Here is a 56,434-nt window from a genome sequence, read left to right on the forward strand (position 1 = left end):
AGTTCGCGCAGATCTGCCGGTTCCCGGAGCACATCGCTCGCTGATCGCTCGCTATCCTTGACGCTGCCCGTCCACCGGTCGGTGCCGCCGTGCCCGACAGGTCCGGGCAGTGATCGCAACGAGAGGACTGACCCCCGCCATGCCGATCTGGTTCGCCTACACGATGATCACGTTGCTGGTCATCACCAGCGTGCTGCTCGTCCTGCTGATCCTCCTGCACCGCGGCAAGGGCGGCGGGTTGTCGAGCATGTTCGGCGGCGGCGTCAGCTCCAGCCTGGCCGGCTCGTCGGTGGCCGAGAAGAACCTCGACCGCTACACCGTTCTGGTGGGAATCGTCTGGTTCGCCTGCATCGTCGGGCTCGGACTCTGGCTGCGACTGCAGATGGCCAGCGGCACCTGAGTCGGCGCTGAGAAGCGTACAATCTGCGCGCGGTCCGTCACGGACCGCGCGCAGTTTTGTTTCTCCGCGCGTCGCCCGTCGCCTGCCCCTCCGGCGGCGGTCCCCTCCGACGACAGGGAGCGAGCAACCGTGCCCAGCAACAACGTCATCCGCGGCACCCGGGTCGGGTCCGCCCCCGAGCGGTTCGACCAGCGGGTGGAGCCCGCGCCGCGCCGCCCGGTCGTCTACTGGTGCCGCCACGGGCACCGGGTCGAGTTCCTGATCGCCGCCGAGGCGGAGACGCCGGCGGCCTGGGAGTGCCCCCGCTGCGGCGAGCCCGCCGGCCCCGACCCGGGCGCCCCGCCGGACCGCGAGCGCGCCGAGCCGTACAAGACCCATCTCGCGTACGTGCAGGAGCGGCGCACGCCGGAGGAGGGGGAGGCGCTGCTGGCCGAGGCCCTCGACGCGCTGCGCCGACGTCGTGGCCGCGCCTGAGCCGAGGCGTTAAGAAGGGGCCCCTTCTCTACCGGAGACGTTAAGAAGGGGCCCTTCCTTACACCTCAGCGGAGGCTGCGCAGGCGCGGCGGCACGTTCGCCGCCGCGGCCCGGTCGAGCAGCCAGAGGGTACGGGAGACGCCCCGCACCCCGGCGGCCGGCACCTGCACCGGCCCGGCCCCGGCCAGCGCCATGCCCACCGCCCGGGCCTTGTCCGCCCCGGCGGCGATCAGCCACACCTCCTCGGCCGTGTTGATCGTCGGCAGGGTCAGCGTGGTCCGCACCGGCGGCGGCTTCGGGCTGCCCCGCACCGCGCTGACCGGCCGGTTGTCGTGGTGCACCGGGTGCTCCGGGAACACCGACGCCACGTGCCCGTCCTCACCGACGCCGAGCATCAGCACGTCGAAGTGCGGCACGATCGCGTTACCGGGCCGGGCGGCGGCGGCCAGCTCCCTGGCGTACCCGGCGGCGGCCGCCTCCGGGTCGTCACCGGCGGGGCCGTCGGAGGCAGGCATCGGGTGGATCCGGGCCGGGTCCAGCGGCACCGTGTCCAGCAGCGCCGCCCGCGCCTGCGTCTCGTTGCGCTCCGGGTCACCGGCGGGCAGGAACCGCTCGTCACCCCACCACACGTCGACCCGGGACCAGTCGACCGCGTCCCGGGCGGGCAGCTGCCCGACCGCCCGGTACACCGCCGCGGCGATCCGCCCGCCGGTCAGCACCACCGACGCCTGGCCGCGCTCGGCCTGCGCGTCGAGCAGCTTCACCACCAACCGGGCCGCCACCGCCTGCGCCAGCAGGTCGGGGTCGGCGTGTACGGCGACACTCGCCTCAGTCATCCGTCGAGCCCTCGTGTTCCGACCGCCCACCGGCGGTCACCTGTGCCTCCGACCGCCCGGTCCGGGCGGTCACTCGTTCGCGGTCGCGCCCGCGTGCGCGGTCACGCCGGCCTCGGCCCGCTGGGCGGTCGCCGGATCCTTCCACACGTGCACCCGCTGAGCCGGACGCTGGTCGAGCCCGGTGATCCCGGCGGTGGCGCCGAGCGCCTCCGCGTACACCTGGTCGGCGTCGAGGCGGCGCAGCTCCTCGGCCAGTTCGTCGCCGAGCGGCCGGCGTACCAGCGGCAGCATGCGGTCCTCCTGCCCGGTACGCCGGAACACCGCGACGCTGTCGTCCCGGGTGAGCGTCAGCTCGTCGCCGTTGGCGCAGCGCAGCTGCACCTGGCGCATCCGCGGGAACTCGTCGGTGGCGGTCAGGACCGGGTCGATGCCGAGCCGGGCGCTGAGCCACCCGCGCATCAGCGCCGCCGTCGGGTCCGACGGGGGCGCCACCACGCTCGCCTCGGTGACCCGGGCCTGGGTGGTGTCGAACGCGCCCGCCACGAGCGTGCGCCACGGCGTGATCCGGGTCCACGCCAGGTCGGTGTCGCCGGGGGCGTAGTCGTGAGCCCGTTGCCGCAGCGCGGCGATCGGGTCGGCCGCCTGCGCCGAGTCGGTGATCCGCCGGTCCGCGACCACGCCGAGGAAGTCGGTGGAGATCTCCTGCGGCGGTTCGCCGTGCCACCACGTCACCACCGGTACGTCGGGCACCAGCAGCGGCATCACGACGGATTCGGCGTGCAGGGCGAGCCGCCCGTACATCCGGGTCACGACCGCCTCGCACGGGCCGAGCCGGCCGCCCACGACGATCTCCGCGTCCAGCCGGTTGCGGTCCCGTTCCACGTCGGAGCGGACCACCACGAGCAGACGGCACGGATGCGCCGCCGCGGCGATGGTGGCCGCGGCCTCGGCCTCGCGTACCCGCTTCTCGTCCACCACCACGATCAGCGTGAGCGCCATGCCACTGGCCACCCCGCCCGCGCTGCGCCGTTCCGCGGCCAGCGCCTTCACCACCTCGTTGCCGGTGGTGTCCCACAGCCCGATCAATGGAGCCTCCTGGTTCGCTCGCAGTGCTCGCTCACGCTCTCCGCCAAGCCCGGCCCTCGCGGGCCAGCATCTCGTCGGCGGCCCGGGGCCCCCACTCACCGGCCCGGTACGGCTCCGGGGTGGTGCCCTCCCAGGCGTGCTCCAGCGGGTCGACGACCTGCCAGCTCTGCTCCACCTCGGCCGCGTCCGGGAACAGCGTCCGGTCGCCGATCAGCACGTCCAGCACCAGCCGCTCGTACGCCTCGGGGCTGGACTCGGTGAACGCCTCGCCGTACTGGAAGTCCATCGCGATGTCGCGGACCTCCATCGTGGTGCCCGGCACCTTGGAGCCGAACTTCAGCACCACGCCCTCGTCCGGCTGCACCCGGATGACCAGCTGGTTGGGGCCGAGGGACTCCATGTCGGCGGCGTTGAACGGCAGGTGCGGCGCCTTCTTGAACATGATGGCGACCTCGGTGACCCGCCGGGGCAGCCGCTTGCCGGCCCGGATGTAGAACGGCACCCCGGCCCAGCGGCGGTTCTGGATGCCCAGCTTCACCGCCACGTACGTCTCGGTGGTGGAGCCCTCCGGGACGCCCTCCTCCTCGAGGTAGCCCTTGGCGCGTTCGCCGCCCACCCAGCCGGGCAGGTACTGGCCGCGCACGGTGTCCTCGGAGACGTCGTGCGGCACGGTGATCGCCTTGAGCACCTTGAGCTTCTCGGCCCGGATCTCGTCGGCGTCGAAGCTCGTCGGCTCCTCCATCGCGACCAGGGCGAGCAGCTGGAGCAGGTGGTTCTGGAGCACGTCGCGGGCGGTGCCGACGGAGTCGTAGAAGGCCGCGCGGGTGCCGATGCCGACGTCCTCGGCCATGGTGATCTGCACCGAGTCGACGTACTTGGAGTTCCACAGCGGCTCGAACAGGTTGTTGGCGAAGCGCAGCGCCAGGATGTTCTGGACCGTCTCCTTGCCCAGGTAGTGGTCGATCCGGAACACGTCCTGGCGGGTGAACACGTCGTCGACGAGGTCGTTGAGGGCCTTGGCCGAGGGCAGGTCGTTGCCGAACGGCTTCTCCACGACCACCCGCCGCCAGCCGCCGGACTTGGCGTTGTCCGCCATGCCGGTACGGGCGAGCTGCTTGAGCACCACCGGGAAGGCCGCCGGGGGGATGGAGAAGTAGAAGGCCGCGTTGCCGGCGATGCCGTGCGAGTCGCGCAGCTCGTCGAGCGTGGCGGCGAGCTGGTCGAACGCCGCGTCGTCGTCGAACGAGCCACCGACGAACTTGATGTTGCCGGCGAGCCGGGCCCACACCTCCTCCCGCCACGGGGTGCGGGCGTGCTTCTTGGCCGCGTCGTGCGCCACCGACTCGAAGTCGCCGTCGCCCCAGTCCCGGCGGGCGAAGCCCAGGACCACGAAGCCGGGCGGCAGGAGCCCCCGGTTGGCCAGGTCGTAGACCGCCGGCAGCAGCTTCTTGCGGGCCAGGTCACCGGTCACCCCGAAGATCACCAGGGCACACGGCTCGGGGATCCGGGGCAGCCGCCGGTCCTGCGGATCGCGCAGCGGGTTCACCGGGCCACCTCCTCCTGCGTCTCGGTCCGCTGATTCCAGGTCATTGATCGTCACGTGCGTGTCCGTCCGGCCGTTTCCAGGAGCTGGGCGACACCCGCCGCCCGCTCGGTCAGGTGCAGGCGCAGCACCCGGTGCTCCCGGCCGGCCAGGGCCCGCCGGTCGCCGGCGGCCTGGGCCGCCTGGAGCTGCGCGAAGGTGTACGGACGACCGGGCACGTCCAGATCATCGGTGACCGCACCGGTGATCTGGAGATGCCGGCCGTCCGGGTCGGTGTGCTCCGGCCGGCGCGGTCCCCAGCCGAAGGTGACCGGCCGTCCGGCGGCCCGGGCCAGCAGCGGGCGCAGCCCGGCGACCGCCGCGTCGGCGTGCCGGTCGAGGTACGCGGTCACCACGAGGTGCTCCCGTTCGCCCAGCCCGTCGAGCAGCCAGCGCAGCGCGCCGGTCAGGTCGGCCGGTGCGCCGCTCGGGGCGTACACCTCGATCGCGTCCCGGACCGACGACGGTGGCCCGGCGTCGGGCTCGACGTCGACGTCGACCTCGATGGCGGCGGGTGCCGCGAACGGGTCGGCCCGCAGCGTCACCGCGGCGGCCGCGGCGGCGTAGGTCCAGGTCAGCAGGTGCGCGCCGAGCGGACCGTTCACCGCGATGTCGGCGGCCACGCCCGGTCCGACGCCGGCGCCGAGGGCGCCGCCGAGACCGACTGTGAGCACGCCCGGCCCGGTGGCACCGGGGGAGCCGGGGGACTCCGCGACCACCGGCAGGAGCCGTCCGCCGGTCGCGTCGGCCAGCAGTGCGCCGGCCCACCGGCCCAGACCGTCGAGGCCGGTGCCGTCGGGAACGAGCGCGACCGTGTCCCGTCCGGCGCCGGGCGCCGCGCCCAGGGCCGCGCCGAGCGCCAGGGCCGGGTTGTCCCGGTCCCGGTCGAGCGCGCCGGTGAGCGCCTCCGCCTCGTCCAGCACCTCGGCCACCGGAGCGCCGGCCAGCGCCGCCGGGACCAGGCCGGACGCGGTGAGCGCGGCCCACGGCCCGGCCACGCCCGGTTCGGCCGGGATCACCACCGCGCCCAGCTCGTCGGCGCGCGCCGCCGGCTCGGAACCGGGCTCGGTGACCACCACGACGTGCCGGGCGGCGTCGGGGCCCTCGTCCGCCCACGCCTGCCGGTAGGCCCGCAGGTGGGCGTCAGTGGTCCGGTCCAGGCCGCGCCGGGCGGCGAGCACCAGGAGGGTACGCGCCGGAGCGCCGGCGGCGAGCGCCGCCCGCACCGGCCCCGGATCGGCGGTGTCGAGCACCGTCACCCGGCGGCCCAGGCACTCGGCGACGACCTCGGCGGCGAGCGTGTCGCCGGGGTCGCCGGCCAGCACCACGTGGTCCAGGTCGTCCAGCTCGGCGGCCAGTTCGGCGAGCTGGGGGAGCAACTCCCGGCTGTGCCGGTGGGCGTGCAGCCAGCCCAGGCGGGCGAGGGCCGCCGCCTCGGCGCCGGGCCCCCAGAGGGCCGGGTCGGCGGCGGCGAGCCGGGCCGGGACGTCGTGGGAGACGAGCGCGGCGCGTGCGGACGCGCCGAGGGCGTCCGCGCCGCGCACGGCCAGCCCGGCGGCCATGTCCGCCCGCCCGGCCAGCAGGTCACTCACGGCGCCACCTCGGCTTCCACACAGCGCTCCCTCACCGCTTCCACGGTACGGCGCGACGCGTCCCGGGGCCGGGCCCCGGGACGCGTCGGACGCCGTCGGTCACGCGTTGCCGCCGGCCTGCTGGGCCGCCTGCGCGTTGCCCTCGGCGGCCCGGTGCGGGCTGCCCGAGCCCTTGGCCGCCTCGGCGAGGGACTTCTTGACCCCCTCCAGCAGCTCCACCCAGCTCGCCTCGAACTTCTCCACGCCCTCGCGCTCCAGCGTGGCGATCACGTCGGACAGGTCCACGCCCACCGACTGGAGGTCGGCGAAGACCTGACGCGCGTCGTCGTAGGCGACGGTGACGGTGTCCGCCTTCGTCTCGCCGTGCTCGGCGTAGGCGTGGATGACCGGCTCCGGCATGGTGTTGACGGTGCCGGGCGCGATCAGCTCCTCGACGTAGATGACGTCCCGGTAGTCCGGGTTCTTCGTCGAGGTGGAGGCCCACAGCGGGCGCTGCGGGTGGGCGCCCGCGTCGGCCAGCTTCTGCCAGCGCGCCGAGGAGAACACCTCGCCGTAGCGCTCGTACGCCAGCCGGGCGTTGGCGACGGCGGCCTTGCCGCGCAGCGCCTTGGCCTGGTCCGAGCCGATCTTCTCCAGCCGCTTGTCCACCTCGGTGTCGACCCGGGAGACGAAGAACGAGGCGACGGAGCCGATCTTCGACAGGTCGTGCCCGTTCTCCTTCGCCTGCTCCAGGCCGGCCAGGAAGGCGTCCATCACCTGCGAGTACCGGTCCAGCCCGAAGATCAGCGTGACGTTGACGCTGATCCCCTCGGCCAGCGTCGCGGTGATCGCGGGCAGGCCCTCCTCGGTGGCCGGGATCTTGATGAACAGGTTCGGCCGGTCGACCAGCCACCACAGCGCCTTGGCCTCGGCGACGGTCTTCGCCGCGTCGTGCGCCGAGCGCGGGTCCACCTCGATCGACACCCGCCCGTCCACGCCGCCGCTGACGTCGTACGACGGGCGCATCACGTCGCAGGCCCACCGCACGTCGTACGTGGTGAGCATGCGGACCGCCTCCTCGACGTCCACGCCACGTACGGCGAGGTCACGAAGCTGCCAGTCGTACTCGTCGGCGTCGCTCAGCGCCTTGGCGAAGATCGTCGGGTTGGTGGTCACCCCTGCCACGTGGCTCTCCCGGCGCAGCTTGTCCAGCCCGCCGGAGCTCAGCCGTACCCGGGAAAGGTCGTCGAGCCAGATCGCCACCCCGGCGCCCTGGAGCTCCTTCAGCCTGTCCGTCATGACGCCCACGCTCCCCTCAGTTGCCGGTCGTGAAACCGGTGATGTCGCCGACCCGGGTCAGCGCCGCGTGCGCGGCGGCCACGATCCGGTCGGGGGTGAACCCGAACTGCTCGAAGAGCACGGTGTGCGGCGCGCTGGCGCCGTAGTGCTCGATGCTCACGCACTCGCCGCTGTCGCCGACGATCGCCCGCCACGACATCGCGATGCCCGCCTCCACGCTCACCCGTGCCTTTACCCCGCGCGGCAGCACCGACTCCCGGTACGCCTCGTCCTGGGCGAAGAACCACTCCTGGCAGGGCATGGAGACGACCCGGGTGGGGGTGCCGTCGGCCTCCAGCCGCTCCCGCGCGGTGAGGCAGAGCTGCACCTCGGAGCCGGTGCCGATGATGATCACCTGCGGCTTGCCGTTGGACGCCTCGGCCAGCACGTACCCGCCCTTGGCCACGCCCTCGGCGCCGGCCAGGTCGGTGCGGTCGAGCGTCGGCAGCGCCTGGCGGCTGAGCGCCAGCGCGGTCGGCCGGTCGGTGTGCTCCAGCGCCTGCCGCCACGCCCAGACCGTCTCGTTGGCGTCGGCCGGGCGGACCACGTCCAGGCCGGGGATGGCCCGCAGCGCGGTCAGGTGCTCGATCGGCTGGTGCGTCGGGCCGTCCTCGCCCAGGCCGATCGAGTCGTGCGTCCAGACGTACGTCACCGGCAGCTTCATCAGCGCGGCCAGCCGCACCGCCGGGCGCATGTAGTCGCTGAACACCAGGAACGTGCCGCCGTACGGGCGGGTGCCGCCGTGCAGGGCGATGCCGTTGAGGATCGAGCCCATGGCGTGCTCGCGGATGCCGAAGTGCAGCGTGCGGCCGTACTCGTCACCGGAGAAGTCCTTGGTGGCGTGCGCGGCCGGGACGAACGACGGCTCGCCCTTCATGGTGGTGTTGTTGCTCTCGGCCAGGTCGGCCGAGCCGCCCCACAGCTCGGGCAGCACCGGCGCCAGGGCCTCCAGGATCTTGCCGGAGGCGGCCCGGGTGGCGACGCCCTTGGCGTCCGCCGGGAAGGTCGGCAGCGCGTCGGTCCAGCCGGTCGGCAGCGTACGGGTGGCCATCCGGTCCCACAGCGCCTTGCGCTCCGGGTTGGCCTGCGCCCAGGCGTCGAACCCGGTGGTCCACTCGGCCTGCTCCTGCGCGCCGCGCTCCAGCACCTGGCGGGCGTGCTTGAGCACCTCCTCGTCGACCTCGAAGGTGCGCTGCGGGTCGAAGCCGAGGATCTCCTTGGTGGCCTTGACCTCGTCCGCGCCGAGCGCCGAGCCGTGGATCTTGCCGGTGTTCTGCTTGTTCGGCGCGGGCCAGCCGATGATCGTGCGCAGCGCGATGAACGACGGCCGGTCGGTCTCCGCCTTGGCGGCCAGCAGCGCCTGGTACAGCGCCTCCACGTCCTCGTGGTAGTCGCCCTGGTCGGCGTCGCCGCTGCGCCAGTCGACGGTCTGCACGTGCCAGCCGTACGCCTCGTAGCGGGCCGCCACGTCCTCGCTCTTGGCGATGCGGGTGTCGTCCTCGATCGAGATCTCGTTGTCGTCGTAGATCACGCAGAGGTTGCCGAGCTGCTGGTGACCGGCGAGCGCGCTGGCCTCGTGGGTGATGCCCTCCTCGATGTCACCGTCGGAGGCGATGCACCAGATGTCGTGCCGGAACGGCGAGTCGGCGCGGTCCGGCTCGGGGTCGAACAGGCCGCGCTCGCGGCGGGCCGCCATGGCCATGCCGACCGCGTTGCCCAGGCCCTGGCCGAGCGGACCGGTGGTGGTCTCCACACCCGGGGTGTGGCCGTGCTCCGGGTGGCCCGGGGTGAGCGAGCCCCACTGGCGCAGCGCCTTGAGGTCGTCCAGCGACAGCGGGTAGCCGGAGAGGAAGAGCTGGATGTAGAGCGTCAGGCTGGAGTGGCCGGCGGAGAGCACGAACCGGTCGCGCCCGGCCCAGTTCGGGTCGGCGGGGTTGTGCCGCATGACCCGGTTGAAGAGCAGGTACGCCACCGGGGCGAGGCTCATCGCCGTCCCCGGGTGGCCGTTGCCGGATTTCTCCACGGCGTCCATGGCCAGCACGCGGACCGTGTCGACGGCCCTGCGGTCGAGGTCGGACCAGTTGAGAGCGGGAAGCTCGGGTCGGTTGGCAGCCACGATGGTTGTGCTCCTCGGCAGATGGGCGGAACCCTCACTGATGACCCTATCGAGCGGTGCTAAACGTCCGCCCGGGGATCTCAGCATGCTGTTCTGTACGGATCGCGCACGCGCGGTCGTTCAACCCCAGGTGTGACGGCTCGCACCGTTGCCGGGTCCACGGGGCAGCGAAAACGACGCCGCGTAGTGTGTGGGGCGGTGTGTGGACCCGCAGCGGTCCGGGCCGAACGACCTCCCCCGCCGATGCCGGAAGGTGGCAATCCGTGAGCATGATCACCGAGCGCCCCGTCAGCAACCCTGCCGGGCAGTCGCCGGTGGGCGCGGTGGCGGAGTTGCCGGCGAGCGGCCGGCGGGACGTGCGCGCCGTGGTGGCGGCGTACGTGACGCTGACCAAGCCGCGGATCGTCGAGCTGCTGCTGGTCACCACCGTGCCGGCGATGATGCTGGCCCACGGCGGGATGCCGTCGCTGTGGCTGGTCGCGGTGGTGCTCGTCGGCGGGTCGCTCGCGGCCGGCGCGGCGAGCGTCATCAACTGCTACATCGACCGCGACATCGACCAGCTCATGCGGCGCACCAAGCGCCGCCCGCTGCCCGCGCACACCGTGTCGCCGCGCAGCGCGCTGGTCTTCGGCCTGGTGCTGGCCGCCGTGTCGGTGGCGCTGATGGCGGCGGCGACGAACTGGCTGGCGACGGTGCTGACGGTGGCCGCGATCGCCTACTACGACCTGGTCTACACGCTGTGGCTGAAGCGGACCACCGCCGCCAACACGTTCTGGGGCGGCATCTGCGGCGCCGCGCCGGTGCTGATCGGCTGGGCCGCCGTCACCGGCACGCTGGCGCCGGCCGCGTGGGGCCTGTTCGCTGTGGTCTTCTTCTGGCAGATGCCGCACTTCTACGCGCTGGCCATCAAGTACAAGGCGGACTACGCCCGCGCCGGGGTGCCGATGCTGCCGGTGGTGGCCTCGGTCCGGCGGGTGAACGCCGAGATCATCGGCTTCTCCTGGCTGACGGTGCTCTCCTCGCTGGCGGTGTGGCCGCTCGGGATGAGCCCGATCTACGGCGTGACGGCGCTCGTGGTCGGCGGGATCTTCCTCGTCGAGGCACACAAGCTGTGCCGGCGCGCGACGCGCGGCGAGGCGGTCAAGCCGATGCGGCTGTTCCACTGGTCCACCACGTACCTCACGATCCTCTTCGCGGCCGTCGCGCTCGACGCGCTCATCTGACCCGCCCGTCCGGCGGTTCATCAGAAATTTTTTTCGGGCTTCCGCGGAGGGGGCCAACCTGGACAGATTGTGACGATCTCGCCTGCCCGCTTCGCCCGGGATTAAGCGACATGTACGGGCAAATTACCTGTGGTTCTTCTTAAACCGATGGGTAATTGGCATCACATTCAGTTCATGGTTCTCGCACATCCGGGTGGAAGTCTGCTTAGGCTTCGCGTCATGGCAGATGGTTCCGATACGACGCTGACGGCTGACAAGACCGCCGAGCAGGCCCCCAACGGCCTGGTCGCGGGCATCAAGTCGTTCGCCGCCGGGCACGGCGGCGCGAAGGCGGTCATCGAGTACGTCGGCAAGCGCGGCGCACGGATCGTCCTCGTGGGTTCCGACGGGGTATGGGCAGACCAGTTCGCCGACGACACGAACGTCGCGCGGCAGGCCTGCGCGAAGGCCGGAGTCGACGTCGAGAACGCCTGGGAGCGTGAACTGATGGACCAGATGCGTCCGAGCAACGACCTCTGGCGGTCGATGGCCCGGCGCACGATGGCCCGTTGACATAACCGAATGACCGACCACCACCAGTCGACCCGGGGGAGACCCCGGGTCGCTTTCGTCACCTGCGCCGAGCTGCCCGACCTCGACCCGGACGACCGGCTCGCGCTCGGCCCGCTCGCCACCCGCGGCGTCACCACCGAGATCGCCGTCTGGGACGACCCGGCCGTCGACTGGGGCGGGTACGACCTGGTCGTGCTCCGCTCCCCGTGGGACTACGCGCTGCGGCGGGACGAGTTCGTCGCCTGGGCGCGTACCGTGCCGGCCCTGGTGAACCCGGCCGACGTGGTCGCCTGGAACACCGACAAGCGCTACCTGTCCGAGCTGGCCGCCGCCGGGGTCCCCACCGTCGCGACCGAGTGGGTCGAGCCCGGGCAGGCGTGGACGCCACCGGCCACCGGCGAGTACGTGCTCAAGCCGGCCGTCAGCGCCGGCAGCCAGGACACCGGCCGCTACGACCTGACCGACGGGCAGCACCGCGAGCTGGCGCTGGCCCACGTACGGCGGCTCTCCGGCGCCGGACGGGTCACCATGGTCCAGCCGTACCTCGACGCGGTGGACACCGCAGGGGAGACCGCCCTGCTGTTCCTGGCCGGCCCCGACGGCCTGGCGTTCAGCCACGCGATCCGCAAGGGTCCGATGCTGACCGGGCCGGACCTGGGCGAGGCCGCGCTCTACAAGGAGGAGCGGATCGACGCCCGCGCCGCCACGGCGGAGCAGCGCGCGGTGGCCGAGAAGGTGCTCGCGGTGGTGCCCGGCGGCCCGGACCGGCTGCTCTACGCCCGGGTCGACCTGATCCCCGGCCCGGACGGCGAGCCCGTGCTGGTCGAACTGGAGCTGACCGAGCCGAGTCTGTTCGTCGGGTACGCCGACGGCGCCCCGGACCGGCTCGCCGACGCGGTGCTCACCCACCTGGCCCGCCGCTGAGGCCACCGGCCGCGTGACCGCCGCGGCCGCGACGGCCCGCACCGGCACCGGCACGACGCTCAGTCGCGGTCGCTGTGGTTCCGCGCCCAGCGACCGCCGATCGGCGGTGTGTCCAGCCGCAGCGCGGCCTCGGTGCCGGCCAGGTCGTTGTCCTCGAACGCGCAGGAGACGCAGCTGCCCGCCTCGGTGACCCAGATGCCGTACGCCTGGGTGTCGGCGTCCCGGTGCCAGATCCGGTTGCCGCGCACGGTGGCCGAGTCGAACGGCGCGGCGATCGTGATGCCGCCGCACGCCGGTGGCGAGTCCGGCAGCTCGTACGCCGTGCCGGGCCCCGGCGTGGCGGCGCTCCAGCCGGTGGAGCCGTCCGGGCGCACCTCGGCCAGGGAGAGCCGGTCGGCGCTGTTGTCGGACACCACCGCGTCGCGGGAGCCGACCCGCACCACCTTGCCCCGGTGCCCGCCGGCCGGCCAGTCGGCGTTGCCGTCGGTGACCTCGCGTGGGCCGTACCGCACCGCCTCGCCGGAGCCGGAGCAGGCCGGGGCGGAGCGGCGGCCGTTGTCCCGGATCCGGTTCCCGACGATCGACGTGTCCAGCATCGGCCGGTCGATCCGGATGCCGTCCAGCGCGTTGTCCCGGATGTCGTTGTCCTGGATGACCACATCGGCCGCCGCACCCCGGTAGCCGTGGCCCAGGTCGTGCTCGTGGTAGCCGAAACCACCGTTGCGGCTGATCCGGTTGCCCTGCACCGTGTACGAGCCGGGGGTGTTGCCCATGCTGATCCCGTCGCCCACGTTGGCGTCGATCACGCAGCCGGTGACCAGGCCGCCGCGCCCGGCAACCCCGGCGGTGCCGTTGCCCGACACGTCGAAGCCGGCCTCCAGGTTGTTGGTCATGGTGCAGCCGGAGACGATCAGCCCCTCGGCGCCCCAGTCGGAGATGCCGAACCGGTTGGCCTGGCTGTGGCAGCCGATGATCCGGAAGCCGCGCGGCGGGGTCCAGTAGTCCTTCTGCAGCTCCAGGAAGATGCCGTTGGTGCCGTTGCCGATGGTGGTGCAGTTGGCGATGGTGAGGCGCTCCACGTCGCCCCAGCCGCCGATGCCGACGCCGATCCCGGCGCCGCCCATCTGGTCGCCGTTGTCCAGCCGGCCGCATCCCACCACGACCACGCCGTCGATCAGGCTGTCCTGGAGGAAGTCGCAGCCCAGGCCGGTCGCCCCGGTGTGGTGGATGTAGAGGTTGCGGAACACGCCGCGCACCACGTACTGCAGGCCGAGTCCCTTGGCCAGGTAGTCGTAGGACGTCTGGGCCACGCTGGAGCCGTCGATCTCGAAGTCGGCGAACGTGCAGTCGGTGATGTGCCGGTCCCGGTCCGCGCCGTGCTGCACCGTGGTCCAGTAGGCGAGCGGGACCGGTGCGCTGCGGTCGCCCTCGTTGCTGAGCAGGAAGCGGGTCGCGGCCGGCCCGGCGCCGAGCAGCGAGACGCCGCTGCGCCAGACGGTCCCGGCGTCGCGGATCGAGTAGAGGCCGGGCGGGCAGTAGATCACCCGGGCCCGGCCGTCGGCGTCGTACCCGGCGCCGAGGCGGTCCACCAGCGCCGCCAGGGCGGGCTGGTCGTTGGTGACCCCGTCGCCGGTGAGGCCGTACTCGCGGGCGTCGCACCACAGCGGCGCGCCGGCGACCGGGGTCAGCCGTTGCGGGGTGGTTGTGGAGAGGCTCTTGCGCGACACGGGGAGCTCCCCTCGGGCGGACGGTCGGTGGCCCGTGCCGCTTTCCCGCTTCCGCCGCGCGGTAACGCCCCGCTCAGGCGGCGGCGACCACCCGCTGCGCGGCGGGCGCGGCCGGAGCCTCCGGGGTGGCCGGCAACCGCTCCCGGGTGGCCCAGAGCACGCCCAGCGTGGCCAGCAGCACCAGGCAGGAGCCGAGCATGTGTGCGCCGACCAGCACGCCGGGCAGGTGGGTGAAGTACTGGACGAAGCCGATCACGCCCTGGCCCAGCTCGACCGCGATCAGCACCGCCGCGGCCCGCGCGGCGCGCTCCGCGCCGACCGCCCGGAACGCGAAGTACAGCGCCACCGAGAGGCCGATCAGCAGGAAGACGCCGTCGGCGTGGACCTGGGAGATCGCTGCCGGGTCCAGGCCGTTGCGGGCCGCGCCGTGGTCGCCGGCGTGCGGTCCGCTGCCGGTCACCCACGTGCCGACCACCAGCACCGACGCGCTCACCGCCGTGGTGATCCAGGCGAGGGTACGCAGCGGCGCCGGCACGGTCGGTGCCGCCGGTCCGTCCGGCTCCTTGATGCGCCGCCAGAGCGCGTACGCGGCGGCGATCACCGCCATCGAGGCGAGGAAGTGCAGCCCGACCACCCACGGGTTGAGGTTGGTGAGCACGGTGATGCCGCCGATGACCGCCTGGGCCGGGATGCCGAACAGCACGCCCACGGCCAGCGGGAGCAGTCCCCGGCGGCGGGGGCGGTGGGCCAGCACGGCCACCACCACGGCGAGCGCGATGATGCCCACCGCGAAGGTGAGCAGCCGGTTGCCGAACTCGATCACCCCGTGCACGCCCATCTCGGCGGTGGTGGTGTAGGAGTCGTCGGTGCACCGGGGCCAGGTGGGGCAGCCGAGGCCGGAGGCGGTGAGCCGGACGGCCCCGCCGGTGACCACGATCGCGACGTTCGCGATGATCGAGGCGAGCGCGAGGCGGCGCAGCAGCGTGGACGAGACCGGGAACCGGACGGAACGCTTCACGGAGCGAATCCTACGCACCGTAGTTGATCCCGATCGGGTGACTCCGGCACCCCGGTGGTCGGAATCACCGGACCCCGGGTTTGCAGGCCCTCGGCGAATTACGTAACGTTGCCGTTGTGAAAAACGCGGCGGCGCTCTCCCGAACGCCGGTGGCCGGTCCGGTCGCCGGTGGCTCGCGCGCACGTCGCAGCGTACGGCGTGGCGAGCGGGAGGCCGCTCCGGCCGACCTGTCGACCCGCGACCGGGTCACCCAGCTGCTGCTGGAGCGTGGTCCCACCACCGCCGCGCAGCTCGGCACGGCCCTCGGTCTGAGCCCGGCGGCGATCCGCCGGCACCTCGACGCGATGCTCGCCGACGGTGACGTGGTCGCCCGCGAGCAGACCGTGCGCGGCAGCCGCGGGCGCGGCCGGCCGGCCAAGGTCTTCGCGCTCACCGAGGCGGGCCGGGGCCGCTGCGGCACCCACCACTACGACAACATGGCCACCGCCGCGCTGCGGTGGATCGCCCGCACCGGCGGCACCGAGGCGGTCGCGGCGTTCGCGGCCGAGCAGGTCTCCGCGCTGGAGACCCGCTGCCGGGCAGCCATGGAGGACGCCGGTGACGCCCCGCTCGCGCGGGCGGAGGCACTCGCCGGCGCGCTGACCGCCGAGGGTTACGCTGCAAACGCGTCCACGATCGCCTCCGGCGGCCAGCTCTGCCAGCACCACTGCCCGGTGGCGCACGTGGCCGCCGAGTTCCCTCAGCTGTGCGAGGCCGAGACCGAAGTGATCTCCCGTCTGGTCGGCACTCACGTACAGCGCCTGGCCACCATCGCGCACGGCGACGGCGTGTGCACCACGCACATTCCCGCCCAGTCCGGTTCCACCGTCACCACTGTGAGGACAGATAGATGACCGAGCAGATCGTCCAGCCCCTGACCCAGGAGGAGCAGCTCGCGGCCCTCGGTCGTTACGAGTACGGCTGGGCCGACCCCGACGTCGCCGGGGCCTCCGCCCAGCGCGGCCTCAGCGAGGCGGTGGTGCGCGACATCTCGGCCAAGAAGAACGAGCCGGCCTGGATGCTCGACCTGCGGCTCAAGGGCCTGCGGCTGTTCGGCCGCAAGCCGATGCCGAACTGGGGCGCCGACCTCACCGGGATCGACTTCGACAACATCAAGTACTTCGTGCGGTCCACCGAGAAGCAGGCCACCTCCTGGGAGGACCTGCCCGAGGACATCAAGAACACCTACGACAAGCTCGGCATCCCGGAGGCGGAGAAGCAGCGCCTGGTCGCCGGTGTCGCGGCGCAGTACGAGTCCGAGGTCGTCTACCACCAGATCCGTGAGGACCTGGAGGAGCAGGGCGTCGTCTTCCTGGACACGGACACCGCGCTCAAGGAGCACGAGGACCTGTTCAAGGAGTACTTCGGCACGGTCATCCCGGTCGGCGACAACAAGTTCGCCGCGCTGAACACCTCCGTCTGGTCCGGTGGCTCGTTCATCTACGTGCCGAAGGGCGTGCACGTGGACATCCCGCTGCAGGCCTACTTCCGGATCAACACGGAGAACATGGGCCAGTTCGAGCGGACGCTGATCATCGTCGACGAGGGCGCGTACGTGCACTACGTCGAGGGCTGCACCGCGCCCATCTACTCCTCCGACTCGCTGCACAGCGCCGTCGTGGAGATCATCGTCAAGAAGAACGCCCGGTGCCGGTACACGACCATCCAGAACTGGTCGAACAACGTCTACAACCTGGTCACCAAGCGCGCCGTGTGCCACGAGGGCGCGACCATGGAGTGGGTCGACGGCAACATCGGCTCCAAGGTCACCATGAAGTACCCGGCGGTCTACATGACCGGCGAGCACGCCAAGGGCGAGGTGCTCTCGGTCGCGATGGCCGGCGAGGGCCAGCACCAGGACGCCGGCGCCAAGATGGTGCACGCCGCGCCGCACACCTCCTCGACCATCGTGTCGAAGTCGATCGCCCGGGGCGGCGGCCGCACCTCGTACCGCGGTCTGGTGCAGGTGCTGGAGGGCTCGACCAGCAGCAAGAGCACCGTCAAGTGCGACGCGCTCCTGGTCGACACGATCTCCCGCTCCGACACCTACCCGTACGTCGACATCCGCGAGGACGACGTGTCGATGGGCCACGAGGCGACCGTCTCCAAGGTCAGCGAGGACCAGCTCTTCTACCTGATGAGCCGGGGCCTGAGCGAGGACGAGGCGATGGCGATGATCGTGCGCGGCTTCATCGAGCCGATCGCCAAGGAGCTCCCGATGGAGTACGCGCTGGAGCTCAACCGCCTGATCGAGCTGCAGATGGAGGGCGCGGTCGGCTGACGCCGGCCGCCCCGCCCTCCGCCTCACTGACACCGTCGTCGTAGAAACAGACCAAGGAAGAGATGACTACCCAGGCTTCCGCGCCGCCCACGACCAAGTCGCAGGCGCTCCGCTCGTACGACGTCGCCGACTTCCCGGCCCTGACCGGCATGGAGGAGGAGTGGCGCTTCACCCCGCTCAAGCGACTGCGCGGCCTGACCGGGTCGGCGCAGGGCGCTACCGGCACGGTCAGGCACGAGTACGGTGACCTGCCCGAGGGCGTCACCGTCGACCGGATCGGCCGGGACGACCCGAGGGTGGGCAGCGTGCTCACCCCGTTCGACCGGGTCAGCGCGCTCGCGTACGGCGGGGCCGACGGCGCGCTGCTGGTGCGCGTCGACCGCGACGCGGTGGTGGAGGCGCCGGTGCGCCTGCGGGTGGTCGGCGAGAACGCCGAGGCGCTCGCCTTCGGCCACACGTTCGTCGAGGTGGACCGGTTCGCCGAGGCCACAGTGGTGATCGAGCACGTCGGCTCGGCCACGCTCGCCGACAACGTCGAGGTGTCGGTGGGCGACGGGGCGAAGCTGACCCTGGTCACGGTCGCCGACTGGGCCGACGACGCGGTGCAGGCGCAGCACCTCAAGGTGCGGCTGGGCCGTGACGCCCGGATCCTGCACGTGCAGGTCAGCCTCGGCGGCGACCTGGTCCGGCAGTACACGTCTGTCGAGTACACCCAGCGCGGCGGCGAGGCCGAGCTGTACGGCGTCTACTTCGCCGACTCCGGCCAGCACCTGGAGCACCGGCAGCTGGTCGACCACACCGTGCCGGACTGCCGCAGCAACGTCGGCTACCGGGGCGCGCTGCAGGGCGACGACGCGCACACGGTCTGGGTCGGCGACGTGCTGATCCGTGCCGAGGCCACCGGCACCGACACGTACGAGATCAACCGGAACCTGCTGCTCACCGACGGCGCGCGGGCCGACTCCGTACCCAACCTGGAGATCGAGACCGGCGAGATCGCCGGCGCCGGGCACGCCAGCGCGACCGGCCGCTTCGACGACGAGCAGCTGTTCTACCTGATGGCCCGGGGCATCCCGGAGGCCGAGGCGCGGCGCCTGGTGGTGCGCGGCTTCTTCGCCGAGCTGATCAACAAGATCCCGGTCGAGGACCTGCGCGAGCGCCTGGGCGACGCCATCGAGGCCCGGCTGGCGAAGGCCGACGCCTGATGCTCAAGATCTGCTCCACCGAGGACGTGCCGAAGGGCACCGCGATCAGCGCCGACGTGGACGGCGTGCAGGTCGCGATCGTGCACGGCGAGGACGACGTGTTCTACGCCGTGCACGACGAGTGCTCGCACGCCGCCGTGGCGCTGTCCGAGGGCGAGGTCGAGGGCTGCACGCTGGAATGCTGGCTGCACGGATCCCGTTTCGACCTGCGTACCGGTGAGCCCACCGGGCTGCCCGCCACCGAACCCGTACCCGTCTATTCCGTCGAAGTCCGTGACGGCGACATCTACCTTTCCGTGGACGGCGACGGCCGTCCGCTGCCGAGCAATGGAGTGACCCGCTGATGAGCACCCTGGAGATCCGCGACCTGAAGGTGTCGGTCAAGCTGCCCGAGGGTGAGCTCAAGCCGATCCTGCACGGGGTCGACCTGACCGTGCGCTCCGGCGAGACGCACGCCATCATGGGCCCGAACGGCTCCGGCAAGTCCACGCTGGCGTACTCGATCGCCGGTCACCCGAAGTACGAGATCACCGGCGGCGAGGTGACCCTCGACGGCGAGGACGTGCTGTCCATGTCCGTCGACGAGCGGGCCCGCGCCGGCCTCTTCCTCGCCATGCAGTACCCGGTCGAGGTCCCCGGTGTGTCGGTGGCCAACTTCCTGCGTACCGCCAAGACCGCCATCGACGGCGAGGCGCCGAAGCTGCGCACCTGGGGCGGCGAGCTGCGCGGCGCCATGGAGCGCCTCCAGATGGACCCGGCGTTCGCCCAGCGCAACGTCAACGAGGGCTTCTCCGGCGGCGAGAAGAAGCGGCACGAGATCGTGCAGCTGGAGCTGCTCAAGCCGAAGATGGCGATCCTCGACGAGACCGACTCCGGCCTCGACGTGGACGCGCTGCGCGTGGTCAGCGAGGGCGTAAACCGGGTGCGCGACACCGGTGACACCGGCCTGCTGCTGATCACCCACTACACGCGCATCCTGCGCTACATCAAGCCGGACTTCGTGCACGTCTTCGTGGCCGGCCGGATCGTCGAGCAGGGCGGCCGGGAGCTGGCCGACAAGCTCGAGGAAGAGGGCTACGAGCGGTACGTCGCCGGGGCCGGCGCGGCGCGGGCCTGAGACTCGACATGACCTCGATGGCCATCCCGGCGGGCATGCCGCAGTACGACGACGTGCCGCGCTTCGACGTGGCGAAGGTGCGGGCCGACTTCCCGATCCTCGACCGAGAGGTCAACGGCCACCCGCTGGTCTACCTGGACAGCGCGAACACCTCGCACAAGCCGCGGCAGGTGCTCGACGTGCTCGCCGAGCACTACGCGCTGCACAACGCCAACGTGTCGCGCTCGGTGCACACGCTGGGCACCGAGGCGACCGAGGCCTACGAGGGCGCGCGGGCGAAGATCGCCGCGTTCATCAACGCGCCGAGCATGGACGAGGTGGTGTTCACCAAGAACTCCACCGAGGCGATCAACCTCGTGGCGTACGCGTTCTCCAACGCGTCGCTGCGGGCGGACAGCGACCCCCGGTTCCGGCTGGGCCCCGGCGACGAGATCGTGATCTCCGAGATGGAGCACCACTCGAACATCGTCCCGTGGCAGCTGCTGGCGGAGCGCACCGGCGCGACGCTGCGCTGGTTCCCGGTCACCGACCAGGGCCGGCTCGACGAGTCCGGCCTGGACGACCTGGTCACCGAGCGGACGAAGATCGTCTCGCTGGTGCACATGTCGAACATCCTCGGCACCGTCAACGCCACCTCGCGGATCACCGCGCGGGTCCGTGAGGTCGGCGCGCTGCTGCTGCTCGACTGCTCGCAGTCGGTGCCGCACCTGCCGATGGACGTGGTCGACTACGATGCCGACTTCATCGTCTTCACCGGGCACAAGATGTGCGGCCCGACCGGCATCGGCGTGCTCTGGGGCCGGGGCGAGCTGCTCGCCGCGATGCCCCCGGTGATGGGCGGCGGCTCGATGATCGAGACGGTGACCATGGCCGGCTCGACGTTCGCCGCGCCGCCGGCCCGGTTCGAGGCGGGCACCCCGCCGATCGCCGAGGCGGTGGCGCTCGGCGCGGCGGTCGACTACCTCACCGCGATCGGCATGCCGGCGATCCAGTGGCACGAGAAGGAGCTGACGGTGTACGCGCTGGACGCCCTCGCCACCGTGCCCGGCCTGCGGATCTTCGGCCCGACCGTGCCGGTGGGCCGGGGCGGGACGATCTCGTTCGCGCTCGGTGACGTGCACCCGCACGACGTCGGCCAGGTGCTCGACTCGCTCGGCGTGCAGGTGCGGGTGGGCCACCACTGCGCCCGGCCGGTATGCACCCGCTTCGGGGTGCCGGCCACGACGCGGGCGTCGTTCTACCTCTACACCACCACCGCGGAGATCGACGCCCTGGTGGCGGGGCTGGAGCAGGTGCGGAAGGTGTTCGACTGATGCAACTTGAATCTCTCTACCAAGAGATCATTTTGGACCACTACAAGCACCCGCACGGCCGTGGCCTGCGGGACGCGACGGACCCGGCTGTCCGGGTCGGCGAGGCGCACCACGTCAACCCGACCTGCGGCGACGAGATCACCGTGCGGGTGGCGACCGACGGCAGCGTGTTCACCGACATTTCGTACGACGGGATGGGCTGCTCGATCAGCCAGGCGTCGGCGAGCATCCTGCACGAGCTGCTGCGCGGCAAGGCGGCGGGCGACGCCGCGGTGGTGCACGAGGCGTTCGTGCAGTTGATGTCCGGGCGGGGCCAGGTCACGCCGGACGAGGACGTGCTCGGAGACGGGGTGGCGTTCGCGGGTGTCGCGCGCTACCCGGCCCGGGTGAAGTGCGCGCTGTTGTCGTGGATGGCGTTCAAGGACGCCGCGGCACGCGCCGGGGTGGGCGTGAGCCCGGAGGTGAAGGCATGAGCGACGAGAACATGACCCACGAGACCGGCGCGGTGGCGACGGACGGCACCGCCGTCAACGGTGCTGTTGCCGACGGTGCGGACGCGGCGGCGCCGGCCGGCGGCAGGGCCGCGATCGGTGACATCGAGGAGGCGATGAAGGACGTCGTCGACCCCGAGCTGGGCATCAACGTGGTCGACCTGGGCCTGGTGTACGGCGTCCACGTCGATGACGACAACGTCGCCACCCTGGACATGACGCTGACCTCGGCGGCCTGCCCGCTGACCGACGTCATCGAGGACCAGGCCCGGCAGGCGCTGACCACCGGTCCCGGTGGCGGCCTCGTCAACGACATCCGGATCAACTGGGTCTGGCTGCCGCCGTGGGGCCCCGACAAGATCACCGACGAGGGGCGCGACCAGCTCCGCTCGCTCGGCTTCAACGTCTGACCGTTCCCGGTCACGCCGCGGGCGCGGCACCCCTACCGGGGGGTGCCGCGCCCGCGCTGCTTTCCCGCGCCCGGCACTGCCTTCCGCGCCCGCATGCTTCCCCGCCCCGCTTCCGAACCCCGCCCCTTTGTCCCCTCCGTTACTGAGTCCCCGCCGACCTCGCTTCCGTCCGCCTCTTCACACTCGTCAGCCAGGTTCCGCCGTCCTACTCAGGATCGCGTCCCAGCCAGCGAGAGTTCGCCTCCACTAGTCAGGAAAACCGAAGATCTTGGTAGGAAATGGCCCTCATGGGGGCCACTTCCTACCAAGATCTCCCCGAGCCGAGCCGAGCCGAGCCGAGCCGACGGCGCTGCACCGTTCCGACCACCCACGCCCCCCTCCCCGCGATCTTGCAGATCCTGCCCGGGCAGACCGGGCATTCCGACTGTCTTCGGGGCCGTAAGTGCAAGCTCGCGCGGAAATGGGTGGTGGGGTGGGGGAGGGGGGCGCAGGATGAGCCGGTGATCGAGGCGTACCCGACGCAGGTTTCTGTCCGTGCGGCCACCGCCGCACGCCGACAGCGCGCCCTGCCGCCGGCCGCCTCGCCCCACTTCCCGTCGTCGTGACCGGGGCGTTCCTGGCTGGCCTGGTCGCCGGCTACGGCGTCGCCATCCCGGTCGGCGCTATCGCGATCCTCATCCTCGGGCTCAGCGCGCGTACCTCGTTCCGCGTCGGTGCGGCGGCGGCGCTCGGCGTGGCCAGCGCCGACGGGCTCTACGCGGCCGTCGCGGCGCTGGGCGGGGCCGCGGTGGCGAGCGGCCTCGCGCCGGTCGCGGGTCCGCTGCGACTGGTCGCCGCGGGGGTGCTGCTGGCTCTCGCCTGCCTCACCGCCTGGCGTGCGCTGCGCCCATCCGCCCCGACGCCGGAGCCGAGCGTGGAAGGCGGACCGGCCGGGGAAGGCGGACCGGCCCGGGAAGGCCGGCCGCATCGGAAGGCGGCGGCGCGGGGTGGGCTGGACACGCCGGTGCGGGCGTTCGCCGCGGTCCTCGCGCTGACCCTGCTCAACCCGGCCACAGTGGTCTACTTCGTGGCGCTCGTCCTCGGCCGGGGTGACGTGCTCGGTGGCGGTCCCGCGGGCGCGGGCGCCTTCACCGCCGGGGTGTTCCTCGCCTCGGCGAGCTGGCAGTTGCTGATCGCCGGCGGCGGCACGCTGATCGGCCGGGCCCTCACCGGTCCCCGCGGGCGGCAGGTCACCGCGCTGCTGTCCAGTGTCATCATCGCCGTCCTCGCGGTCGCCACAGTGCTCGATGTCTGACCGACGTGGACAGGCCGATGTGTCGGCCCGATTGCGGGCCGGTTCATGATCCGTTACCCAGGGATCGGCCGAAACGGCAGTTGCGGACGACGGAAGGAGCCGTTCCGGTTCCGCGTCCGACCACAGGTGCCCTTGGTCGTCAGGCCGGCCGTGCCGGGCCTGCGAAGCGCGGATCCCGCAAGCCGGGACGACCCGGATCACCGTCCAGACAGAACCGCATCCTCTTTGCGGGTGATGTTCGAAGTCGCGAGTGGTCCTAGGGTCACGGAACAATCCGTGGACCGTTCACGTACGGCCGGTCATCCCCGCCGGTCGCGCGTCAGTCCACATCGATCGAACAGGGAGAAAACTTGAGGATCACCCTGTGGCGTCCGCCGCGCGACCGGCAACCCGCCGGACGGTCTCGGCGCGGACGGACCGCTGCCCTCCTCGTCGCCGCGCTGGCCGCGGCGACGCTTCCCGTTCTGGCGGCGCCCGCGCCCGCCTCCGCCGCTCCCGGCGTCCACGGACCGTGGCAGAAGGTGGACGGCAAACCGGCGGCCACGAAGGCGGGCCGCAAGGCGGCGATCAAGGCCAAGCGACTGGCCGCGTACAAGCTGGACCGCGGCACCATGAAGGGCCTGTTGGACGAGGCGCCGGCGGAGAAGCGCGTGGCGGTCGCCCGCGTGCCGAAGCAGGTGGTGTCGCTGCCCGCTCCGGACGGCACGTTCCAGCGCTTCGAGCTGGTCGACTCGCCGGTCATGGAGGCCGGCCTGGCCGCGAAGCACCCGGACATCACCACGTACGCCGGCAAGGGCCTGGACGACCCGACCGCGACCATCCGGGCGGACCTCACCCCGCTGGGGTTCCACGCCTCGGTCCGCTCGGCGAAGGGCAACTGGTACATCGACCCGTACTACCAGCGCGACCAGAGCCTGTACGCGAGCTACTTCGCCCGCGACCTGGAGCACCCGGAGGGCGAGTTCGTCGAGCGTGAGGACGTCACGCAGGAGGCGCACGCGCTGGCCGAGGAGATCGCCGAGGCGGAGGTACCGGCCGGGCCGCTGGTGAAGCTGCGCACCTACCGGGTGGCGCTGGTGACCGACCCGTCGTACGCCACCTACTTCGGCGCGGAGAACGTCACCGCCGCGAAGGTGACGCTGATGAACCGGGTCACCCAGATCTACGAGGACGAGACCGCGATCCGGCTCGTCCTGATCAACGACACCGACAAGACGAACCTGAACACGCCGGCCCTGGCCACCGAGCCGAACGGCCCGTGCGGCGCGGCGGCCTGCTTCACGCCGGCGCAGCTCACCTCCTGCGGCGGCGGCACGCTCAGCCGTAACCGGATCGTGCTCGGCCAGCTGGTCGGCGCGAGCAACTACGACGTGGGCCACATCGGCCTGGGCGTCAACGGTGGCGGCGTGGCCAGCCTCGGTGTGATCGGCGGCAACGGCAAGGCGCAGGGCTGCACCGGCCTGCCGACACCGGTCGGTGACTTCTACGCGGTCGACTACGTCTCGCACGAGATGGGTCACCAGTTCGCCGGCAACCACACCTTCAACGGCACGCAGTACAACTGCTCGGGCGGCAACCGCAGCGCGGCCAACTCGTACGAGCCGGGCAGCGGTTCGTCGATCATGGCGTACGCGGGCATCTGCCAGCAGGACAACCTCCAGCCGCACAGCGACCCGTACTGGTCGCACCGCAGCTACACCGAGATCACCAACTACGTCACGTCGAACCGCCCGGCCATCAACGAGGTGCAGACCGTCTCGCTGTACGGGTTCGACGCCGACGGTGACTCGTTCACCGTCAGCTACGCGGGCACCGACTCGGCGCCGATCGTGCGGGGCGTCAACTACACCATCGCCGGCATCAAGGCCGCCATCGAGGGCATCGCCGGCTGGCCGGCCGGCGCGACGGTCACCGTGGCCGCCTTCGGTGGCAGCGGCACGCTCAACGACAACGGCTTTCAGGTGACCTTCGGCGGCACGCTGGCCACCACCAACGTGGCGGCGCTGGAGCTGACCAACGCCTCCGGTGCCTCCGGATTCGTCGGCGAGACCGCCAAGGGCGGCGCCATCGACAACGGCGGCTGGCTGGTCGAGGAGACCACCAACCACGCGCCGGTGGTCACCGTGCCGGACACCGTCACCATCCCGGTGCGGACGCCGTTCGCGCTGACCGGCAGCGCCACCGACGCCGACGGCGACACGGTGACGTACCTGTGGGAGCAGAACGACAGGGGCGCCACGACCGGCACCGCGCTGACGAACAACACGAAGGTCAACGGCCCGCTGTTCCGGGTGTTCAGCGAGGCGGCGATCGTGTCCCCGACGGACACGCTGAAGTACTACTCGCCGGGTCTGAACGCGGTCACCACCGACTCGACCCGGGTCTTCCCGGACATGCGGCAGATCCTGGCCGGCAACACCAACGCGGCCACCGGCGCCTGCCCGGCGGCCCCGGCACCCCCGGCCACCGGTGGCGCCTCGAACGTGCCGGCCGAGCTGGTCGACTGCTACTCCGAGTTCCTGCCCACCCGCGACTGGGTCGGCATCGCGGGCGACCGGACCCTGCACTTCAAGCTCACCGCCCGGGACGGGCGACTGGGTGGCGGCGGCATCGGCAGCGGCGACGTCTCCGTGGTGCTGGCGCCGGACGCGGGTCCGTTCCTGGTGACCTCGCAGGGCACCGCCGCGGTCCTGGACGGCGGCTCGGCCCAGACCGTGACGTGGGACGTGGCCGGCACCGACGTGGCGCCGGTGAACGCCGCGCAGGTGAAGATCTCGCTGTCCGCCGACGGCGGGCTGACCTTCCCGTACGTGCTGGCGGAGCAGACCGCCAACACCGGCTCGGCGACGGTGACGCTGCCGAACGTGGCGACCGGGAAGGCCCGGATCAAGATCGAGGCGGTCGGCAACGTCTTCTTCGACGTCAACGACGCCGACTTCACCATCCGGTCCGCCCCGGCCGTCACCAGCACCGCCCCGGACGGCGGCGTGAACGTGCAGTACAGCGACGCGCTCTCGCCCGCCGTCACGGTGACCGCCACCGACGGCGACACCACGGGCGCGGACCTGACCGCCGCCGCCACCGGGCTGCCCGCCGGCCTGTCCCTGGCCGTCACGAGCACTTCGGCGACGGACGCCCGCCCGGGTACGCGTACCTGGACGGTCGCCGGCACCACCACGGCGGCCCCGGGCGACTACCCGGTCACCGTGACCGTCTCCGACGGCTCCGGGCTGACCGGCAGCACCTCGTTCACCGTCACCGTCGCCCCGGAGGACGCGGCGGTCAGCTGGGCCGGTGACACGCTCGTGAACACCGCGACCGGCGGCACGTCGGGCCAGGCCCTGCTGCGGGCCGTGCTCCGGGACAGCTCGGTGCTGCCCGGCGCCCCGGACACCACCGCCGGTGACATCCGGACCGCCACCGTCACCTTCACCTCCGGCGGCGTGACGCTGTGCACCGCCGTGCCTGCCCTGCTCGGCACGGCCACCACCACCGCGTCCGCGGCGTGCACGGCCACCCTGCCGAAGGGCACGCACACCGTCACCGCGACCGTGGGCGGCACCTACACGGGCAGCACCACCGCCCAGGTGACGGTCGCCGTCTCCGACGGCGGGTTCCTCACCGGCGGCGGCGAGTTCACCGCCGCCCGCTCGGCGGGGGCATACCCGGCCGACGTGAACTCCACAGTCGAGGTGGAGCTGAACGCGAAGCCGGGCAAGGCGAACAAGCCCGCCACGGGCAAGGCCGAGGTCGAGTTCCGCTCCGGCGGGAAGGCGTACACGATCAAGGCCGGCCCCGTCGACGCGCTCGGCGTCACCTCGGCGGGCAAGGTCGCCCAGGTGCGCTACCAGGCCGCCCTGTACGACAACAAGGGCAAGCTGGTGGCCTCCGGCCTGACCCTGGCCGTGACGGTGACCGACCGGGGCGCCCCCGGTCGGAACGACACCGTCGGGGTGACGCTCTGGAACGGCCGCTCGCTGCTGTTCTCGTCCGACTGGACGGGCGGCGGCACCGCCGAGGTCAAACTGAAGGGCGGCAACCTCACCGTCCACTGATCCACGCGGTAGACGCGGGAGGGCACCGGTCACGGTGTCCTCCCGCGTTGCGTCCCCGGCTCCGTCGATGGCGTACCGTCGGGCCATGAGCAGCCGACCTGCCGCGGGGGGTGGCCGGTGGGTCGAGGTCGACCCCGGCCGCATCGCCCGCTGGGTCGAGGGCTTCACCGACCGGCACGGCCCGCCGACCACGACCGTGCACGAGTACGGGCTGCTGCTCACCGCCCCGGACGGCGCCACCGCCGAGCTGCACACCCCGCCCGGCGCGAGCGCGTCGGCGGACGTACCCGGATTCGTCGCCTCCGCCACGGCGGCCCGCCGGCTCGGTCTGCTCCTGGCCCGCAAGGGCGCTGTCGCGGTCGGCGTCGCCGACGGCACCGACCTGGTGGTCTCCAAGGTGGACACCCGGTACGTGCAGGGCCGGACCGCGGCGGGCGGCTGGTCCCAGCAGCGGTTCGCCCGGCGGCGCGACAACCAGGCGAAGGCCGCGCTGGGCGACGCGGCCGAGCTGGCCGTACGCCTGCTGTTGCCGGAGGCGGGCACGCTGGCGTCGCTGGTCTGCGGCGGCGACCGGCGCGCGGTGGACACGGTGCTCGCCGACCGCCGGCTGGCCCCGCTCGCGGCGCTGCGCGCGCCGCGCCTGCTCGACGTGCCGGAACCCCGGCACGCGGTGCTGGTGGCCGCCGTCGCCGCCGCCCGGGCGGTCCACATCCTGGTCCGCTGAACAGGAAAGATCACCTCAAGACGACTCAATCCCGCTTCTCGAAGGTGCATCGAATCGACTCGATGCCTATCGTCGGTGTCACGAAGCCGGGTCTCCGGGCGACCCGCAGGGCAGCTTCGCCTCCGCCATCACGTGCCGACATCGTTGGGAGAGAACAACTTCATGAGCGGATATCAGGACGGCCGGCTGCGTGCCCGGTGGCGCCGTGCGACGAGGCTCCTCGTCGCGGCGGCGGCGGTGAGCGCCGGAAGCCTCGTGCTCACCACCGCACTCACGGCCGGTACGGCGAACGCGGGCCCGGCGCAGCGCGCCGCCCTCGCCGCGCCCACCGTCAGCAGCGTCACCGCGGGCGGCGCGCACACGTGCGCGATCAGCACCGACGGGGGACTGTGGTGCTGGGGCTCGAACTACGGCGGTCAGCTCGGCGACGGGACCACCACGAACCGCAGTGCCCCGACGCAGGTCGGCACCGCCACCTGGACGAACGTCGACGCCGGTTCCGGGCACACCTGCGCGGTCCGCACGGACGGGACGCTGTGGTGCTGGGGCTCGAACTTCCGGGGCCAGCTCGGCGACGGGAGCACCACCAGCCGCAGCACCCCGGTGCAGGTCGGCACCGCGACCACCTGGGCCCGGGTCGACGCCGGCCCCCAGCACACCTGCGCGATCCGCACCGACGGCACGCTCTGGTGCTGGGGCTTCAACCGGACCACCCAGCTGGGCGTCGGCGCCTCGCCGTACGTCGCGAACACCCCGCTGCAGGTCGGCACGGCCACCGACTGGGTGAGCGTCTCGACCGGCTACGGGCACACCTGCGGCATCCGGACCGGCGGCACGCTCTGGTGCTGGGGGGCCAGCTCGGACGGCCAGCTCGGGCTCGGCAACCTGACGCCCCAGACCGCGCCCGCGCAGGTCGGCACCGCGACCGGGTGGACCGGCGTCGCGGCCGGGTACGCGCACACCTGCGGGGTCCGCTCCGGCGCGCTGTGGTGCTGGGGTGAGAACGGCTACGGGCAGCTCGGCGTGAGCGGCACCTACCGGACCGCGCCGGTGCAGATCGGCACCGCCACCACCTGGAACCGGATCGCCGCCAGCAGCGACACGTCCTGCGCGTCGCGTACCGACGGCACCCTGTGGTGCTGGGGCAAGAACTCGGCCGGCCAGGTGGGCGACGGCAGCACCACCCACCGGTCCGCGCCCGCCCAGGTCGGTAGCGCCACCAGCTGGACCGGCGGCCTCGCGGTCACCGATCACGGCTGCGCGATCCGTACCGACGCCGGCCTGTGGTGCTGGGGCGACAACAGCGGGGGCCAGCTCGGTGACGGGACGACCGTCAACCGGTCCACCCCGGGTCAGGTGACGCTGCCGGCCTGACCGCCCCGGAAACGACATCGGCCCGCACCGCCGTCTGCGGCGGTGCGGGCCGATGCGGTCTGCGGGGATCAGGCCCCCGAACCGAAGGTGTCGCAGGACTTCGGGTCACCGGTGGTGAAGCCCTTGGTGAACCACTGCTTGCGCTGCTCCGAGGTGCCGTGGGTGAACTCGTCCGGGTTCACCGGCCGGCCGGAGCGCTCCTGGATCGCGTCGTCGCCGATCTTCTCGGCGGCGTCGATGGCCTGCGAGATGTCCTCCTCGGTGATGCTCTTGAAGATCTTCTGCCCGCGGTCGTCGGCGGTGCCGGTGGCGTTCTTCGCCCACGCGCCGGCGTAGCAGTCGGCCTGCAGCTCGAGCTTCACCGACAGCGCGTTCGCGCTCTGCGGGTCGCGCTCCTGCTGGCGGCGCATCTGCGCCTCGGTGCCGAGCAGGTCCTGCACGTGGTGGCCGTACTCGTGGGCCAGCACGTACGGCTGGGCGAACTCACCCTTGGCGCCGAGCTGGTCGGCCAGCAGCCGGTAGAACGTGAGGTCGATGTAGACCTGGTCGTCGGCCGGGCAGTAGAACGGGCCCACGCCGGAGTCGGCGGCGCCGCAGGCGGTGCTCACGTTCTGGCTGAAGAACACGGTCTTCGACGGCTTGTACTGCTCGCCGAACGCCTCCGGCATCGCGGTACGCCAGTACGCCTGGATCGAGTTGACGTAGAGGGTGTTGCGGCAGTCGAGCTGCTCCAGTGCGTCCTGTGCCGAGCACTTCTGCTCCAGCGAGGTGTTGTCGCCCTGCTCGGAGCCGCCGCCGTTGGTGGCGGCGTTGAGGCCGAAGCCGCCGCCCACCAGGGCGACCAGTACGGCGATGATGATGCCCACGATCCCGCCCCGGCCGCCGCCGATCGGGATCGGAATGCCCATCCCGCCGCCTCCGCCGGACCCTCGCCGGTCGTCCACCTGGCTGGTGTCGACCCTCGCGTTCTCGTTCAGCTCCATGTTGACCCCGATCACCGATGTGTCCGTTTGTGATGGTTGCGGTACCGGACCGGGTCCGGACGGCGGGTTTCGTACCCGATGATCTTGCACGGTAATCCGGGGGAGGGGGCCCGCGGGGACCGGTACACTTGCCCCCGTGCTGCGCTGCGAAGGCTGAACCGCCCCGCGCCGACGGGAAATTCCACCCGCCGGCGCTTTCGCGTGCCCTGAATCAGCCCTTCCGGACCCGAGAGCGAGTACTCCGAGATGATCACTGCCACCGGCCTGGAACTGCGCGCCGGTTCCCGGATCCTGCTGTCCGACACCACCCTGCGGGTGCAGCCGGGGGACCGGATCGGCCTGGTCGGCCGCAACGGCGCCGGCAAGACCACCACCCTGAAGGTGCTCGCCGGGGAGGGGCAGCCGTACGGCGGCCAGATCGACCGGCGCAGCGCCATCGGCTACCTGCCGCAGGACCCACGTACCGGTGACCTGGACGTCACCGGCCGGGACCGGGTGCTCTCCGCCCGCGGGCTGGACGTGCTCATGGCGCAGATGAAGGAGCTGGAGAACAAGCTCGCCGAGGGCGCCGACGACGAGCGGCTGGTCCGCCGCTACGGTGCGCTGGAGGACCAGTTCGCCTCGCTCGGCGGCTACGCGGCCGAGGCCGAGGCGGCCCGCATCTGCGCCAACCTCGGCCTGCCCGACCGCGCTCTGGCGCAGACCATCGGCACGCTCTCCGGCGGTCAGCGCCGCCGCATCGAGCTGGCCCGGATCCTGTTCCGCGACGCCGGCGAGAACGGCGGCGGCATCCTGCTGCTCGACGAGCCCACGAACCACCTCGACGCCGACTCGATCACCTGGCTGCGCGGGTTCCTCGCCAACCACAAGGGCGGCCTGATCGTGATCTCCCACGACGCCTCGCTGCTGGAGGCCGTGGTCAACAAGGTCTGGTTCCTGGACGCCACCCGGTCCGTGGTCGACACGTACAACCTGGGGTGGAAGGCGTACCTGGAGGCGCGCGAGACCGACGAGCGGCGCCGCCGCCGGGAGCGCGCAAACGCCGAGAAGAAGGCCGGCGCCCTGATGGCGCAGGCGGACAAGATGCGGGCCAAGGCCACCAAGACCGTCGCCGCGCAGAACATGGCCCGGCGCGCCGAGCGCCTGCTCTCCGGCCTGGACGAGGTCCGCGTCGCGGACAAGGTCGCGAAGGTACGGTTCCCGAGCCCCGCGCCGTGCGGCAAGACGCCGCTGACCGCGACTGGCCTGTCCAAGTCGTACGGGTCGCTGGAGATCTTCACCGACGTCAACGTGGCGGTCGACCGGGGTTCCCGGGTGGCCATCCTCGGCCTCAACGGCGCCGGCAAGACCACGCTGCTGCGGATGCTCGGCGGGCTGCTGGAGCCGGACACCGGCGAGGTACGCCCCGGGCACGGGCTGCGGCTGGGCTACTACGCCCAGGAGCACGAGACGCTCGACGTGGACCGGACGATCCTGGAGCACATGCGCAGTGCCGCGTCCGACCAGACCGACACCGACCTGCGCAAGATCCTCGGCGCGTTCCTGTTCTCCGGCGAGGACGTGGACAAGCCGGCGGGTGTGCTCTCCGGCGGTGAGAAGACCCGGCTGGCGCTGGCCACGCTGGTCTGCTCCGGCGCCAACGTGCTGCTGCTGGACGAGCCGACGAACAACCTCGACCCGGTCAGCCGGGAGCAGGTGCTCGACGCGATCGCCCGCTATCCGGGCGCGATCGTGCTGGTCACGCACGACCCGGGCGCGGTCAGCGCGCTCAAGCCGGACCGCGCGATCCTGCTGCCCGACGGCGACGAGGACGCCTGGTCCGACGACCTGCTGGAGCTGGTCGAGCTGGCCTGACCCCGCCCGCCCTCCTCCCCCCACCCCCCAGGGCACTCTGCTGGTCGATCATGAAGGTGGCGGCATTTTTGGAGATCCACATCGCCGTCAACTTCATGATCGACGGGGTGGGGGGGGCGACCGTGGTGCCGCGTGTCGCTCGTCCGGCGGGGCGGTACGGATCAGCCGACCGGAAGGATCACTCTATCGGGAAGCTGACATTGCGTAGCGTGTCGGTTGGCGAATAGTTGATATCTGGCGCATGATCGTCCGAGGCGGTCTAATAGGTGGGACCGTATCCGAACCGCACAGTCTGGGACGTGAGGAATCAGCATGGCAGCCACCGGCACAGCCACCAGCACTGAGAAGGGTCGCCGGATCGTCGGGGCCGAGCGTCAGACGCTCGCCAAAGACCTGGTAAAGCGGTACACCGGCGGAGAGAGCATTCGTGCTCTGGCGGCCTCGACCGGCCGTTCCTACGGGTTCATCCACCGGGTGCTCACCGAGTCCGGGGTGCAGCTGCGGCAGCGCGGCGGCGCCCGGCGCCGGAAGAAGGCGTGACCCGCCCCCCAGCGTCGTCCACCAGCGTGTTGCGGGGCGTCCGGTGACCGCCGAGACGACCGGAGTGCGCTTCGACTGCGACGGGCCGGTCGCGACGGTGACGTTGTGCCGGCCCGACGTACTGAACGCCCAGACCCCGGCGATGTGGCGCGCGATGAGTGACTTCTCCCGCGACCTGCCCGGCGACGTGCGCGTCGTCGTCGTACGCGGGGAGGGGCGCGCCTTCTCCGCGGGCCTGGACCTGGCGGTCGCCGGTGCGACCGGGCCGGGCTCCTTCGCCGAGCTGGCCGCGATGCCGGAGGCGGAGTGCGCCGACCGGATCGCCGACTACCAGGGTGGGTTCACCTGGCTGCACCGGCCGGACGTGGTGTCGATCGCCGCCGTGCAGGGCCACGCCATCGGCGCCGGCTTCCAGCTGGCGCTGGCCTGCGACATGCGGGTGCTCGCCGCCGACGCGAAGCTCTCGATGGCCGAGGTGACCCTCGGCCTGGTTCCCGACCTGGCCGGCACGCGCCGCCTGGTCGAGCTGGTCGGCTACTCCCGGGCGCTGGAGATCTGCGCCACCGGCCGCCGGATGGACGCCGCCGAGGCGGACCGGATCGGCCTGGCCACGCTCGTGGTGCCGAACGACGAGCTGGACGGCGCCGTGCGTGATCTGTCCGCCGGGCTGCTCGCGAACAACCGGGACGCGATCGTCGAGATCAAGGCGCTGCTCGCGGGCGCGGCCGTACGCTCGCACGCCGAGCAGCAGCGCGCCGAGCGGGAGGCGCAGACCCGGCGGATCCGGGACCTGGCCGGGCGGGGCGAATAGCCGGTACGGCGATTTCGTAAGGACCGTCCGGGAAGATCTGGGTTACTCGCGAGGTTGTCACAGGCGTCGGGAGAATGGACTCCGACGGTTCATGCTGCCCCGACGACCCGGAGGTGACGAGTGTCCCACCCGATGGCCGGCGGCGGCATGGGCGGCTGGAGCATGCTCCGGTCGCTGCGTAACCGCGACGAGGTCTCCGCACACGAGCTCAAGCGCGGCACCGCCCGGCGGATCGTCGCGTTCGCCCGGCCCTACCGGCGCGACATCGTCGTCTTCCTGATCACCGTGGTCATCGCCGCGGTGATCGGCGTGGCCACGCCGCTGCTCGCCGGCGACGTCATCGACGCGATCGCCGGCGGTGGCCCCGACGCCCGCTCGACTGTGGTCCGCCTCGCGCTGATCATCGCCGCGCTCGCCGTGGCCGACGCGCTGTTCTCGCTGGTCCAGCGGTGGTATTCGGCCCGCATCGGCGAGGGCATCATCCTCGACCTGCGCACCCGGGTGTACGACCACGTCCAGCGGATGCCGCTGCAGTTCTTCACCCGCACCCAGACCGGCGCCCTGGTCAGCCGGCTCAACAACGACGTGCTCGGCGCCCAGCGGGCGTTCACCTCGACGCTGTCCGGCGTGGTCAGCAACGTCATCCAGCTCGTGCTCACCGCCGCGGCGATGCTCGTGCTGTCCTGGCAGATCACCGTGCTGGCGCTGGTGCTGCTGCCGATCTTCATCATCCCGGCCCGCCGGGTCGGCAGGCGACTGGCCGAGATCACCCGCGAGTCCTACAACCTCGACGCCAAGATGAACGCCACGATGACCGAGCGGTTCGGCGTCGCGGGCGCGCTCCTGGTCAAGCTGTTCGGCGCGCCGGAGGTGGAGGCCGACCGGTTCGCCCGCCGGGCCGAGCGGGTGCGCGACATCGGCATCCAGTCCGCGATGTACTCGCGGACGTTCTTCGTGGCGATGCTGCTCGTCGCGTCGCTGGCCCAGGCGCTGACGTACGGCGTCGGCGGCTGGCTGGCCGTCACCGGTGCGGTCAGCGCCGGCACCGTGGTCAAGCTGGCGTTGCTGCTGACCCGCCTCTACGGCCCGCTGACCGCCCTGTCGAACGTCCGGGTCGACGTGATGAGCGCGCTCGTCTCCTTCGACCGGGTCTTCGAGGTGCTCGACCTGCGCCCGTCCATCACCGAGAAGCCGGACGCGGTGCCGGTGCCGCGCGGCAACGGCCGGGTCGAGTTCCGCGACGTGCGGTTCCGTTACCCGAGCGCCGCCGAGGTGTCGCTCGCCTCCCTGGAGGAGGTCTCGACCCTCGACCGGACGGTCAACGAGCCGGTGCTCAAGGGCGTCTCGTTCGCTGTCGAGCCGGGGCAGATGGTGGCGCTGGTCGGCCCCTCCGGGGCGGGCAAGTCGACGCTGTCCATGCTCATCTCCCGGATCTACGACGTCAGCGACGGCCAGGTGCTCGTCGGTGGCGTCGACGTACGGGACGCCACGCTCGCCTCGCTGCGCGACGAGATCGGCGTGGTCACGCAGGACTCGCACCTGTTCCACGAGACGATCCGGGAGAACCTGCGCTACGCCAAGCCCGACGCCACCGACGACGAGATCTGGGCGGCGCTGGCCGGTGCGCAGGTCGCCGACCTGGTCCGGGCGCTGCCGGACGGGCTCGACACGACGGTCGGGGAGCGGGGCTACCGCTTCTCCGGCGGCGAGAAGCAGCGCATCGCCATCGCCCGGCTGCTGCTCAAGGCCCCGTCGATCGTGATCCTCGACGAGGCCACCGCCCACCTGGACTCGGAGAGCGAGGCGGCGGTGCAGCGGGCGTTGTCGGTGGCGCTGACCGGGCGTACCGCACTGGTCATCGCCCACCGGCTCTCCACCGTCCGCGACGCCGACCAGATTCTCGTGCTCGACGAGGGCCGGATCGTGGAGCGCGGCCGGCACGACGAGCTGGTGGCCGTCGGCGGCCTGTACGCCGAGCTGTACCGCACCCAGTTCGCGGTCACCGACTCGCCCGCGCCCCACGCCGAGGCCGAGCAGCCCGAGCCGGTGGTGACCACCGTGCCGATGGGCACCTACGTCGCCCACGAGGCCATGCCCCCGGCCGCTGCCAACTAGCGGACCGGCCAGGCGGCGCTCCCGGTGCCGGCCGAGCCGGCGGCGGCCCCGCCGGCACCGGGCCGACGCCTAACCCGTGACGACCGCGGCGCGCAGCTCGGCGAACGCGGCACCCAGCGTCTCCGGGGTGAAGTGGGCGTTCAGACCGCTCGGGTTGGGCAGCACCCAGAGCCGGGCCGCCGCGAGCGTCTCCGCCTGCGGCCCGAACGCCGCCTTGGGCCGGGCGAACCCGATCCGGTACGCGGTCACCCCGACCACCGCCACCCAGCGCGGCCGGTAGTGCTCGACCTTCGCGGTGAGCGTGGCGGCGCCGTCGACCAGTTCGTCGGCGGTGAGTTCGTCGGCGCGGGCACTGGCCCGGGCCACCATGTTGGTGATGCCGAGGCCCAGCGCCGGAAGCGTGTCCTGTTCGCTGGGGTGCAGCAGCCGCGGCGTGAAGCCGCCCCGGTGCAGGGCGGGCCAGAACCGGTTGCCCGGGCGGGCGAAGTGCCAGCCGGTGGCCGCCGACCACAGGCCCGGGTTGATGCCGACGAACAGCACGTCCAGACCGGGTGCGATCACGTCGGGCAGCAGCCGGTCGGCCGCCGCCGCGAGCTGCTCACGGCTGGGCCGGGGGTGGCGGCGGGCGGGCGTCCCCGGTCCCGGCGCCGCCTCGGGCCGCTTACCGGCCGGTCGCCGCCGATCGCTCACCGGCCCACCGACCCGGGAAGCCGGCCGGGCGGCGCCGCCGGCGCGGGAAGTCCGGCCACTGTCACAGCCCGCGCAGCGCGCCGCCGTCGACCGGGACGGTGATCCCGGTGACGTACCCGGCGGCGGGGGAGAGCAGGAACGCGGCCACCTTTCCGAACTCCGCCGGGTCGCCGATGCGCCGGAGCGGGATCGCCGCCTCGGCCTGCGCGCGGGCCCGCTCGGGGTCGCCGGAACCGGCCAGCAGCTCCCGGTTGCGGTCGGTCATGATCCGTCCCGGCAGCAGGCTGACCACGCGTGCGCCGCGCGGGCCGAACTCGTCCGCCATGTCCTTGGCCACGCCGGCGAGGCCCGGCCGCAGGCCGTTGGAGATGCCGAGACCGGGCAGCGGTCCGCGTACCGAGGTGGACAGCACCAGCCCGATCGCGCCGCCGTCGGTGAGTGCTCCGGCCACTGTGCGTGCGAGCCGGACGCTGCCCAGGAAGACCGTCTCGAACGACTCGCGCCACTGCTCGTCGGTCACGGTGGCGGCGGTGCCCGGCGGCGGGCCACCGACCGAGATCAGCGCGCCGTCGAGGCGGCCGAAGTGTTCGCGGGCGGCGGCGACGAGCCGCTCCGGGGTGGCGGGGTCGGTGAGGTCGGCGGTCAGCCCGATTGCGTGCCGCGGGCCGCCGAGCGCCTCGATCGCGGCGGCCACCCGTTCCGGGGTACGCGCGGAGATGACCACCCGGGCGCCGTCGGCGACGAGCTGTTCGGCGGTGGCGAAGCCGAGGCCGCCGGAGGCGCCGGTGAGCACGTACACCCGGTCGCCGAGTCCGAGATCCATGCACCGATCCTGCCGTACCGGCGGGTGCCTGTCAGCGTGGGGCGGGCCGCAGCAGGCGTACCCGGCCGGCGACCTGAACCGCGACGGCGCCGCCGGTCCGGGCCAGGGCCGGCAGGCGGCGCGGCCGGGGCGGGCGGCGGCCGTCGTAGCGGCTCGCCGCCTCGCGCACGGCCAGCTCGTCCGCGCCCAGCGGCGGCAGCGCGTCCCGCTCGCGCAGGTCGCGGGCCAGGTCCCAGCCGTCGCGCAGCGACCCGTTCGTGGGGCGGCCGTCGGCCCAGGCGGCGAACGCGGCCGGCCAGCCGGGGCCGAGACCGGCGGCGAGCAGCGGCCAGTGCCGGGCCACGTCGCCGGCCCGCTTGCGCAGCAGCGCCCGGCGGGCCGCCTCGACCGGCGCCGGGGTGAAGCCGGCCGGCAGCGGCCCGCCGGCCACCAGTGCGGCGACCAGCTCGGCCTGCCGGGCCGCCAGGTCGCCGCTCACGTGACCACCGGGTGGCCGGACGCGGCGGCCAGCGCGTCCAGTTCGCCGCGCAACTCGGCGGCGGGCGGGTAGTGCCCGTCGCGTTCCAGCAGCAGCGCGGGCGGCCGGCGCCTGGTGCACAGCTCGCGGACCAGGTCCAGCACGGCGGCGGGCACCGGGTCGGTGTGCGTGTCGTGGTAGAAGCCGCCGTGCTCGGCGCCGCCCGCGACGTGCGCGTAGGCGATGCGCTCCAGCGGCAGCCGGTCCAGCAGCGCGGCCGGGTCACCGCCCCGGTTGCGGGCGTTGGCGTGCACGTTCGCCACGTCGAGCAGCAGCAGCGCGCCGGTGGCGTCGAGGATCTCGGTGAGGAAGTCGGCCTCGTCCAGTTCGTCGTCCGGCCAGTCGAACAGCGCCGCGATCGGTTCCAGGGCCAGCGGCACCGGCAGTTCCGCCTGCGTCCGCCGCACGTTTGCCACCACCGCCGTGACCGCCTCGCGGCTGCGCGGCAGCGGCAGCAGGTGACCGGCCTCGAGGCCGCCGGCCCGCACGAACGCGATGTGCTCGCTCACCAGCGGCGCGTCCAGGGCCGCGGCCACCCCGGCCAGGTGCGCCACCCGGGCCCGGTCGACCGGCTCCGCGCCGCCGAGGGACAGCCGCACCCCGTGGGGTACGACGTCCACGCCGCGTTCGCGCAGCTCGGCGAGCCCGTCCGGGAGCGGCCCGGCGGTCGCGACCGCCTCCGCGACCACCTCGACGAAGCGCAGCCCCGGCAGGCCGGCCACGAAGCCGGCGATCTCGGGGCGCCAGCCGATGCCGACGCCGGACGGGCCGGTCATCCGCCGCACCCGCCTCCGCCGCAGCCACCGCCTCCGCCGCAGGAGCTGCCGCCTCCGCAGGAGCTGCCGGCGGTCGCCCCGCCGCCGCAGGAGGTGCCGGAGCTCGCGCCGCCCGCGTTGCCCATCGCCTGCCGCTGGATCTCGGCCTGCTCCGCGAAGCCCGGATCCATCGTCCAGAGCGTGGCGGTGCCGAACAGCGCCACGCCCAGTGCCACCTCGGTCGGACCGTACGTGGTGTACGCGGGCCCGGCGGCCGGCCGCAACCAGGTGTGCCGGCGGCGCATGTCGTTCAGCGCGGCGGTGGCCGCCCGGGTCCGCCACGGCACGCGATTGAGCAGCAGGAACGCGAGGCCGAGCGGGAACAGGCTGAGCAGCAGCCAGCCGGTGGGCCGATCGTTGAGCATCCCGGAGATCGCGCGCACGATGCCGATCGCCAGCAGGGCTCCGATCAGGAGCGCGCCGCGCCGCAGCGTCCGGCGCCGCTCCTGGTCCAGGGCCAGGCCCCGGCGGACCAAGCCGTCGCGCAGCTCGTCGAGGGCACGCCGTACCCAGTCGTCGGCCGCCAGGTCCCGGGTGCGCAGACCGCGGCTCGCCGCGTGGTGGACCGCCTGGTCCAGCGGGGTGGCCCCGGCCGGCAACGGGCCGCCGGTGGTGAGCCGCCGGTCCGGTCGTACGCCGACCGCGCCCGCGTGGCGCAGCCCGCCCAGCGCGGCCCAGACGGCGAGCTGGTCGCCACCGTTGAGGTAGGCGACCTGCTGCGGCCCCAGGTCGCCGTGCACGTTCACCGGCGTGCCGGCGAGCATCCGCCGCCGGTAGACGACCGCGCCGATGACCAGGACGACGGCGAGCAGGAGGTACCAGCGCAGGAATACGGGGCCGGGGATGCCCCAGGTGTCGGAGGGGGTCATCGTCTGCTCCTGTCGCGAGGAGGGGTCGCGGCTCATTGTGGAGCAGGCGCGCCAGAGTCGATCTCCTGGCGGGGCGTAGTTACCGGACCGAGACCGGCACCGGCTCAGTGCCGGCGGACGGCCTCCTCGACCAGGTCGAGCACCCGGGCCAGGTCGCCGGCCGGCCGGCCCATCGCCAGGTGCAGCACGAGCCCGTCGTAGGCCAGCTCCAGGAACTGGGCCAGCACGTCGATCGGCACGTCGTCGCGGAGCACACCCGCCTCGCGCTGCCGCAGCAGGCGCTCCCGGGTGGCCGCGGCGATGGCCTCGGAGCGCTCCGCCCAGCGCTTGGCGAAGGCGGGGTCGGTGCGCAGCCGGCGGGAGACCTCCAGCTGGCTGCCGAGCCAGCCGGTGGTGTCCGGCGAGACGGCCCGGGCGAGCAGGTCGCGCATGACCTGCACCAGGCCGTTACGGGCCACCGTCTCCACCATCGCGGCGGCGTCGTCCTCGGCCACGGCGAGGAACAGCGAGTCCTTGTCGCGGAAGTGGTGGAAGATCGCGCCACGGGACAGGCCGGTGGCCTCCTCCAGCCGCCGCACGGTGGCGCCCTCGTAGCCGTGCCGGGCGAAACACGCCCGCGCCGCCGCGAGGATCTCCTGCCGGCGCGCGTCGAGCTGGTCCTGACTTACTCTGGGCACGAACGGATCGTCGCAGGTGGAACCGCGTGATGCAAACCGTACGTACGGCTTGAGATGCGATTCCGGATGATCATTCGCGCGACGCCGAGTGGTTAGGATCGGCGCGTGACCGCCCCGCCCGCGCACCCGCTCACCGTCGCCGCCGTCCAGGCCCAGCCCGTCCCCGGCGACGTCGCCGGCAACGCCCGTGCCGCCGCCCGCCTCGTCGGCCGGGCCGAGGGCGCCCGCGTCGTGGTGCTGCCCGAGCTGTTCCTGCCGGCGTACCACCCGCCGACGCTCGGCGCCGACCCGGACGCCACGGACGTCGCGGCCGACGCCGACGGCCGGGTGGCCGACGCCCGGCTGGACCCGCTGCGGACCGCCGCCGCCGACGCTGGCGCCGCGGTGGTCATCGGCGCCGCCGTCCGCCACCCCGACCGGCGGCGCACCATCTCCTCGCTCGTCGTGGACGCGGCCGGCACGGTCACCGCCGCGTACGACAAGCAGCAGCTCTGGAGCGGCGAGCGGGAGCTGTTCGACGCCGGTCGCCGGGGCGCCACGCTCGAGGTCGACACGTGGCGGCTGGGCCTGGGCGTCTGCTACGACGGCTGTTTCCCCGAGCACGCGCGGGCCGCCGCCGGTGACGGCGCGCACGGCTACCTCTGCCCGAGCGGCTACCTGGCCGGCTCGGCGCACCGCCGCGACCTCTACTACGCCGCCCGCGCGCTGGACAACACCATGTACGTGGTGTTCGCCAACGCGGTCGGCGGCACCGATCCCTGGCGCTTCAACGGCGGCGCGGCGGTGTACGACCCGGAGGGCCGGCCGTTGGCCCGGGGCGCCGACACCGGCGAGGACGTGCTGGTGGCAACGCTGGACCCGGATGCGCTGGCGGCCACCCGCGCGGCGCACACGATGCTGCTGGACCGTCCGCTCGACGCCGGGGCGGCGCGCGCCGTCCTCGTGGCCTGATCGTCGTGGGGGAGCCCTCGGCCCTGTCGGTGCTCCGAGCGTTACCGTAGGGTGCCCAAGTGCCGTTGCTCCTGCTCGATCTGGACAACACCCTGCTCGACCGCGACGGGCCGTTCCGCGCCTGGGGAGAACGCTTCCTGGACGGCATCGGCGCGCCGCCGGCCGACCTCGACTGGCTGGTGTCGGTGGACGCGGACGGGCTCACCAACAGGTGGGACGTGGCGGATGCGATCCGCGACCGGTACGCGCTGCGCATCCCCTCGATCGACCTGGTCGACGAGCTGCACGACGGCGTGGTGGCGCACATGCGGCTGGACCCGCTGGTGGCCTGCGCGCTGCGGATCGCCGCCGACGCGGGCTGGGTGCCGGTGGTGGTCACCAACGGCGCGTCCCGTCAACAGGACGCCAAGATCCGCAAGACCGGCCTGGACCGGTACGTCGCCGACTGGGTGATCTCCGAGGAGGCGGGCGTCAGCAAGCCCAACCCGAGGATCTTCGCGCTCGCCGCCCAGCGGGCCCGGATGCCGCTGCGCGGCGCGTGGGTGGTGGGCGACAGCCCGGAGGCGGACATCGGCGGCGCGACGGCGGTGGGCCTGCCCAGCGTCTGGCTGCACCGGGGACGCCGCTGGTCCGACCCGAGGTTCGCGCCCACCCGGATCGAGGACGGGCTGATCGCCGCCGTCGCGGCCGTCCTGGCCGGCTGACCGCGCGCACGACGGCGCAGCGACAAGGGCACGGCGGGCCCGGACGGAAAATCCGTTTGACCCGCACCGGGCAGGGCCACGAGCATGGTGCCGCGCGAGTGCGCAGCCGGGGTGTGCCCGGTCGAGGAGAGGAGGTCGGTCATGGCCGTCTTCGCAGGGTCGTTCCACCTGCCTCCACCAGCCTCGATCGAAGGACAGATCCACCCGTGCGCGATCACGACTTCCCGGCGCCGCAGCGCCGTGGCCGCGGCAAGAGCCGCTTCGACGACGACGAACCCGACTTCCTGAAGCGGGGGCGGCACACCCCGCCGACCCTCACCGACCCGGACGCCGAGCCCGAGGCGGAGGACGCCTGGTCCTCCTGGGACCAGGCCGTCCACGGCCCCGAGCCGCACCCGGACTGGCTGGTCACCGAACTGGCCGCCCGGGACACCGAGCTCGGGGTGCTCAAGACCGGCAAGGAGGCGGACGTCCACCTGGTCCGCCGGGCCGTGCCGGGCACCGACCGGAGTTGCCTGCTCGCGGTCAAGCGCTACCGCGACGCCCAGCACCGGCTGTTCCACCGCGACGCCGGTTACCTGGAGGGCCGCCGGGTGCGCCGGTCCCGTGAGATGCGGGCGATGACCGGCCGCACCGCGTTCGGCCGGCAGATGATCGCCGGGCAGTGGGCGGCGGCCGAGTTCGCCGCGCTGTCCCAGCTCTGGGAGATCGGGTCCGCCTCCGGGCGGATCGCGGTGCCCTATCCGGTGCAGCTGCTCGGCACCGAGCTGATGCTGGAGTTCGTCGGCGACGCCGGGGCGGGGGAGGCCGCGCCGCGGCTGGCCCAGACCCGGCCCGACGCCGGCGAGCTGCGTGACCTGTGGGAGCAGCTCGTCGAGGCGCTGACGGTGCTCGCCCGCGCCGGGTACGCACACGGCGACCTGTCCCCGTACAACCTGCTGGTGGACGCGGGCCGGCTGGTGATGATCGACCTGCCACAGGTGGTCGACGTGGTGGCCAACCCGCAGGGGGCCGACTTCCTGGCCCGCGACGTGCGGGTGGTGGCCGCCTGGTTCACCGCCCGCGGGATGCCGGCGACGGTGACCGACCCGGCGGCGCTGACCGAGGCGCTGCTGCGGGAGGCGGGGCTGCGCTGACCGGCCGGCGTCCCGGGCGGGAGACCGCCCGGGACGCCGGTCCGGGTCACTGCAGGTAGCGCTCGACCTCCGGCACCGGGCGTTCGCCCTGGGCGTCCGGGTCGCCGTGCGCCTGGCGGGCGGCCCGGCGGCGGCGCAGCAGGTCCCAGCACTGGTCCAGGGACTCCTCCAGGGCGCGCAGCCGCTCCCGCGCCTCGTCGTCGGTGCCGGCCTCGTGCTGCTGCGCGTCGGCGCGCAGCCGGTGCTCCTCGTCGACGAGTTCCGAGATCCGGCTCAGGATGGTCTTGTCGTCCATGCCCGAAGCTTGGCACAGCGGACGGGTCCGCGCCCGCGTTCTGGCGGCGTCCGCGCAGAGGTGAGCGTCGCTCGCGCTCCGCAGCGACCACTGTGTACGCGAGTGACGCATATCCCACTGGCTCCATTCTCGACAAAGAGATTGTTGTTACGTGAAATATCCTCTGACCTGCCTTTTGATCTGCGACTCAGGATGGCATGCTCACGGGCAACGTCACGGGTCGATACGGAGTCGCGACCCTGAGTCAACCGAGGGAGCGTTCAGGTGCCCGAACCAACGGACACAACGAGGCCCACCGGCCGACCCCGGACCGTGCCGCTGCGGCAGATCCTGCCCGCGGTGCTCCGCGACCCCGCCCGGGCGCTCATCGACATCGGTAACCGTACCGAAGGCGAACTGGTCCGGCTCAACCTCGGTTCGTTCCGGCCCTACCTGGTCACCCACCCGAAGCACGTGCAGCACGTCCTGCGTGACCGGGCGGACAACTACGAACGAGCAGGTGACGGGCTGTTCTGGCGCCCGGTCAAGCGGCTGTTCGGCGAGGGCATCCTCGGCGAGGGGCAGATCTGGTCGGCCAGCCGGCGGATGCTCCAGCCGATGTTCACCGCCAAGCGGGTGGAGGCGCTCGTCGACGGGATGGCCGACGCGATCCGCGACGCGGTCGACGAACTGGACGAGCCGGCCCGCGCCGGCCGGCCGGTCGACATCGGCGTGGAGCAGGCGCGCATCGTCAGCCGGGCGATCATGAAGGTACTGTTCGCCGACCGGATCTCGGTGCCGGACGCGATGCGGGTGATCGAGGCGCAGGACCGCATCGCCACCGCCGTCATCCCCCGGATCATCGTCCCGTTCGCGCCGCTGTCCCTGCCGATGCCGGGGGACCGCACGTTCGCCCGCGCCGTCCGCATCGTCGACGACGTGCTGGTGCCGATCGTCCGCGAGACGCGGGAGTCCGCCGACCAGGGCGACGACGTCATCTCGACGCTCTGGCAGGCGCGCACCGACGACGGACGCCAGCTCGACGAGCGGCAGGTCCGCAACGACACGGTGGCCATGTTCGCCGCCACCACCGAGACCACCATCAACGTGCTGACCTGGGCCTGGCCCCACCTGGACCAGCACCCGGAGGTGGCCGAGCGGCTCTACGCCGAGATCGACGAGGTGGTCGGCGGCGAGCCGGTACGCCGCGAGCACCTGAGCCGGCTCACCTACACCCGGATGGTGCTGGACGAGCTGCTGCGGCTCTACCCGATCGGGTGGATCATCCCGCGCCGCGCTGTCGACGGCGACGTCATCGACGGCGTCCCGATCGAGCCCGGCGCCACGATGGCGGTCAGCCCGCTGATCACCCAGCGGATGCGGCAGTTCTGGGACCGCCCGGACGAGTTCGACCCGGAGCGGTTCCGCCACGAGCGGGTCCGCGCCCGGCACCGGTACGCCCACTTCCCGTTCGGCGGCGGCCCGCACCAGTGCCTCGGGATGTACCTGTTCTACCTGGAGGCACAGCTCATCCTCGCCACCATGCTCAGCCGCTACCGGTTCCGGCTGCACCGCACCGGCGTACCCGGACTGCGGCTGGCCGCGGCGTTGCGGCCGCGCGAGCGGGTCGAGCTGACGCTCGTCGCGGCCGGGCGGACGGAGGGGGCATGACCGACGGCGTGACACCTGATCCGCTCGCCGTCGCCGCCGAACAGGGCCGGGTCTGCGCGCTCGCCGCGCAGGGCCAGCGCGGCCTGCGCAAGGCCGCCGCCGCGCACCCCGAGCTGTTCCCGGGTGACCCGTTCGACGCGACGCTGTTCAGCAGCATCGCGCAGGCGATGGCGTTCAGCGCCCCCTGGCACAGCGCCGCCGAGCTGGCGGTGACCAACCGCGCGGTGCTCTGGGGCTTCGCCGTCGACTGGCTGGTCGACCACCAGGCCACCAGCCGGGCCGAGGTCGACCGGATCATCGGCGTCTGCCTGGACGTGCTCGACGGCGCCGGCGCCGGCGATCCGCTGGGCCGGTTCCTGGCCGAGCTGCGCGACGACGTCGCCGCCGCGCCCGCCTGGCCGGCGCTGCGCGGCCTCTGGCGGGACACGATGGCCCGCACCCTCGACGCGATGGCCCGCGAGTGGGGCTGGCGGCGTACCGGCCGCCCCACGCTCGCCGACTACCTCGCGAACGCCGACAACCTCGCCGCGACGGTGGTGAACGTGGCGCACTGGATCCACACCGGATCGGTGAGCGACGCCGCCACGCTGGCCCGGCTGATCGAGGTCAGCGACGAGGTGCAGCGGGCCCTGCGCCTGGTCAACGACCTCGGCACCCACCGCCGCGACGCCGAGTCCGGCGACCTCAACGCGCTGCTGCTGGTCGACGACCCGGCCGAGGTCGAGCAGCGCTTCGCCGAGCAGGTCGAGCACTGCCGCGTCCTGCTGGCGAAGCTGGCCGGTGAGGTGCCGCGGGAGGCCGACTTCCTGTCCCGGCAGCTCGGTTTCACCACCGGCTTCTACCGGCACACCGACTTCTGGGGCGTGCGGTGACGCTGACCGCCCGACCGGTGCCCGCCACCCGGTCCGGGACCACGCGTGACCTGATCGCCGCGCTCGACGGCGAACCGGAGGGGCAGACGTCACCGTCGGTCTACGAGACCGGGCGGCTGGTCACGCTCGCGCCGTGGCTCGACGGCCACGACCGGCGCCTGGCCTGGCTGCTGGACCGGCAGCGCCCGGACGGCGGCTGGGGCGGCCCCGGCGGGTACGCGCTGGTCCCGACGTTGAGCGCGGTCGAGGCGCTGCTGGCCGAGCTGCACCGCGACGGGCCGTCCGCCGCGCCGTCCGCCGCCGTCCACCGGGGACTGGCGTACCTGGCCGGGGCGCTGCGCGACGGCGCTCCGCCGGACCTGCCGGCCACCGACCTGATCGTGCCCGCGCTGCTCGCAGCAGTGGACCGGCACCTCGACGGGCCGGCCGGGCCGCCACCCGGGCTGACCGAGTGGGCCGGCCGGCCCCGCCTGCCGCTGCCGGCCGGTCTCGACCCGGCCCGCCTGACCCGGGTACGCGGACTGCTCGCCACCGGGCGGCCCGTGCCGGAGAAGCTGGCGCACGCCCTGGAGGTGGCGGGTGAGCTGGCGTACCGCGCGCCCGGGGTGCGTCCCTCGGCGAGCGGCGCCGTCGGCGCCTCACCGGCCGCCACCGCCGCCTGGCTGGGCGGGCCGGAGCCCGGACCCGCGCTGGACTACCTGAACGCTGTCGCCCGCCCCGGCCCGGTGCCCTGCGCGAGCCCGATCACCGTCTTCGAACGGGCCTGGGTGCTCGGCATCCTGGTCCGGGCCGGCGTGCCGGTCGGCGCGCCCGAGCCGGTGCTGACCGAGCTGCGCGCCGCCGTCGGGCCGTCCGGCGCGGCCACCGCGCCCGGCCTGCCCGCCGACGCCGACACCACGGCGGTCACGCTCTACGCCCTGGCCCGGCTCGGCCGCGCGCCCGGTGTCGCGTCGCTGGCCGGATTCGACACCGGCCGGCACTTCTGCACCTGGCCCGGGGAGGACGGTGCCTCGCTGACCACGAACGCGCACGTGCTCGACGCGCTCGGCGAGCAGCCCAGCGGTCCCGGCGTCACCGGCGCCCGGCGCCGCGTCACCGACTGGCTGCTGGACCGGCAGGAGCCGGACGGGCGGTGGGAGGACCGCTGGCACGCCTCGCCGTACTACGCCACCTACGCGGTGCTGCTGGCGCTGGCCGACCACGCGCCGGACGGCGCGGCGCGTGCCGCCGTCGAGCGGGGCGTCGCCTGGTTGCTGGACACGCAGCGCCCGGACGGCTCCTGGGGACGGTGGGACGGCACCGCCGAGGAGACTGCGTACGCGGTGCTCGCCCTGGCCGACGCGGGCCGGCCCGGTGACCCCCGGATCATGTCGGCGCTGGCGCGGGGACGTCGTCGACTGTCCGAGCTGGACGGATGCGACGACGAACCGGCACTATGGCACGACAAGGACCTCTACCGCCCGACGCGGATCGTGCGCGCCGCGGTGCTGGCGGCCTCGGCCGCGCCGGGGCGGCCCGGTCCGGGGCCGCACCTACCATGATCAGGATCGCTTGAATGAGGTTCCCGACGGCTGCTAGCGTGCGCCGGAGTCGATCGGATGTCGGACCGACCGAAGACCGGGCCAGGACGGTGTGATGGGTTCCCGCAGTACGAATCTCCGTACGAAGATCATCGCGCTGCTGGCGTCGCTGACCGCGCTCTGGGCGTTCGCCGCGTGGGTGACCGTACGGGACGGGTTCAACCTGCTCGGCGTGCAGACGCTCAACGCGCGCGTCTTCGAACCGAGCGACCCGCTGCTGCAGGAGTTGCAGGCCGAGCGACGGCTGTCGCTGCGCTACCTCGGTGAGTCCGACCCGGGCCGGTTGCAGGAGCTGGAGGCCCAGCGCGCGCGGACCGACGGCACCGCGACCGCACTGTGGCGCTCGGTGCGGGACTGGCGCACCGAGATCCCGGCCAGCGAGGAGCTGATGCAGCGGCTCGACGAGCTGAAGACCGAGCTGGACCAGCTCGGTCAGGTACGCGCCGAGGTCAGCCGCAAGACCATCGACCGGACCACCACGCTCATCGCGTACGACGAGGCGGTCGACGGGATCTTCGCCGTCTTCGACGCCCTCGGCGGCCTCGACGACGACGAGATCGCCAAGGACACCGCCGCGCTCATCGACCTCAACCGGTCCCGGGAGCTGCTGTCCCAACAGGACGCGCTGATCACCGGCGCGATCGCGGCCAACCGGATCACCGTCGGCGAGCAGACCGCGTTCGCCCGGCTGGTCGGCGCGCAGTGGTTCCTCGCCGACCGTACCGCCCGGGAACTCGCCCCCGGTGACCGTGCCCGCTTCGACCGGATGGTCGAGGGCGACGCGTTCCAGCAGCTCCGCACGCTCCAGGACCAGGTGCTCGCGGCCAAGGGCGCCGAGGTGCGCCCGCCGGTGACCGCCGCGGCGTGGCAGGCCGCCGCCGAGAAGGCGATGGCCGACCTGCGCGAGGTGATCCTCGCCGGCGGTGAGGACATCGTGTCCCGGGCCACGCCGGTCGCGATCGGCGTCATCGTGCGGCTGGTGCTCGCCGCCGGTCTCGGCCTGATCGCCGTCATCGCCTCCGTGGTCGTCTCGATCACCACGGCCCGGGCGCTCGTCCGCCAGCTCGAACGGCTGCGCGAGGCCGCCTTCCAGCTGGCGCACGAACGCCTGCCGAGCGTGGTGGAGCGGCTGGGCCGCGGCGAGGAGGTGGACGTCGCCCGCGAGGCGCCACCGTTGCAGTTCGGCGACGACGAGATCGGTCAGGTGGGTAAGGCGTTCAACGTCGTGCAGGAGACCGCCGTCCGGACCGCCGTCGAGCAGGCCGAGCTGCGCCGCAGCGTACGCGACGTGTTCCTCAGCCTGGCCCGGCGCACTCAGGCGCTCGTGCACCGGCAGCTCACGCTGCTGGACGCGATGGAGCGGCGGGAGCACGACGCCGAGGAGCTGGAGGACCTGTTCCGGGTCGACCACCTGGCCACCCGGATGCGACGCAACGCGGAGAACCTGATCGTCCTCTCCGGCTCGACGCCCGGCCGGGCCTGGCGGCGCAACGTCCCCATGGTCGACGTGGTACGCGGCGCGGTCGCCGAGGTCGAGGACTACACCCGGGTCACCGTGCGCCCGCTCGGCGACGTGTCGCTGACCGGCCGCGCCGTCGGTGACGTCATCCACCTGCTGGCCGAGCTGATCGAGAACGGACTCTCCTTCTCCCCGCCGCAGACCACTGTGGAGGTCCGCGGCCAGCTCGTGGCGAACGGCTTCGCCATCGAGATCGAGGACCGCGGCCTCGGCATGAGCGCCGACGAGATGGCCGCCGCCAACGCGCGCATCGTCGACCGGTCCGAGCTGAACCTCGCCGACGCGGCCCGGCTCGGCCTGTTCGTGGTCAGCCGGCTCACCGAACGGCACGGCGTCAAGGTGCAGCTCAAGGAGTCCGCGTACGGCGGGACCACGGCAGTGGTGCTGATCCCGCGTGAACTGATCACCGCCGACGGTGCCGACGCGTCCGACGCCCTCCCCGCCCCCGGGACGGTCCTGCCCGCGCCGGACCCGGCGCGGAACACGCCGGCCGAGGACGGCACCGAGCCGGCGACCACGTCCGGCCCGGACGGCGGCACCGAACCCGACCAGCCCGCCGAGCCCGCCCCGCAGGTGCCGGAGCCGGTGGCGCGGGCGCCCCGGCTGACCCCGTCCGGGCTGCCGGCGCGTACCCGCAAGCGGCAGCCCGCGGTGGCCGGGCCCACCACGGAGCTGGCGGTGGTGGAGCGGCGGCCCGCCGCCACGACCGACGCCGCAGCGGAGCCGGAGCCGGAGGACGCGCCGGTCACCGACGCGGGGCTCCCGGTCCGGGTACGCCAGGCCAGCCTCGCGCCGGAGCTGCGACACGACCAGAGCGCGGTGGACGACGACGACACCGCCGACGACGACACGGCGCGTGCACCGGAGCAGGTGCGCCGGATGATGAGCTCCTATCAGAGCGGCACGCGACGCGGCCGTACCGATGCCGCGCGCTTGCTCGGCGGAGCGCAGGGGGCCGGCGGTGCGCCGGCCGACGCGGACGAGCAGGTTACCTGACCGGGACGTCGACGCGACGGAAACCGGAAGCTGACGGCACACCAGCCGGGAAGATGAGGACGACGAGTGGCGCAGAAGACGGCTTCGAGCGCGGATCTGACGTGGCTGCTGGATGACCTGGTCGGCCGGGTCAAGCAGGCGGAGCACGCCGTGGCGCTCTCCACCGACGGACTGTTGATGGCCTCGTCCCGCGGATTGAGCCGGGACGACGGCGAGCACCTGGCGGCCATGGCGGCGGGCATCCAGAGCCTCGCCCGGGGCGCGGGCAAACGGTTCGGTGGCGGGCAGGTGCAGCAGACCATCATCGAGATGCAGTCCTCCTTCCTGTTCGTCACAGCGGCCGGCCGCAACGCCTGCCTGGCGGTGCTGGCGTCGGAGGACGCGGACGTCGGCCTGATCGCGTACGAGATGGCCATGCTCGTCACCCGGGTCGGCCGGTTCGTCGCATCACCGACCCGGGAACAGCCCCTCGGCGAGAACGCGGCACGATGACCGGCCGGGGGGACTCCGCGGAGCAGGAGTGGGTGGACGACCACGCCGGCCCGGTGGTGCGCCCGTACGCGGTGACCGGAGGCCGGGCCCGCCCGGTGACCGGTACGTTCGACCTGATCTCGCTGGTCACCTCGACCCGCACAGATGTCGGGTCGGAGTCCGGGCTGGGCCCGGAGCACGTGGCGATCGTCGGCCTCTGCCAGCGGATCCTCTCCGTGGCCGAGATCGCCGCCCATCTCGACCTGCCGGTGGGCACGGTCCGGGTCCTCCTCGGAGACCTGGCCGCCCGCAGCCTGGTACAGGTACGCGAGCCGCGCGCGACCACCGCCGGCCTTCCCGACGAGCACGTTTTCGAGGCGGTTATCAATGGACTACGGGCGCTCTGAGCGGCCGGCGGGCGCCGCTCCGCTACCCACCGCGATCAAGATCCTGATCGCGGGCGGGTTCGGCGTCGGCAAGACCACCATGGTCGGCGCGGTCAGCGAGACCCGGCCGCTGCGGACCGAGGAGGTGCTCACCGAGACCGGGATCGGCATCGACGACCTGTCCGGTATCGAGGAGAAGTCGACCACCACCGTGGCGATGGACTTCGGCCGCATCACCATCAGCGACGACCTGGTGCTCTACCTGTTCGGTACGCCCGGGCAGGACCGGTTCTGGTTCGTCTGGGACGAGCTGGCGCTCGGCGCGCTCGGCGCGGTGGTGCTCGCCGACACCCGCCGGCTGGCCGACTGCTTCCCGTCGATCGACTACTTCGAGGGGCGCGGTACGCCCTTCGTGGTGGCGGTGAACTGCTTCGAGGGCGCCAAGAAGTTCCGTCTCGACGAGGTGCAGGCCGCGCTCGACCTCGACCCGGGCGTACCCGTGGTGCTGTGCGACGCGCGCAAGCGGGAGTCGGCCAAGGAGGTGCTGATCACGCTGCTGGAGCACGCCATGAAGCTGCGGGAGGCGCGCCGCCGCGCCGCCGAGGACTGAACTGTCACACATCGACGGGGGAGTGGCGATGACCGAGGTGAGCGTCCGGGCGATGAACCCGGACGAGTTCGACAGATGGCAGGACGAGCTGGCCGCCGGCTACGCGCGGGAGCACGTCACGGCCGGCAACTGGACGCCCGAGGAGGCGCTCGACCGGGCCCGGGAGGCCGCCGCCGGCTTCCTGCCGCAGGGCATGGCCACACCCGGCATGCTGTTCCTGGTCGGCGAGCTGGCAGACGGTTCACCGGTCGGCCGGCTGTGGATCGGGCTGACCCACCCGCGCGGTCTCGCCGACTGCGCGTTCCTCTACGACATCGAGGTGGCCGCCGGGCATCGGGGCCGGGGCCTCGGGCGGGCGCTGCTCGCGGCGGGGGAGCGGGCGGCCCGGGAGCACGGCGCCCGGGCGCTGGAGCTGAACGTCTTCGGCGCCAACGAGACGGCACGCAAGCTGTACGAGACGTCCGGCTACCGGGTGGTCACCCAGCAGATGCGCAAGGAGTTGCCCGCCTAGCGGCCGGCGTCACAGGCGGGTGGCGGTCCGGATCAGGGCGGCCAGCGCCAGGGACCGGCTGTGCGGCGGCCACGCGATCACAGTGGTCACCGCCGGGGCGTCCGGCACCGGCACGACGGTCAGGTCGGCGAGCAGCAGCGACCGGACCGACTCCGGCAGCACCACCACGGTACGGCCGAGCGCGATGAGCTGGAACAACTGGGCGTGGTCGCGGACCTCGGGGCCCGGACCGTCCGGATACGACCCGTCGGCCCGGGGCCAGCGCGGCATCGGCAGGCCGGACAGCGTCTCCACCTCGGCCATGAGGAGGTGCGGCCGCCGGGCCAGCGGATGGCCGGCCGGCAGGACCGCCACCTGCTGCTCGGTGACCAGTTCCTCGGTGTCCAGCCCGGCGGTCGAGTCGAACGGCAGGTGCAGCAACGCCACGTCGGCCCGCCCGTCGCGCAGCAGCCGTTCCTGCTCGCCGATGCCGCACAGCAACACCTCGACGGGGACGGCGTCCGGCTCGGCCGCGTACGCGTCGAGCAGTTTCGGCAGCAGTTCGCTCGACGCGCCCGCCTTCGTCGCCAGCACCAGCCCGGGGCCGCCGTTCGTGGCCTCGCCGGCGCGGCGGGTACGGCGGTCGGCGGCGTCCACGGCGTCCAGGGCGGCCCGGCCCTCGCGGAGCAGCACCGACCCGGCCGCGGTGAGCACGACGCCGCGGCTGTCCCGGTCCAGCAGCGTCACGCCGAGGCGCCGTTCGAGCTGCTGGATCGCGCGCGACAGCGGCGGCTGGGCGATGCCCAGGCGTCGCGCGGCGCGGCCGAAGTGCAGTTCCTCGGCCACCGCGACGAAGTAGCGAAGCTCCCGCGTCTCCATCCCGCCACCGTACCTCCGAATCGATACCCGCCAGGTATCGGCCGCTACCGAGGTGGTGTTGGAGGCCCGCTCGCCGCGCGGACAGGATCGAAACCATGAGCGAACGGACGATCGCGCTGGTGACGGGCGCGAACAAGGGAATCGGGTACGAGATCGCGGCGGGCCTGGGCGCGCTGGGCTGGCGGGTGGGCGTCGGTGCCCGGGACGAGCAGCGGCTCGCGGAGGCGGTCGCGAAGCTGCGCGCGGGTGGTGTGGACGCGTTCGGCGTACCGCTGGACGTGACCGACGACGCGAGCGTGGCCGCCGCCGCCCGGCTGCTGGAGACGGAGGCCGGCGGGCTGGACGTGCTCGTCAACAACGCGGGCGTGACCGGTGGCGTGCCGCAGCACCCGGGCGACGTCGACCTCGCGACCATCCGGACGGCGGTCGAGGTCAACGTGATCGGCGTGGTCCGGGTGACCGAGGCGATGCTGCCGTTGCTGCGCCGCTCGGCCTCGCCGCGGATCGTCAACATGTCCAGCGGCGTCGGCTCGCTGACCCGGCAGAGCGCCTCGGAGGGCGAACACCAGACCGGCCCGCTGTCGGTGGCGTACTCGCCGTCGAAGAGCATGCTCAACGCGGTGACCATCCAGTACGCGCGGGCGCTGGCCGGCACGGGCGTCCTGATCAACGCCGCCTGCCCGGGTTTCACCGCCACCGACCTGAACGACTTCCGCGGTGTGCGGACCCCGCAGCAGGGCGCGGCGATCGCGATCCGGCTGGCGACGCTGCCCGGCGACGGGCCGACCGGCGGCTACTTCGAGGACGCGGGCGTGATCCCGTGGTGAGTGCGGCGCGTCAGCACCACATGACCGGGTTGCCGGTCGCCACCGACGCCGCGCACAGCCGGCGCAGCGGCTCCACGATGTAGGCGAAGTCGCCGCCCGACCGGCTCCGGGACCGCACCGCGAGCCGTTCGGGCGGCGGCTCGCCGTGCCCGCCCACCGGCCGCATCGCCAGCACCGTCCGCGTCCCGCCGGCGGTGAACTCCACCCGGTCGCCGGGCAGCGGCCGCTGGCCGAACCGGACGGCCCGGAACAGCGTGGCGGGCGGGTCGGCGGTGTCGACAACGAAGAAGCCGTCCGGATCGACCCCGGCCCGGAAATCCGGGCCCAGCATGAACACCCCGTGGTAGCTCTCGACGTACTGCATCAGCACCCGGCCGGTCGCCTCGTCGATCAGCTCCACCTCGTCGGTGATCTGGTCGGTGCGCGCGAACGCGTCCAGCTCGGCGAGCGCGACCGCCGCCCGGTCGGCCGGCAGCGAGCCGCCGTTGAGGTTCGGGAGCGCGGTGGCGAGCGTCGGGAAGCGCTCCGGGCCGGCGGCGCGTAGCGCCTGCTGGAACAGCCGCACACCGGCCCAGTTGGACACGTGCTCGCTCGCCTGCTCCATGGCCTTGTGCGGGCACGCCTCCGCCTGCCAGGCGTCGAACGTGCGGTGCGCGGCCTCGTTGCCCTCCCACTGCAGCAACAGCGCGAGACAGCCCTCCTCGTCGATGCCGACCGGTTCGACCGGGCAGGGCGTGGCGAGGCCGTCCTGCCAGCACCGGCAGTACACGAATGCGTCGAGTCCCACGCCGGCACGCTACCGGCGGCAACCCGACGGCGCGTACCCGTTTCCGCCGGCTCGTTTCCGGCGGCTCGTCTTCGGGCGGCTCGTTTCCGTCGGTTCGTTTCCCGCCGGTCAGGTGACGGCGAGCAGCACGGCGTCTCCGCTCGCCGCCGCGTCTCGGTAGAAGTCACGCAGCCGGGTGAAGTTCGGCAGCAGGTAGCCGTCGAACTCGTCGTCGCCGTCGTCCCAGATGTGCGGGTAGATCTCGGCCTCCGACATGGCGGCCGGGTCGAAGCGGGCCCGCAGCGTCGCCTCGTCGATCGCGTCGAGCCCGGCGGCCACGGCGCGGACGGCGTCGGGCATGAGCAGCCGGGCCGGGCCCATGCCGAGGTCCGGGCCGATCGGGTCACCGCCGATGATCGCCGGCCCGGCGTCACCCCGGACCTCGTACGTGGTGCCGGTCAGCAGGTAGTGCAGCCCGTGCCACGCCTTGTCGAGATCGAGTTCGTCCGGCCCGCCCGGGAACAGGGTGCCGACCTTCTCCGGGTCGGCGAGGACCGCCGCCAGCTCCTCGGCGGACAGCCGGCGTGCGTAGAAGATCATGCCCATGGGGTTGCCTCTCGGGGGACCGGTGGGAATCGGCGGCAGCGTAGCGTGCGCGTGCGACAGGCATGGCACCATCGGCGCATGGCCACCGACACCCGGCACCTCAGCGTCCACATCGACCGGCCGGTCGCGGATGTCTACGCCTTCGCCGCCGACCCGGCGAACCTGCCCCGCTGGGCGCCGGGTCTCGGCGGCTCGGTCGTGCTCGTCGACGGCCACTGGTATGTGGACACGCCCGAAGGGCGGGCGCGGCTGACGTTCGCGCCGGCAAACGAGTACGGCGTGCTCGACCACGAGGTGCTGACGCCGTCGGGCGAGACGGTGTACGTGCCGTTGCGCGCGATCGCCGACGGCGACGCCACCGAGGTGGTGTTCAGCCTGCGGCGGATGCCCGGCATGAGCGACGCGGACTTCGAGCGGGACACCGCGCTCGTGGAGGCGGACCTGGCCCGGCTCAAGGCGGTGCTGGAGAGCGCCGCCGGCTGAGATGCGCGCGTGGTCGGTCCGGCGTGCCGGTCCGTGCCGCCGCCCGGAGAATGCCGTCGAGGCCCTCCTCGAACAGCAGGTCGTCGGCCCATCGGGCGTCGTCGAGATGGCCGGAGGTGCTGAGGGTCGGATAGGTGTCGGCGCGCGCGGCGATGTGGTCGCGGGCTGCGGCTCTCGCGCCCGGGTCCGCGGTCCGGCGCCACGTGGCCTCCGTGAGCGAGGCGCCGATGACGTAGTTGGCCAGCATTCTCGTGGCGACCGCGAGCTGAAGACCGTGGCAGCCGCCGCGCACGAGCGCCGACTGCAGGAACTCGGTGCGGGCCAGGACGTTGGGCCCGAGCATCGGACGACCGATGAGCCCGGGTGCCCAGGGATGGCGCAACATCGCGTCGCGCCAGGCCCGGACGAGGACGCGGATGTCCTCCATCCAGTCGTCGCCGGCGTCCGGGATCGGCACGTCGCCGAAGATGCGGTCGACGGCCAGGTCCAGGACGTCGTCCTTCGTCTTCACGTGCCAGTAGAGCGCGGTGGCGGTCACGCCGAGCCGCTGGGCGAGCAGACGCATCGTCAGGCCCTCGACGCCGTGCTCGTCCAGCGCTGTCACGGCGAATTCCACGATGCGCTCACGGGTCAGCGGCGGCTTACGCCGCGCCCGCGGCTGCTCTGCCCGCAGCCACACCGGTGTCGTCGCCGCACCGGGCTCGGTCGTGGTCATGGAGCCACTCTAGTTCACTGGACAGGCAGCTTAACAACGGTAAGCTGATTGAACAGACGAAAGTTCGGCCTCGACAGTGGGCAAGGAGGCTGCGCCGTGCCCCTGCTGCGGATCCACCTCGACAGCGACCCCACCACCGCCCGCCGCGTCCTCCACCTGCATCGCGAGGGCGGCATCCATCACGAGTCGCGGGAAGCCGCCCGGGAACAGGTGTGGCGCCAGGGCCGCACCCCGGCCGGTGACCCGGTCTTCGTCGGCATCACCAACGGCCGCCGCAACGTGCAACTGCTCTACGACGTCGAGGTCTACTCCGACACCGTTCCATGAGGACTCGTCGGTACTCACACCTGGCACGAATGGGAATTGCGACTCGGGCTCGGCCGGCGAAAGGAATTCGGCGCGCCCGTGCGCGAGCGTTCGATTCCAGGCAACGCAATCCGGCGGACGCAATTCGGCGATTCAGTCGCCGATCGCGTCCCGCATTCGTTCCCTCGTCCAGTATTCGGACGGATCGGTGGCGCCGGGGCTCGGGTTGTGCGTCGCGACCACCGGGCCGGGCGCCGGCCGCGCCGAGCCGCCGTCGCGCGCCGCGACGACCACGACGGCCGCGGCCACGGCGAGCGCCGCGACGGCGGCCGCGCCGAGCAGCACACG

Annotated in this window: 57 protein-coding genes (2 of these 57 running past the window's edge); 36 read left to right on the plus strand and 21 right to left on the minus strand. The window is 72.9% G+C overall.

Annotated elements, in window-relative coordinates:
- From tpiA to O7604_RS18855, 3 genes are all read left to right on the plus strand, one after another.
- Positions 1-44: the final stretch of a triose-phosphate isomerase gene (tpiA, locus tag O7604_RS18845; protein WP_269705031.1), read on the plus strand. Its footprint begins 748 nt before the window's first position; 44 of the gene's 792 nt are visible here — the last part of the coding sequence; the start codon falls outside the window, past its left edge; its stop codon occupies positions 42-44.
- Between the two features lie 95 nt (positions 45-139).
- Entirely contained in the window at positions 140-400 is a 261-nt protein-coding gene (secG, locus tag O7604_RS18850) for a preprotein translocase subunit SecG (RefSeq protein ID WP_018788217.1), read from the plus strand.
- A gap of 129 nt (positions 401-529) precedes the next feature.
- Complete coding sequence (locus tag O7604_RS18855) at positions 530-874, plus strand: RNA polymerase-binding protein RbpA (RefSeq protein ID WP_269705032.1); 345 nt, start codon at positions 530-532, stop codon at positions 872-874.
- Between the two features lie 65 nt (positions 875-939).
- Here O7604_RS18855 and pgl read toward each other — a convergent pair whose 3' ends face one another.
- The 6 genes from pgl to tkt all read right to left on the minus strand — a co-directional run bounded on the left by pgl (position 940) and on the right by tkt (position 9,403).
- Positions 940-1,710 carry a 6-phosphogluconolactonase gene (pgl, locus tag O7604_RS18860; RefSeq protein ID WP_281577245.1) on the minus strand — a complete coding sequence of 257 codons (771 nt, stop codon included), beginning with the start codon at positions 1,708-1,710 and terminating at the stop codon, positions 940-942.
- A 69-nt stretch (positions 1,711-1,779) separates the two neighbouring features.
- Positions 1,780-2,796 (minus strand): glucose-6-phosphate dehydrogenase assembly protein OpcA, encoded by a 1,017-nt coding sequence (locus O7604_RS18865; RefSeq protein ID WP_281577246.1) that lies wholly within the window; start codon positions 2,794-2,796, stop codon positions 1,780-1,782.
- A 31-nt stretch (positions 2,797-2,827) separates the two neighbouring features.
- Positions 2,828-4,342 carry a glucose-6-phosphate dehydrogenase gene (gene zwf, locus O7604_RS18870; RefSeq protein ID WP_269705036.1) on the minus strand — a complete coding sequence of 505 codons (1,515 nt, stop codon included), beginning with the start codon at positions 4,340-4,342 and terminating at the stop codon, positions 2,828-2,830.
- Between the two features lie 50 nt (positions 4,343-4,392).
- Entirely contained in the window at positions 4,393-5,970 is a 1,578-nt protein-coding gene (locus tag O7604_RS18875) for a glucose-6-phosphate isomerase (RefSeq protein ID WP_281577247.1), read from the minus strand.
- Between the two features lie 99 nt (positions 5,971-6,069).
- Positions 6,070-7,248 carry a transaldolase gene (gene tal / locus O7604_RS18880; RefSeq protein WP_281577248.1) on the minus strand — a complete coding sequence of 393 codons (1,179 nt, stop codon included), beginning with the start codon at positions 7,246-7,248 and terminating at the stop codon, positions 6,070-6,072.
- A gap of 16 nt (positions 7,249-7,264) precedes the next feature.
- A complete protein-coding gene (gene tkt, locus O7604_RS18885; protein WP_281577249.1) occupies positions 7,265-9,403 on the minus strand; it encodes a transketolase in 2,139 nt (712 codons plus the stop codon).
- A gap of 263 nt (positions 9,404-9,666) precedes the next feature.
- On the opposite strand from tkt, the gene O7604_RS18890 reads away from it, so the two are divergent.
- From O7604_RS18890 to O7604_RS18900, 3 genes are all read left to right on the plus strand, one after another.
- Positions 9,667-10,626 (plus strand): heme o synthase, encoded by a 960-nt coding sequence (locus O7604_RS18890; RefSeq protein WP_269705041.1) that lies wholly within the window; start codon positions 9,667-9,669, stop codon positions 10,624-10,626.
- 219 nt (positions 10,627-10,845) lie between these two features.
- On the plus strand, positions 10,846-11,178 hold the full coding sequence (locus O7604_RS18895) for a hypothetical protein (RefSeq protein ID WP_269705042.1): 333 nt from the start codon (positions 10,846-10,848) through the stop codon (positions 11,176-11,178).
- Between the two features lie 9 nt (positions 11,179-11,187).
- Positions 11,188-12,102: a hypothetical protein gene (locus O7604_RS18900; protein ID WP_281577250.1), complete on the plus strand. Its 915-nt coding sequence runs from the start codon at positions 11,188-11,190 to the stop codon at positions 12,100-12,102.
- Between the two features lie 59 nt (positions 12,103-12,161).
- On the opposite strand, the gene O7604_RS18905 is transcribed toward O7604_RS18900, so the two are convergent.
- Entirely contained in the window at positions 12,162-13,829 is a 1,668-nt protein-coding gene (locus O7604_RS18905) for a right-handed parallel beta-helix repeat-containing protein (protein ID WP_281577251.1), read from the minus strand.
- 73 nt (positions 13,830-13,902) lie between these two features.
- Entirely contained in the window at positions 13,903-14,865 is a 963-nt protein-coding gene (locus O7604_RS18910; protein WP_281577252.1) for a COX15/CtaA family protein, read from the minus strand.
- Positions 14,866-14,963: 98 nt separating this feature from the next.
- Between O7604_RS18910 and O7604_RS18915 the strand changes: the two genes are divergently transcribed.
- From O7604_RS18915 to O7604_RS18970, 12 genes are all read left to right on the plus strand, one after another.
- Positions 14,964-15,740, plus strand: a complete 777-nt coding sequence (locus O7604_RS18915) for a metalloregulator ArsR/SmtB family transcription factor (RefSeq protein WP_269705049.1) — start codon at positions 14,964-14,966, stop codon at positions 15,738-15,740.
- A complete protein-coding gene (gene sufB, locus O7604_RS18920) occupies positions 15,737-17,167 on the plus strand; it encodes a Fe-S cluster assembly protein SufB (protein ID WP_013287447.1) in 1,431 nt (476 codons plus the stop codon). The genes O7604_RS18915 and sufB overlap by 4 nt, the downstream gene beginning before the upstream one ends.
- A 62-nt stretch (positions 17,168-17,229) precedes the next feature.
- Positions 17,230-18,372: a Fe-S cluster assembly protein SufD gene (sufD, locus tag O7604_RS18925; protein WP_281577253.1), complete on the plus strand. Its 1,143-nt coding sequence runs from the start codon at positions 17,230-17,232 to the stop codon at positions 18,370-18,372.
- Positions 18,372-18,716, plus strand: a complete 345-nt coding sequence (locus tag O7604_RS18930) for a non-heme iron oxygenase ferredoxin subunit (protein WP_064445305.1) — start codon at positions 18,372-18,374, stop codon at positions 18,714-18,716. Before sufD ends, O7604_RS18930 begins: the two co-directional genes overlap by 1 nt.
- Positions 18,716-19,489 (plus strand): Fe-S cluster assembly ATPase SufC, encoded by a 774-nt coding sequence (gene sufC / locus O7604_RS18935; protein ID WP_064445306.1) that lies wholly within the window; start codon positions 18,716-18,718, stop codon positions 19,487-19,489. The genes O7604_RS18930 and sufC overlap by 1 nt, the downstream gene beginning before the upstream one ends.
- An 8-nt stretch (positions 19,490-19,497) precedes the next feature.
- Positions 19,498-20,802, plus strand: a complete 1,305-nt coding sequence (locus O7604_RS18940) for a cysteine desulfurase (RefSeq protein ID WP_281577254.1) — start codon at positions 19,498-19,500, stop codon at positions 20,800-20,802.
- Positions 20,802-21,275, plus strand: a complete 474-nt coding sequence (gene sufU / locus O7604_RS18945) for a Fe-S cluster assembly sulfur transfer protein SufU (RefSeq protein ID WP_281577255.1) — start codon at positions 20,802-20,804, stop codon at positions 21,273-21,275. Before O7604_RS18940 ends, sufU begins: the two co-directional genes overlap by 1 nt.
- Positions 21,272-21,703 (plus strand): metal-sulfur cluster assembly factor, encoded by a 432-nt coding sequence (locus tag O7604_RS18950; protein WP_281577256.1) that lies wholly within the window; start codon positions 21,272-21,274, stop codon positions 21,701-21,703. Before sufU ends, O7604_RS18950 begins: the two co-directional genes overlap by 4 nt.
- 601 nt (positions 21,704-22,304) lie before the next feature.
- Positions 22,305-22,997 (plus strand): LysE family transporter, encoded by a 693-nt coding sequence (locus tag O7604_RS18955; protein ID WP_269705054.1) that lies wholly within the window; start codon positions 22,305-22,307, stop codon positions 22,995-22,997.
- A 350-nt stretch (positions 22,998-23,347) separates the two neighbouring features.
- Positions 23,348-27,052: a M12 family metallo-peptidase gene (locus O7604_RS18960; RefSeq protein WP_281577257.1), complete on the plus strand. Its 3,705-nt coding sequence runs from the start codon at positions 23,348-23,350 to the stop codon at positions 27,050-27,052.
- 85 nt (positions 27,053-27,137) lie between these two features.
- Complete coding sequence (locus O7604_RS18965; protein ID WP_281577258.1) at positions 27,138-27,776, plus strand: acVLRF1 family peptidyl-tRNA hydrolase; 639 nt, start codon at positions 27,138-27,140, stop codon at positions 27,774-27,776.
- A gap of 162 nt (positions 27,777-27,938) precedes the next feature.
- Positions 27,939-29,150: a hypothetical protein gene (locus O7604_RS18970; protein ID WP_281577259.1), complete on the plus strand. Its 1,212-nt coding sequence runs from the start codon at positions 27,939-27,941 to the stop codon at positions 29,148-29,150.
- Positions 29,151-29,218: 68 nt separating this feature from the next.
- Here the strand turns inward: O7604_RS18970 and O7604_RS18975 are convergent, their stop codons facing one another.
- Positions 29,219-30,133 carry a neutral zinc metallopeptidase gene (locus O7604_RS18975; protein ID WP_281579981.1) on the minus strand — a complete coding sequence of 305 codons (915 nt, stop codon included), beginning with the start codon at positions 30,131-30,133 and terminating at the stop codon, positions 29,219-29,221.
- Between the two features lie 246 nt (positions 30,134-30,379).
- Between O7604_RS18975 and O7604_RS18980 the strand changes: the two genes are divergently transcribed.
- The 4 genes from O7604_RS18980 (at position 30,380) to O7604_RS18995 (ending at position 35,453) form a co-directional block, all read left to right on the plus strand.
- Positions 30,380-31,987, plus strand: a complete 1,608-nt coding sequence (locus O7604_RS18980; protein WP_064445312.1) for an ABC-F family ATP-binding cassette domain-containing protein — start codon at positions 30,380-30,382, stop codon at positions 31,985-31,987.
- A gap of 312 nt (positions 31,988-32,299) precedes the next feature.
- Entirely contained in the window at positions 32,300-32,527 is a 228-nt protein-coding gene (locus tag O7604_RS18985; RefSeq protein ID WP_007072022.1) for a helix-turn-helix domain-containing protein, read from the plus strand.
- Between the two features lie 43 nt (positions 32,528-32,570).
- Positions 32,571-33,338, plus strand: coding sequence for an enoyl-CoA hydratase/isomerase family protein (locus O7604_RS18990; RefSeq protein ID WP_281577260.1), 768 nt, complete (start codon positions 32,571-32,573; stop codon positions 33,336-33,338).
- 132 nt (positions 33,339-33,470) lie between these two features.
- Positions 33,471-35,453 carry an ABC transporter ATP-binding protein gene (locus O7604_RS18995; protein WP_281579982.1) on the plus strand — a complete coding sequence of 661 codons (1,983 nt, stop codon included), beginning with the start codon at positions 33,471-33,473 and terminating at the stop codon, positions 35,451-35,453.
- 69 nt (positions 35,454-35,522) lie between these two features.
- On the opposite strand, the gene mug is transcribed toward O7604_RS18995, so the two are convergent.
- From mug to O7604_RS19025, 6 genes are all read right to left on the minus strand, one after another.
- Positions 35,523-36,143 (minus strand): G/U mismatch-specific DNA glycosylase, encoded by a 621-nt coding sequence (gene mug / locus O7604_RS19000; RefSeq protein WP_269705059.1) that lies wholly within the window; start codon positions 36,141-36,143, stop codon positions 35,523-35,525.
- A gap of 61 nt (positions 36,144-36,204) precedes the next feature.
- A complete protein-coding gene (locus O7604_RS19005) occupies positions 36,205-36,966 on the minus strand; it encodes an SDR family oxidoreductase (RefSeq protein ID WP_269705061.1) in 762 nt (253 codons plus the stop codon).
- Between the two features lie 31 nt (positions 36,967-36,997).
- The gene (locus tag O7604_RS19010) at positions 36,998-37,444 is read right to left on the minus strand and encodes a hypothetical protein (RefSeq protein WP_269705062.1); all 447 of its coding nucleotides are present in this window, start codon (positions 37,442-37,444) and stop codon (positions 36,998-37,000) included.
- A complete protein-coding gene (locus O7604_RS19015; protein ID WP_281577261.1) occupies positions 37,441-38,259 on the minus strand; it encodes a DUF692 domain-containing protein in 819 nt (272 codons plus the stop codon). The genes O7604_RS19010 and O7604_RS19015 overlap by 4 nt, the downstream gene beginning before the upstream one ends.
- Complete coding sequence (locus O7604_RS19020) at positions 38,256-39,167, minus strand: TIGR04222 domain-containing membrane protein (RefSeq protein WP_281577262.1); 912 nt, start codon at positions 39,165-39,167, stop codon at positions 38,256-38,258. The genes O7604_RS19015 and O7604_RS19020 overlap by 4 nt, the downstream gene beginning before the upstream one ends.
- A 104-nt stretch (positions 39,168-39,271) precedes the next feature.
- A complete protein-coding gene (locus tag O7604_RS19025) occupies positions 39,272-39,844 on the minus strand; it encodes a TetR/AcrR family transcriptional regulator (RefSeq protein WP_194803152.1) in 573 nt (190 codons plus the stop codon).
- A gap of 105 nt (positions 39,845-39,949) precedes the next feature.
- Between O7604_RS19025 and O7604_RS19030 the strand changes: the two genes are divergently transcribed.
- The 3 genes from O7604_RS19030 to O7604_RS19040 all read left to right on the plus strand — a co-directional run bounded on the left by O7604_RS19030 (position 39,950) and on the right by O7604_RS19040 (position 42,635).
- A complete protein-coding gene (locus O7604_RS19030; RefSeq protein ID WP_269705067.1) occupies positions 39,950-40,795 on the plus strand; it encodes a carbon-nitrogen hydrolase family protein in 846 nt (281 codons plus the stop codon).
- A gap of 59 nt (positions 40,796-40,854) precedes the next feature.
- On the plus strand, positions 40,855-41,499 hold the full coding sequence (locus O7604_RS19035) for an HAD-IA family hydrolase (RefSeq protein ID WP_120568947.1): 645 nt from the start codon (positions 40,855-40,857) through the stop codon (positions 41,497-41,499).
- 206 nt (positions 41,500-41,705) lie between these two features.
- Positions 41,706-42,635, plus strand: a complete 930-nt coding sequence (locus O7604_RS19040) for an RIO1 family regulatory kinase/ATPase (RefSeq protein ID WP_281577263.1) — start codon at positions 41,706-41,708, stop codon at positions 42,633-42,635.
- A gap of 46 nt (positions 42,636-42,681) precedes the next feature.
- Here O7604_RS19040 and O7604_RS19045 read toward each other — a convergent pair whose 3' ends face one another.
- A complete protein-coding gene (locus tag O7604_RS19045) occupies positions 42,682-42,930 on the minus strand; it encodes a DUF2630 family protein (protein ID WP_013287422.1) in 249 nt (82 codons plus the stop codon).
- Positions 42,931-43,242: 312 nt separating this feature from the next.
- Here O7604_RS19045 and O7604_RS19050 point away from each other — a divergent pair, with 312 nt between their 5' ends.
- The 8 genes from O7604_RS19050 (at position 43,243) to O7604_RS19085 (ending at position 51,525) form a co-directional block, all read left to right on the plus strand.
- Positions 43,243-44,580: a cytochrome P450 gene (locus O7604_RS19050; RefSeq protein ID WP_281579983.1), complete on the plus strand. Its 1,338-nt coding sequence runs from the start codon at positions 43,243-43,245 to the stop codon at positions 44,578-44,580.
- Entirely contained in the window at positions 44,577-45,452 is an 876-nt protein-coding gene (locus tag O7604_RS19055) for a terpene synthase family protein (protein ID WP_281577264.1), read from the plus strand. Before O7604_RS19050 ends, O7604_RS19055 begins: the two co-directional genes overlap by 4 nt.
- Positions 45,449-46,993 carry a prenyltransferase/squalene oxidase repeat-containing protein gene (locus O7604_RS19060; protein ID WP_281577265.1) on the plus strand — a complete coding sequence of 515 codons (1,545 nt, stop codon included), beginning with the start codon at positions 45,449-45,451 and terminating at the stop codon, positions 46,991-46,993. The genes O7604_RS19055 and O7604_RS19060 overlap by 4 nt, the downstream gene beginning before the upstream one ends.
- Positions 46,994-47,087: 94 nt before the next feature.
- A complete protein-coding gene (locus O7604_RS19065) occupies positions 47,088-49,547 on the plus strand; it encodes a nitrate- and nitrite sensing domain-containing protein (RefSeq protein WP_281577266.1) in 2,460 nt (819 codons plus the stop codon).
- A gap of 66 nt (positions 49,548-49,613) precedes the next feature.
- Positions 49,614-50,039, plus strand: coding sequence for a roadblock/LC7 domain-containing protein (locus O7604_RS19070; protein WP_030503283.1), 426 nt, complete (start codon positions 49,614-49,616; stop codon positions 50,037-50,039).
- On the plus strand, positions 50,036-50,425 hold the full coding sequence (locus O7604_RS19075) for a DUF742 domain-containing protein (RefSeq protein ID WP_013287416.1): 390 nt from the start codon (positions 50,036-50,038) through the stop codon (positions 50,423-50,425). Before O7604_RS19070 ends, O7604_RS19075 begins: the two co-directional genes overlap by 4 nt.
- Positions 50,406-51,014: an ATP/GTP-binding protein gene (locus tag O7604_RS19080; RefSeq protein ID WP_128137372.1), complete on the plus strand. Its 609-nt coding sequence runs from the start codon at positions 50,406-50,408 to the stop codon at positions 51,012-51,014. The genes O7604_RS19075 and O7604_RS19080 overlap by 20 nt, the downstream gene beginning before the upstream one ends.
- A 28-nt stretch (positions 51,015-51,042) precedes the next feature.
- Complete coding sequence (locus O7604_RS19085) at positions 51,043-51,525, plus strand: GNAT family N-acetyltransferase (RefSeq protein WP_281577267.1); 483 nt, start codon at positions 51,043-51,045, stop codon at positions 51,523-51,525.
- 9 nt (positions 51,526-51,534) lie between these two features.
- On the opposite strand, the gene O7604_RS19090 is transcribed toward O7604_RS19085, so the two are convergent.
- The gene (locus O7604_RS19090) at positions 51,535-52,383 is read right to left on the minus strand and encodes a LysR family transcriptional regulator (protein ID WP_281577268.1); all 849 of its coding nucleotides are present in this window, start codon (positions 52,381-52,383) and stop codon (positions 51,535-51,537) included.
- A 95-nt stretch (positions 52,384-52,478) separates the two neighbouring features.
- Here O7604_RS19090 and O7604_RS19095 point away from each other — a divergent pair, with 95 nt between their 5' ends.
- A complete protein-coding gene (locus O7604_RS19095; RefSeq protein ID WP_269705078.1) occupies positions 52,479-53,210 on the plus strand; it encodes an SDR family oxidoreductase in 732 nt (243 codons plus the stop codon).
- 10 nt (positions 53,211-53,220) lie between these two features.
- On the opposite strand, the gene O7604_RS19100 is transcribed toward O7604_RS19095, so the two are convergent.
- Positions 53,221-53,997 (minus strand): hypothetical protein, encoded by a 777-nt coding sequence (locus O7604_RS19100; protein ID WP_281577269.1) that lies wholly within the window; start codon positions 53,995-53,997, stop codon positions 53,221-53,223.
- Positions 53,998-54,105: 108 nt separating this feature from the next.
- A complete protein-coding gene (locus O7604_RS19105; protein ID WP_269705082.1) occupies positions 54,106-54,576 on the minus strand; it encodes a YfbM family protein in 471 nt (156 codons plus the stop codon).
- Positions 54,577-54,660: 84 nt separating this feature from the next.
- Here O7604_RS19105 and O7604_RS19110 point away from each other — a divergent pair, with 84 nt between their 5' ends.
- Positions 54,661-55,065, plus strand: a complete 405-nt coding sequence (locus tag O7604_RS19110; protein ID WP_269705083.1) for an SRPBCC family protein — start codon at positions 54,661-54,663, stop codon at positions 55,063-55,065.
- Here O7604_RS19110 and O7604_RS19115 read toward each other — a convergent pair.
- Positions 55,034-55,780, minus strand: a complete 747-nt coding sequence (locus O7604_RS19115; protein WP_269705085.1) for a TetR/AcrR family transcriptional regulator C-terminal domain-containing protein — start codon at positions 55,778-55,780, stop codon at positions 55,034-55,036. The genes O7604_RS19110 and O7604_RS19115 overlap by 32 nt on opposite strands.
- Positions 55,781-55,876: 96 nt before the next feature.
- On the opposite strand from O7604_RS19115, the gene O7604_RS19120 reads away from it, so the two are divergent.
- Positions 55,877-56,107, plus strand: coding sequence for a hypothetical protein (locus O7604_RS19120; protein WP_269705087.1), 231 nt, complete (start codon positions 55,877-55,879; stop codon positions 56,105-56,107).
- A 132-nt stretch (positions 56,108-56,239) separates the two neighbouring features.
- Here the strand turns inward: O7604_RS19120 and O7604_RS19125 are convergent, their stop codons facing one another.
- Positions 56,240-56,434, minus strand: partial view of a hypothetical protein gene (locus O7604_RS19125; protein WP_269705089.1) — the 3' portion only. The gene runs 9 nt beyond the window's last position; the window shows 195 of its 204 coding nt (coding positions 10-204); its start codon lies beyond the right edge, outside the window — the gene reads right to left on this strand; it ends in the stop codon at positions 56,240-56,242.

The sequence above is a fragment of the Micromonospora sp. WMMA1947 genome, from assembly GCF_027497355.1.
GTDB lineage: Bacteria > Actinomycetota > Actinomycetes > Mycobacteriales > Micromonosporaceae > Micromonospora.

Bases quoted from the DNA above. Each gene is read 5' to 3' on its own strand.
- secG (WP_018788217.1), top strand. From the start codon at position 140: ATGCCGATCTGGTTCGCCTACACGATGATCACGTTGCTGGTCATCACC.
- pgl (WP_281577245.1), bottom strand. From the start codon at position 1,710: ATGACTGAGGCGAGTGTCGCCGTACACGCCGACCCCGACCTGCTGGCG.
- tal (WP_281577248.1), bottom strand. From the start codon at position 7,248: ATGACGGACAGGCTGAAGGAGCTCCAGGGCGCCGGGGTGGCGATCTGG.
- O7604_RS18895 (WP_269705042.1), top strand. From the start codon at position 10,846: ATGGCAGATGGTTCCGATACGACGCTGACGGCTGACAAGACCGCCGAG.
- O7604_RS18900 (WP_281577250.1), top strand. From the start codon at position 11,188: ATGACCGACCACCACCAGTCGACCCGGGGGAGACCCCGGGTCGCTTTC.
- sufB (WP_013287447.1), top strand. From the start codon at position 15,737: ATGACCGAGCAGATCGTCCAGCCCCTGACCCAGGAGGAGCAGCTCGCG.
- sufD (WP_281577253.1), top strand. From the start codon at position 17,230: ATGACTACCCAGGCTTCCGCGCCGCCCACGACCAAGTCGCAGGCGCTC.
- O7604_RS18930 (WP_064445305.1), top strand. From the start codon at position 18,372: ATGCTCAAGATCTGCTCCACCGAGGACGTGCCGAAGGGCACCGCGATC.
- sufC (WP_064445306.1), top strand. From the start codon at position 18,716: ATGAGCACCCTGGAGATCCGCGACCTGAAGGTGTCGGTCAAGCTGCCC.
- O7604_RS18940 (WP_281577254.1), top strand. From the start codon at position 19,498: ATGACCTCGATGGCCATCCCGGCGGGCATGCCGCAGTACGACGACGTG.
- sufU (WP_281577255.1), top strand. From the start codon at position 20,802: ATGCAACTTGAATCTCTCTACCAAGAGATCATTTTGGACCACTACAAG.
- O7604_RS18950 (WP_281577256.1), top strand. From the start codon at position 21,272: ATGAGCGACGAGAACATGACCCACGAGACCGGCGCGGTGGCGACGGAC.
- O7604_RS18965 (WP_281577258.1), top strand. From the start codon at position 27,138: ATGAGCAGCCGACCTGCCGCGGGGGGTGGCCGGTGGGTCGAGGTCGAC.
- O7604_RS18970 (WP_281577259.1), top strand. From the start codon at position 27,939: ATGAGCGGATATCAGGACGGCCGGCTGCGTGCCCGGTGGCGCCGTGCG.
- O7604_RS18975 (WP_281579981.1), bottom strand. From the start codon at position 30,133: ATGGAGCTGAACGAGAACGCGAGGGTCGACACCAGCCAGGTGGACGAC.
- O7604_RS18980 (WP_064445312.1), top strand. From the start codon at position 30,380: ATGATCACTGCCACCGGCCTGGAACTGCGCGCCGGTTCCCGGATCCTG.
- O7604_RS18985 (WP_007072022.1), top strand. From the start codon at position 32,300: ATGGCAGCCACCGGCACAGCCACCAGCACTGAGAAGGGTCGCCGGATC.
- O7604_RS18995 (WP_281579982.1), top strand. From the start codon at position 33,471: ATGGCCGGCGGCGGCATGGGCGGCTGGAGCATGCTCCGGTCGCTGCGT.
- O7604_RS19005 (WP_269705061.1), bottom strand. From the start codon at position 36,966: ATGGATCTCGGACTCGGCGACCGGGTGTACGTGCTCACCGGCGCCTCC.
- O7604_RS19015 (WP_281577261.1), bottom strand. From the start codon at position 38,259: ATGACCGGCCCGTCCGGCGTCGGCATCGGCTGGCGCCCCGAGATCGCC.
- O7604_RS19020 (WP_281577262.1), bottom strand. From the start codon at position 39,167: ATGACCCCCTCCGACACCTGGGGCATCCCCGGCCCCGTATTCCTGCGC.
- O7604_RS19045 (WP_013287422.1), bottom strand. From the start codon at position 42,930: ATGGACGACAAGACCATCCTGAGCCGGATCTCGGAACTCGTCGACGAG.
- O7604_RS19055 (WP_281577264.1), top strand. From the start codon at position 44,577: ATGACCGACGGCGTGACACCTGATCCGCTCGCCGTCGCCGCCGAACAG.
- O7604_RS19065 (WP_281577266.1), top strand. From the start codon at position 47,088: ATGGGTTCCCGCAGTACGAATCTCCGTACGAAGATCATCGCGCTGCTG.
- O7604_RS19075 (WP_013287416.1), top strand. From the start codon at position 50,036: ATGACCGGCCGGGGGGACTCCGCGGAGCAGGAGTGGGTGGACGACCAC.
- O7604_RS19080 (WP_128137372.1), top strand. From the start codon at position 50,406: ATGGACTACGGGCGCTCTGAGCGGCCGGCGGGCGCCGCTCCGCTACCC.
- O7604_RS19085 (WP_281577267.1), top strand. From the start codon at position 51,043: ATGACCGAGGTGAGCGTCCGGGCGATGAACCCGGACGAGTTCGACAGA.
- O7604_RS19090 (WP_281577268.1), bottom strand. From the start codon at position 52,383: ATGGAGACGCGGGAGCTTCGCTACTTCGTCGCGGTGGCCGAGGAACTG.
- O7604_RS19095 (WP_269705078.1), top strand. From the start codon at position 52,479: ATGAGCGAACGGACGATCGCGCTGGTGACGGGCGCGAACAAGGGAATC.
- O7604_RS19105 (WP_269705082.1), bottom strand. From the start codon at position 54,576: ATGATCTTCTACGCACGCCGGCTGTCCGCCGAGGAGCTGGCGGCGGTC.
- O7604_RS19110 (WP_269705083.1), top strand. From the start codon at position 54,661: ATGGCCACCGACACCCGGCACCTCAGCGTCCACATCGACCGGCCGGTC.
- O7604_RS19115 (WP_269705085.1), bottom strand. From the start codon at position 55,780: ATGACCACGACCGAGCCCGGTGCGGCGACGACACCGGTGTGGCTGCGG.